Raw genomic sequence first — 54,834 nt, forward strand, 5'->3', positions numbered from 1 at the left:
CCGACCAGCGCCGCGCCGCCGACGTCGGCCGCCCCCACGTCGGCCGCCCCGACCAGCGCCGCGCCCACCGTGAGCCCCACCCCGTCGCCGACCCCCTCCGAGCTCGCCGACGGGTTGCCCGTCGGTTGGCACTACTACACCGGACGCACCGGCTTCAAGGTGCCGATCCAGGACGGGTGGCGGGCCACCAACGAGAAATCCGATCAGGTCTTGCTCATCGACCCCAACAGTCCGCGGCGGCTGCTCGTGCAGTGGACCAATACGCCGGGCACTGACGCCTACGCCGACTGGAAGTCGAAGGAGAAGGACCGCAAGAATTTCGTCCACAACTACAAGAAGCTGAGCATCGAGCGCTGCAACCCCTACTACCGCACCTGCGCCGACTGGGACTGGTTGGAGACGCGAGACGGCGTCCGGATCCACACCCGCAACCGGGGTTTCGTGACCGCCAGCAACCGGGGTTTCGCGCTGCGCTGGGAGGTGCCGGTGAAGGACTGGGACGCCAACCTCGCCAACTTCGCCCTCATCACCGAGAGCTTCGTCCCAGACCGGCAGGACGACTGAGACTCGGCTCTCCGGCCGCAGCGAACGCGATCCGCATGGCCTTCCGTCGCACGGGGTATGGAATTTGCGACGACGGAAGGAGGTACGACATGGGCCACCGACACAACGACATCGGGCCCCGGCTGGCACTGTGGATGCTGGTCGCGCTCGGGGACGTCATCCTGCTGCTGGTGAGCGCCGGCCTCCCCGCGCCGGTTGCCGTGCTGACGGTCGCGGCTCTCGTCGTCGCGGGGGTGGCGACCTGGCGACTGGCGTGGCGGACCACCCCGACGGGACGGGCCGTATGGCCCGCACGCGACGTGAGGCCTGACCGAATCCGGCACGCGACGGCCGCGCCGCCCCACCGCTGGCCGGTGGCCGGTCAGCGCAGGGTGGCCGGGTCCAGTGTCCAGCGGAACGGCTCGGTGAGGGTCGGGGTCTCGCCGGCCTTGGCCAGCCGGTCCTCCACGTAGTGGCCGCCGTCGAGCCGGTGCAGCCGCAGCGCGTGACTGTCGCCGTCCTGCTCGACCAGCAGGTACCACGGGATCTGCGCGATCGCGTAGAGCTGCATCTTGACCAGCGAGGTAGGCTGCGGCCCCATGCCCCTGATCGACGGCCTCACCACCCTCTGGGACAAGCTGCTCGGCGTGCAGCCCGCCCCGCCGCCGCTGCTGGTGCTGATCACCGCCGCCGTCGCGCTGGCCGTGGTCGTCGCCCGGGTGCCGTGGCGGATCGCCCGCAACGCGGTGACCATCGCCCATGAGGGCGGTCACGCCCTGGCCGCCCTGCTGACCGGCCGGAAGCTACGCGGCATCCGGCTGCACTCGGACACCTCCGGGCTCACCCTCTCCGCCGGGCGGCCCACCGGGCCGGGGATGATCGTCACCCTGCTCGCCGGGTACGTCGCCCCGCCGCTGATCGGTCTCGCCGGCGGGTGGCTGCTCGCCGGCAACCGGATCACCCTGCTGCTCTGGGTAGCGGTCGCGCTGCTGCTGGCCATGCTGCTGCTGATCCGCAACGTCTTCGGCGTGCTCTCACTGCTGGTCACCGGCGGCGTGGTGCTGGCCGTCTCCTGGTACGCGTCCCCCGACGTGCAGGCGGCGTTCGCCTGGACGTCGGTCTGGTTCCTACTCTTCGCCGGCGTGCGTCCGGTGGTCGAGCTGCAACGGGTACGCAGCCGGGGCCGGATGCCCGAGTCCGACGCCGACCAGCTCGCCCGGCTCACCCCGTTCCCCGCCCTGTTCTGGGTAACCGTGTTCATGGTGGTCAACCTGGCCGCGCTGGCCCTCGGCGCGCTGCTGCTCGCCGGCCCGATCCTCACCGACGCGGGCCTTCTCGGCTAGGGCCGCTGCTCCGCGCCCCCGCACTCAAATCCGGTCCCCAGCGCCGCCCGGCTCGTGGCAGATTCGGACGGATGAATCTGCAACCGCATCCCCGGTGTCAGGCGTCTCCCCTGCGACCGCCACGGGGGAGGTAACAGGGTGCCGGACGCCGACGGGTTCGACGAGTTCTACCGGGGCAGCCGACAACGGCTGCTCGGGTTCGTCTACGTGCTCACCGGCAACCTCGCCGAGGCGCAGGATGCCGTGCAGGAGGCGTACATCCGGGCCTGGCAGCGTTGGCCGACGGTGCGCGGGTACAACGACCCGGAAGCCTGGGTACGCGTGGTGGCCAGCCGGATCGCGGTGAGCCGGTGGCGCAGCCTGCGCAGCCGGGCCCGGGCATACCTGCGGCACGGGGCGGAGGAGAGCATCGCCCCGCCCAGCACCGACACTGTTGATGTGGTGGCTGCGCTGCGCCGGCTCCCCGAGGAGCAGCGCACCGCGATCGCGCTTTACTACCTGCTCGGCATGCCGGTCGCCGAGGTCGCCCGGGAGACCGCGGCCCCGGTCGGCACGGTGAAGGCGCGGCTGTCCCGGGGGCGCGCCGCGCTCGCCGGGCTGCTCGCGGTGGTGGATCTGGAGGAGGCCGCCGATGCGTGACGACGACCTGGAATTCGTCGAACTGTTGGAGCGGGAGTTGGGGAACGTCCGCTGGCCCGAGCCGATGGAGATCCGGGCCCGGGCTAGGCGACGCAGCCGGCGCACGGTGGTGGTGGCGGCGATGGCCGTGCTCACTGTTGCCTCGGCGTCCGCGGTCGCGGTGGCGGTGGCGGCCCGACCCGGCTCGTCCGGGGCACCGTCCATCATCGCCGGGCCGTCGTCCGCGTCCGGGCTGGCGTCCACCCTGTCAGCGACCGGAGCGTCCGAACCGGCCCTCCCACGGCGCTCGCCCCTCGTCTCGCCCGCGGCCGAGATCCCGCCGGATGTGCTGCTGCGACCCGCTGACGTGAAGGCTAAGGCCGAGCCCCCGCTGACCCAGGCGGGTCTCGGCGAAGGGGTTCAGTTGGACGAGATGCTGCGATACTGCCGCACCCGCCAGGGGCAGCAGGTGGAGTGGGAGCCGTCCCGCCCTTCCCGCTCGATGACCCTGCTCCGGAATCCGGGCGACGCCGAGCAGCCACCGAGCGATGTCCTGCTCAGCCAGGACGTCTACCGCGTGGCGCCGGACGTGGCCGACCGGATCTTCGCGGAGTTGACCAAGACGCTGGCACCGTGCCGGGAGTGGCGGTCCGACGGCCCGGCCCAGTGGCAGGGTATGACGATTAGAGCGCAGGTCGTCCACTCCTGGGAGGAGGTCGACCGCGACTTCGCCGGCGACGAATCCGTGCTGCTGCGGCACACGGTCGTCGAGGCCCGGAACCTGGACACCGGGCAGCCGCTGGAGGAGGAGTCCAAGCCGGACAGCACCGCCGTCGTCCGGGTCGGCGACCTCGTCTCGGTCATCAAGGTGGGCCCCACCGACACCGAATCCGACCTGCGCCGCCTGGCCGCCGTCGCGGCGGCGCGTATGTGCGCCGCCGCGAACCCCCGCTGCTGACCACCGAAAGGTCAGAGCGGGATGTTGCCGTGCTTCTTGGGGGGCAGGGTTTCGCGCTTGGTGCGCAGCACCCGCAGGGCCCGGACGATCTGGGTACGCGTCTCGTGCGGCGGGATCACGCTGTCGACGTAACCGCGTTCGGCGGCGATGTACGGGTTGGCCAGGGTGTCCTCGTACTCGGCGATCTTCTCGGCGCGGGCGGCCGCCGGGTTCTCGGCGTTGGCCAGCTCCTGCCGGTAGAGGATGTTCACCGCGCCCTGGGCACCCATCACCGCGATCTGCGCGGTCGGCCAGGCGAAGTTCAAATCCGCGCCGAGGTGCTTGGAGCCCATGACGTCGTACGCCCCGCCGTACGCCTTGCGGGTGATGACGGTGACCTTCGGGACGGTGGCCTCGGCGTACGCGTAGATGAGCTTGGCGCCGCGGCGGATGATGCCGTCCCACTCCTGCCCGGTGCCGGGGAGGAAGCCGGGCACGTCCACGAAGGTCAGCACCGGGATGTTGAACGCGTCGCAGGTACGCACGAACCGGGCCGCCTTCTCCGACGCGGCGATGTCAAGCGTGCCGGCGAACTGCATGGGCTGGTTGGCCACCACGCCCACCGGGCGGCCCTCGACCCGGCCGAAACCGACCAGCATGTTCTGCGCGTAGAGCGGCTGGACCTCGAGGAACTCGCCGTCGTCGAGGACGTGCTCGATGACCCGGTGCATGTCGTACGGCTGGTTGGCCGAGTCCGGGATCAGCGTGTCCAACTCCCGGTCGTCGTCGGTCACCTCCAGCATGGCGGGTGCGTCGAAGACGGGCGGCTCGTCCAGGTTGTTCGACGGCAGGTACGACAGCAGCGCCTTGACGTACTCGATCGCGTCCTCCTCGTCGGCGCCGAGGTAATGCGCGTTGCCGCTGCGGGCGTTGTGGGTCCGGGCGCCGCCCAGCTCCTCCATGCCGACGTCCTCGCCGGTGACTGTCTTGATCACGTCGGGGCCGGTGATGAACATGTGCGAGGTCTGGTCGACCATCACGGTGAAGTCGGTGACCGCCGGGCTGTAGACCGCGCCGCCCGCGCACGGGCCCATGATCAGCGAAATCTGCGGGATGACGCCGCTGGCCCGGACGTTACGGAAGAAGATCTCACCGTAGAGGCCGAGCGAGGCGACCCCCTCCTGGATCCGCGCGCCGCCCGAGTCGTTGATGCCAATGACCGGGCAGCCGATCTTCATGGCCAGGTCCATCACCTTGACGATCTTCTCGCCGAAAACCTCACCGAGGGAGCCGCCGAAGACGGTGAAGTCCTGGGCGAAGACGCAGACCTGCCGGCCGTCCACCGTGCCGTAGCCGGTCACCACGCCGTCGCCGTACGGCCGGGTCTTCTCCAGCCCGAAGTTGGTGGACCGGTGCCGGGCGAACTCGTCCAGCTCGACGAAGGAGCCCTCGTCGAGCAGCATCTCGATCCGCTCCCGCGCGGTCTGCTTGCCCCGGGCGTGCTGCTTCTCGACCGCGCGCGCCGACCCGGCGTGCACCGACTCGTCGACCCGGCGTGCCAGGTCGGCCAGCTTGCCGGCGGTGGTGTGGATGTTGATCCCGGTCTCGGTAGTCACCCAGAAAATATAACGATGGTTCAGGTGGGTGCCGCTGGGCAGTGCACCTCACCGGCTACGGGCCACCGCGCGTCGCGGCAGGCCGTAGGCTGGCGGGATGCCCGGCTCCCCGTACACCGATCTGGACCGCCCGCCGCTGTCGGCGGCCCGGCTGCGACAGGCGCTGGTCGCCCCGCACGGGCCGTGGCGTCGCCTGGACTTGCGCGCGGAAACCGCCTCGACCAACGCCGACGTGGTCGAGGCCGTCCAGGCCGGCGAGCCGGAGGGCCTGGTGGTGGTCGCCGAGCGACAGACCGCCGGCCGGGGCCGGCGCGGCCGGAACTGGCAGTCGCCGCCACGGGCCGGCATCGCGACCAGCGTCCTGCTGCGGCCCGGCGAGGCCGTTCCGGAGCGTGGCTGGTCGCCCGTGCCCCCCTCGGGGTACGGCTGGCTGCCGCTGCTCGCCGGGGTCGCGCTGGTCGAGGCGGTGGCCCGGCTGGCCGAGCTGGAGGCTCGCCTGAAGTGGCCGAACGACCTGCTGATCGACGACGCCAAGTGTGCCGGGGTGCTCGCGGAGGCGGTGCCCGGCGGGTCCGCGGATCGGCCGCCCGCGATCGTGGTCGGTATCGGCCTCAACGTCACCCTCCGCGCCGACGAGCTGCCGGAGAACCCGACCGGCCTGCCGGCCACCTCGCTGCAACTCGCCGGGGCCACCGCCACCGACCGGGACCCGCTGCTGCGCGCCCTGCTGCGCTCCCTCGCCGACTGGTACGACCGTTGGCGCGACGCCGGTGGTGACGCCCTCGCCAGCGGCCTGCGGGAGGCGTACGAGGCGGCCTGCGCCACCATCGGCCGCCAGGTGCGGGTGCTGCTGCCCGACGGCCGGGAGGTGCACGGCACCGCCACCGGCGTGGACGCCGACGGCCAGCTCATGGTCGACGCGCCGACCGGAGCCCTCCGCCTGGCCGCCGGCGACGTCCTGCACCTGCGCTGAATGGAACGGTCTTCCCGCTACGAGCGTCGACCGGTTACGGTCAGCGCGTCCTGTTCTGCGAGGAGGTTGTCGTGGCGTTCCCCGAAGACGTGCTCACCAAAGACGAGCACGTCGTGCTGCACCTGCACCCGCACTGGAAGGCGCTGATCCGGCCGGTCCTGGTGCTGTTGCTCGCCGTCGCGGCGGTGGCGGCGGGCTGGGTCCTGCTGCCCGAGGGCGGCGGTGGCACGATCGCGCTCTACGTGCTCGCCGGGCTCTGCCTGGTGCTGGTGCTCTGGCTGGGCCTGTGGCCGCTCCTGGTGTGGCGCACCACCCACTATCTCTTCACCAACGATCGGGTGATGCTCCAGGAGGGCATTTTCTCCCGTGACCGGCGGGACCTGCCGCTGACCCGGATCAACGACCACTCCATGCACCAGCAGTTCGTCGAACGGCTGCTCGGCTGCGGCACGCTCACCATCGAGTCGGCCGGTGAGCGGGGGCAGTCGGTGCTGCGCGACGTCCCGCACGTCGACCGGGTGCAGACCCGGCTCTACGAGCTGGTCGAGGCCCACCACGACAAGCACAGCCTGGGCGACGGCGAGATGCGCGAGATCCTCGCCGATCTGCGCGACGGCAAACCGTTGCGCGATACCTCGTCCTGAACCCGTGTGAGCGGGTGGGCGACGGTCAGTGGCGGGGACCGTTGCGGGGGGCCTGGAAATCGGTGGCCAGCTCCGGGTTCAGGCCCGCGCCGAGGGTGCCGCCGAGGCCCCCTTCCGCCGGAGCGGGCCGCCCCTGCTGTGGCGCGTGGTCGGTCCGTACGCCCGGTCGGGGTTCGGTCTCTTCCAGTTCGCTGACCGATTCGGCCAGCTCCGCCACCGGGTCCAACTCCCCGACGTTGTCCCACTCGTCACGCGGGATGCTGTGCCAGGTCTCCGCGACGTGCTCCGGCGGTGGTTGGAAGACGAATGTCCGGTACGACCAGAAACGGAACACGGTGGCCAGCAGTACGCCACCGGTCTTCGCCACGTTCAGCGTCAGCAGGCTGGTCACGCCCAGTCCGTACTTCGCGCCGGCCAGGACGCCCAGTTCGATGATCAGGCCGGTCGCGTTGAACAGGAAGAAAAGGGTGTATTCCCGGCGAAGGGCCGATTTCGGGCGGTCCCGGTACGTCCAGTGCCGATTCATGAGATATGACGTGATCGTTGCCACAATGGTCGCGACCACGGCAGCCTTGAGCTGGCCGTTTCGGAAAAGCGTGAGGGCCAGCGCATTGAACACCGCGTAATTGATGACGGTGTTGATGCCGCCGACGATGCCGAATTTCAGCGCCTCATGGATGAACTTCTGCCAGCGCTCGGGCAGCAGACGGACTCCAGGCATGCGAAAACACCTTAGGGCAGCGGGCAGGGCCGGCTCGGCCCGGCGGGACGGGATGGGCGGTGACTCACGCCCTGGACTCTCGGTCGCGGCTCGTTCCCAGAACAGGCAGAGTTCCCGGCTCGACGAAAACGAACCGTCGGTACGACCAGAATCGGAACAACGTCCCGAGGCCGGTGCCGACGATGAAGCTGGCCACGTTGTCGGCCAACGCGGTCTGGAACACGTGGGGCCAGATGGCACCCAGCCCGTAGCGACTGACCGTGAGGCAGCCCACGGCGATGCCCAGGCCCACCCCGTTGAGAAGGAAGAACAGCGCGTACTCGCGGGCCGGGTTCGAGCGCGAGCGGTGCCGCCAGGTCCAGAACCGGTTTCCCAGGAACGCCATGGTGGCCGCGACCACCGTGGAGACGGTCTTCGCCACCACGGGCGAGGTGTGCTGGACGCTGGCGAGGTAGTTGAAGAGCACCAGGTCTATGACGAACGCGAACCCGCCGACCGTGGCGAACTTGCTCAGCTCGCGGATGAGGTGACCGAAACGGCCCAGCAGGGCGCCAACCAGACCCTGCTGGGTCTGCGGAGCCCCCGGTTGCTCACCGGTCATCGTCGCAGCCACCCGCCGAGAGTACCGGTTGGCCGTACCTCGGGGCGGCAGCAACCGCGAGCGAGCCCCGCATTGGGTCCCTGCCGGGCGGTCGCCCGACGGGCGTGTGGGTCGGCGCGTCGGCACCCGATCCACCTGACCGTGAACAGAGCGTAACCGGCTGCGGTGTGAACATGGAGGCGATCGCGGAATCGTGGTTCGGACACCGGGTGCGCTTCCGCACATCGCGCAGCTGCCCGCCAGCGCTGGCGCCCGCATCGTCGAAGGTTTTCCACAGGATTTGCGTGAAACTGCGCGCGAAAGCGGGTATCAGATCGCGATGCCGCAGCGTGGCCGTACCTTGTGCAGTTCTTCACAACCAGTACCACTGACTCGCGAGGCAGCCCGGTTTACGCTGAGCCCAATTCCAGGTTTCCACGAAGGCGACGCACTGGCTCGCCAGAACTCGTGCATTCCCAGACATCGGTCAGCGTCGACCACAAGGAGAAGTGACATGGTTGCTCCGGCTACTGCTCGGGGTATCGATCAGGCCCCGACGTCCCACCCCAAACTGCTCGCCTGGGTACGTGAGGTCGCGGAACTGACCACCCCCGACCGGGTGGTCTGGGTGGACGGGTCCGATGAGGAGTGGCGTCGCCTCACCGACGAACTCGTCGAGAGTGGCACCCTGATCCGGTTGAACCCCGAGAAGAAGCCCAACTCGTTCTACGCCCGGACGGACCCGTCGGACGTCGCCCGAGTCGAGGAGCGCACCTTCATCTGCTCGGTCGACGAGGCGGACGCCGGCCCCACCAACAACTGGATGGCGCCGGCCGAGATGAAGCGCACCATGACGGACCTCTACCGGGGTTCGATGCGGGGCCGCACCATGTACGTCATCCCGTTCTGCATGGGCCCGGTCGAGGCGAAGAACCCCATGTTCGGCGTCGAGATCACCGACAGCCCGTACGTGGTCGCCTCGATGCGGATCATGACCCGGATGGGGTCGAAGATCCTGGCGGCGATGGGTGACGACGCCGACTTCGTGCACGCGCTGCACTCGGTCGGCGCCCCGCTCGCCGCCGGCCAGCAGGACGTGGCCTGGCCGTGCAGCGAGACCAAGTACATCTCCCACTTCCCGGAGACCCGGGAGATCTGGTCCTACGGCTCCGGCTACGGCGGCAACTCGCTGCTCGGCAAGAAGTGCTACTCGCTGCGGATCGCCAGCGTGATGGGGCGCGACGAGGGCTGGCTCGCCGAGCACATGCTGATCCTCAAGATCACCTCGCCGGAGGGTCGGGTCTACCACATCGCCGGCGCCTTCCCATCGGCCTGCGGCAAGACCAACCTCGCCATGCTGGAGCCGACCATCCCCGGCTGGAAGGTCGAGACCATCGGCGACGACATCGCCTGGATGCGGTTCGGCCCGGACGGCCGCCTCTACGCCGTCAACCCCGAGTACGGTCTCTTCGGCGTCGCGCCGGGCACCGACTGGAAGACCAACGCCAACGCGATGCGGACGCTGGACCGCGGCAACTCCGTCTTCACCAACGTGGCCCTCACCGACGACGGCGACATCTGGTGGGAGGGCATGGGCGAGCCGCCGGCCCACCTGATCGACTGGAAGGGCAACGACTGGACGCCGGAGAGTGACAGCCTCTCCTCGCACGCGAACAGCCGGTTCTGCACCCCGATCACGCAGTGCCCGATCCTGGCCGACGACTACTACGACCCCAACGGCGTGCCGATCGACGCGATCCTGTTCGGCGGCCGGCGTCGGGACACCGTCCCGCTGGTCACCGAGGCCCGCGACTGGGTGCACGGCGTCTACATGGGTGCCACGCTCTCCTCGGAGACCACCGCCGCCGCCTCCGGCGCGGTCGGCGTGGTCCGGCGCGACCCGATGGCCATGCTGCCGTTCATCGGCTACCACGGCGGGGACTACTTCCGGCACTGGATCGAGATGGGCAAGGGCGTCGACGGCGACGAGTCCAAGCTGCCCAAGATTTACTACGTCAACTGGTTCCGTAAGGACCCGGAGGGCAACTTCCTCTGGCCGGGCTTCGGCGAGAACTCGCGGGTGCTCAAGTGGATCATTGAGCGGATCGAGGGCCGCGGCGAGGCCGTCGAAACGCCGATCGGGATGGTCCCGGCCCAGGACGCGCTGGACGTCGAGGGCCTGGACATGACCCCGGAGGACGTCCGGATCGCCCTCAAGGTCGACCCGGAGGAGTGGCGTAGCGAGCTGCCGCTGGTCACCGAGTGGTTCGAGAAGTTCGGGGACAAGCTCCCCGGCGTCCTCTGGGCCGAACTGGACGCCCTCCGCGCCCGCTTGGACGCGGAACCGCAGAAGTAGCCCCAGACCCCTCCCGGACGGCCGCCGACCCCCCAGGTCCGGCGGCCGTCCGCCTTCGGCGGCCGTTCGCCGGCCAGCCCCGAGCCAGCGCCGTGTTGATCATGAGGTTGGTCGCAGTCGTGGAGATCGACATCGCCGCCAACCTCATGATCACCGATGCGGATCGGGTGGGGTGGAGGAGGTGAGTGGGGGAGGATGCGGGGTGTGGGGGACGAGTGGGATGTGGTGGTGGTGGGGGCGGGGCCGGCGGGGGCGGCGGCGGCGCTGGCCGCACGGCGGGGTGGAGCCCGGGTGCTGCTGGTGGACCGGCACGACTTTCCCCGGGACAAGGCGTGTGGGGACGGGATCGCCGCGCACGCGCTGGACGTCCTCGCCGAGCTGGGCGTGGCCGGCGCGGTCGACGGCTATGCCCCGCTGCCCGCGCTGCGCCTCGTGGCCCCGGGCGGCGGCACGGTAGCGCGGGCACTGCCCCGGCCCGCGTACACGGTGCCCCGGCGGGTTTTCGACGCCCGGCTGGTGACGGCGGCCGTCGCGGCCGGCGCGGAGCTGCGCCGGCACACCGTACGCCGGGTGGAGCTGCGCACCGACCGGGTGGTGCTCGACGGGGAGCTGGCCGCCCGGGCGGTGGTGGGGGCGGACGGCGCCGGCTCGGTGCTCCGCCGGGCGCTCGGCCACTCGGTGAACCCGGACCGTCACCTCGCGCTCGCCATCCGCGGCTACGCCCCGGCACCGCCCGGCCCGCCGGAGCAGCTCATCATCACCTCGGCGCCGCGCTGGCCGGCGTACGCCTGGTCGTTCCCGATCGGCGACGGCCGGGCGAACGTCGGGTACGGGGAGGTGCTGCGGGGTGAGCCGCTGACCCGGGCACACCTGCTGGACCGGCTGGCCGCCCTGCTGCCCGGCACCGACCCGGCCGCGGTCACCGACCTGCGGGCCCACCACCTGCCGCTGTCGACACACCGGCCGACGCCCGGGCGGGGGCGGGTGGTGCTGGCCGGCGACGCGCTCTCGTTGATCAATCCGTTCACCGGTGAGGGCATCTTCTACGCCCTGCGGTCGGGAGCGCTGGCCGGCGCGGCGGCGGCCGACGCGCCGGCCCAGGCGGCCCGCCGGTACGCCGACACGCTCCGTCGCCGGCTCGGCACGCACCTGCGACACAGCTCGGCAGCCGCCTGGCTGGCCCGGCGGCGGACGGTGGTGGACGCGGCGATCCGCGCGGCACGCGGGGACGAGCGGGTCTACCGGAGCCTGGTGGAGCTGGGACTGGGTGACGGGCGTCTCGACGCGCGTAGCCTCGGCATGATCGGAATGGGTCTGACGTCGCGCCGCGACCGGGCGCCGTCGTGTCATCAGCCACCGGGGCGCTGATCTTCAACGTGGGTCGTTACCCTGCAAGTGATGACTCTGCGGAAAATCCTCTACTCCGTGTACGAGCGCCGGCTGACTGCGAAGCTCGCCGGTAAGCCGGTGCCCCGGCACGTTGGCGTCATGTGTGACGGCAACCGCAGATGGGCCCGGGACATGGGCTTCGTCGATCCGAACGACGGCCACCGGATGGGCGCCGAGCGGATCAAGGAGCTGCTGCGCTGGTGCGACGCTGCGGGCGTCGGCCACGTGACGCTCTGGCTGCTCTCCACCGACAACCTCTCCCGGCCGGCCGCCGAGCTCGATCCACTGCTTCAGATCATCGAGGACCTCACCACCGAGCTGGCCGAGGCGGGCAACCCCTGGCGGCTGCGCATGGTGGGCGCGCTCGACGTGCTGCCCGCGCACCACGCGGCGGCGCTCAAGGCCGCCGAGGAGCGCACCCGGGACCGCAGCGGCGGTGCCCAGGTCAACATCGCCGTCGGGTACGGAGGCCGGCGCGAGATAGCCGACGCCGTCCGCTCGCTGCTGCTGGAGCACGCCGCGACCGGCGGCACCATCGAGGACCTGGCCAACACGATCGACGTCGACGACATCTCCGAGCACCTTTACACCAAGGGCCTGCCGGACCCGGATCTGATCATCCGGACCAGCGGCGAGCAGCGCCTCTCCGGCTTCATGCTCTGGCAGAGCGCGCACTCCGAGTTCTACTTCTGCGAGCTCAACTGGCCCGACTTCCGTCGGGTCGACTTCCTCCGCGCCCTGCGCTCCTACGCCACCCGCCACCGCCGCTTCGGCAGCTGACCGCCTACCCCGGTGACGTCGATCATGGACCTGTGGCGCCCATTTTGCCGGTATCAGGAGCCTTTGCCGGGTGCCGGAACTCCATGATCGGCGCCGAGGTGGGAGAGGGCCGTGGTGAGGAAGTCGGCTAGGGCGGCGGGGGAGGCCAGGGTGAGGTCGGCGGCTTCGGCAACCTCGTGGCCGGTCTCCGGGTTGGCCACGGCGACGCAGACGCCGACGAAGTCCGGGTCGGCGGCGCACCGGGCGCGTACGGCGGCGAACGCCTTGATGTCGGAGACGTCGTCGCCGAAGTACCAGGCGCCGCCGGTGTCCCGTACCACCTCGCCGATGACCATCCCCTTGTCTCGGTCGACCGGGGGTTTCAGCTCCAGCACCATGCGCCCCGCCTGGCAGCGCAGCCCCAGCCGCGCGGCCCGGGCCCGGCCCCACTCCTGAACCAGGTCGCCGAGGTGCGGGGCGGTCCGCCAGTGCAGGGCGACGGAGAGCCGCTTGAACTCCACCAGCGCGCCGGGTGGTAGTTCGGCGCGGGCCTGCTCGGCCAGCTCGGACATGGTGGGCATCCAGGGCAGGGCGGCCGGCTCAGTGACGATCTCGCCGCCGGAGTGGCTGTGCTCCAGACCGTAGAGCCCGTACAGGTCGATGCCGGCAAGGCTGGCGAAACGATCGCGGAGGAACTCCACCGGGCGCGCGGAGACGATGGCGATCCGGCGTACGCGCGGGGCGAGCGCCTCCAGCGCGGCGAGCACCTTCGGGGCGGGCCGGACCGTGGTGGGGTCGTCGCCGACGGGCGCGAGGGTGCCGTCGAAGTCGAAGAAGAGCACCACGTCGGCCGCGCGGGGCGCGGTGGCGCGCCACGCGTGCTCGGCGTTCAACGGGGTCTGCGGCTGCGGGTTGCCCAGATTCAACGGCGGCACGCGCGTCAGCGTACCCCGGACACGAGGGCGTATTCGTGGCCGAGATTGCGCTGTCCCGGGCGTCGTGATGTCAGCGTTCGGCGGCTCCCCGGCCCCGTCGCCCGAACGGCACGACGGCCGCCTCCGGCCCGTGGTTGAGCAGGTAGCCCTCCACGAAACCGGCGTTCCGGTCGCCGGTCTTCGCCTCGATCTCGTTGAGGCGCGCCACCAGGAACTCGGTGAGCGCGCTGACCCGGTCGTTGAGCCGGTCGTGCAGCTCGGCGGTGACGGCGAGGACCACCGCGGTGCCGGCCGTGATGAGCGCGAAGAGGTTGACGACCAGGGGAAGCTGGCCCCCGTCCAGCACGCCGACCACCACGTTGCCGGTCACGCACGATGTCACCGACACCACCGCGACCACGACTGCTGACCATTTCAGGGTCATGGACAGACCCTCCTTCTGTCCCGCAGGGCTTGGTTCGGCCTTGTCCCGTCCCCCCGCCGATGACGAGCCCAAGCAGTACGAATGGACGCTAGCGTGCCCGTTCCGGCCCCGAAGCGAAACGATTGGGTCTGCCCCCGCGTTCTTTCGCTATCTGAGGAACTACCCCGCCTCTTTGGTGTTGTTTCGTGCGTCAACCGGAAGGGATGGGCGATAGGCGAGGTACCGGATGGTTTCCCGGATGTGGAACTTCTCCGCGTCCGACACGTTCGGGTCCACCAGGCGGCGTAGCAGCGCCTCGACGTCCGGGTCCATCGGCGGTGCGGCGGGGGCGGTGCGTGAGGTGGTGGCACGATCCCAGCCCAGGGCGCTGAACGCCGCCGCCGGGTTGAGGCCCAGGCCCTCGCAGAAGGCGACCACCCGCTCCGCCTCCGGGTCGCTGGACCAGTCGCCGCGTACCCAGCGGTTGATGGTCTGGCGTGAGACGCCGGTGCGCCGGGAGACCTCCGTGCCGCTCCAGGCCCGGGTGGCACGCGCGTCGGCCAGGGCGTGCCGGACGAAGGTGGCGAAGGCAATCTTCCGTGCGTTGGCGGTCTCGGTCACTCGGTGACCGTACGAGAAGTCGGCCGCGCCGGGGCGTCCCGGCACGCTGCTGTCACGCTTACGGGACGGCTTCCCTGGATCGTCGGCAACCGATCCGGCACTGTTCATGAGGGGTGTCACCTGGGCAGATTGGATGGACGCAAGGACGGCGGTGCGCGGACTAAAAGCTGATACTGTCACGCCCATGAGACAACTTACGTTGTGTCACGTGCATGAGACGACAAGTGCTCACATGCGTCACGCTGCGGGCGTCGAGGGGGTCTCGTGACCGAGCTCGCGACCCGCGCCCAGGCCTTCGGCCTGATCGCCGAGGGGGTAGCCGCCGGGCTGAGCGCCCCGTGGCGCCTCTACCTGGCCCGGGGCTGCCGGTACCTCTCGCTGAGCGTTGGCGACCGGGCCGAGTGGAACGCCTGGCGTACCCACCTCGGCTGCCCGGAGCTGAGCGTGCGGGTCTACGACGTCGGCGGCGAGATCCGGCGCTCCTCGGTCGCCGAGGTGATCCTGGACGGCTGCCGGATCAGCGTCGAGCTGGTCGAGGAGGTCAGCACCGCCGACCTGGACCAGCTGCTGGTCGTCGATCCCCTGGCCGAGCCGGAGGAGCGATGACCCGGCGGGCCACGACGACCTTCTCGACGCCGGCGGGAGCAACCGGATGAGCCCTCTCCTCGCCGTCCTGCTCGTGCTCATGCTCGGCTCCGGCTGTTATGCGGCGGGCCGGCTGCACGGGCAGCTCAGCTACCGGATCGGCTACCGCTTCGGCTACCGACAGGGATACTTCGACGGCGACCGCGGCGCCTGGAACCGACGGCGACGCGACGCGCAGGCCGTGATCGCCTCGGCGTTCACCCGCCCCGCCCCGGCTGCTCGCGCCACGGTCCCGTTCGCCGGTACGGCCGCCCCCGCCGCGGTGACCGCCCGGCCGGTGTCCGGCCCGGCCTCGCGGGCCATCGCGACCGCACAGCTCGGCGGGCTCGCCACCAGGCAAGGCACCACGTACACCGGGTCCTCGTTCGGCGCAGCCACCCACGCGGCGGGCGGGCCGCAGGCCGGGACCCTGGTCCGGTGGCCGGGCTGACGCCCACCCAGGACACGGTGTGTCGTCCGCGGCGGACGCGCACCGTCGGAGCCACGTCAGACCGGTGACGGTGGCTCCGCCGGCCGGGATGCGCGCAGGGGGCATGCATCCCGGCCGGTTTCGCCGCGCCGTTCATCTCCCGGTCAGGTGAGATCCACGCCCGCCACTAGTCGACGGGGCTTCGGGGCACTAGCGTCTAGGCATGGCACGGGGTTTTCCCGAGCCAACCGGAGAGCCCGGACCTGCGACCTCGCGCACGGGGCCCGCATCCGACCCCGTGTCCAACCGGGCACCGGACGAGGCGGAACACGGGTGGCCGGGTGCCCACCCGCGGAGCAGGCCTGTGACGACTCGCCGTACCCAAGCTGGTGCCGACCAGACCCCGGCCGCGACTGCCACGACCCGCCGGACCCCCCGCAGCCGCCGCGCCGCGGCCGCCGGCACCGAGGAGCCCCGACCAGCCGGCCCGGCCTACGTGCTGGACACGTCGGTTCTCCTCTCCGACCCGGCGGCGTTCCACCGCTTCGCCGAGCATGAGGTGGTGCTGCCGCTGGTGGTCATCACCGAGCTCGAAGGAAAGCGGCACCACCCCGAGCTGGGCTGGTTCGCCCGCCAGTCGCTACGCATCCTGGACGAGCTGCGGGTGAAACACGGCCGGCTGGACCGACCGGTGCCCGCCAACGACCAGGGCGGCACCCTGCGGGTCGAGCTGAACCACACCGACGACGGGGTGCTGCCGCCCGGCTTCCGCACCGACTCGAACGACGCCCGGATTCTGTCCGTGGCGCTCAACCTGGCCGCCGACGGGCGCGACGTCACCCTGGTCAGCAAGGACATGCCGCTGCGGGTGAAGGCGGCGTCGGTCGGCCTGCGGGCCGACGAGTACCGGCACGGTCAGGCCAGCGACCCGACCTGGACCGGCATGGCCGAGCTGGAGCTGGCCGACGAGGAGATCGCCCGGCTGTACGCGGGGGAGTCGCTGGACCTCGACGCCGCCGCCGGCCTGCCCTGCCACACCGGGTTGGTGCTGCACTCGGCGCGCGGTTCGGCGCTCGGCCGGGTGCAGCCCGACAAGACCGTACGGCTGGTCCGCGGCGACCGGGAGGCGTTCGGTGTGCGCGGTCGCTCGGCGGAGCAACGGATCGCGCTGGACCTGTTGCTGGACGAGTCGATCGGCATCGTCTCGCTGGGTGGCCGGGCCGGCACCGGGAAGTCGGCCCTGGCGCTCTGCGCCGGCCTGGAGGCGGTGATGGAGCGCCGCCGGCACAAGCGGGTGATCGTCTTCCGCCCGCTCTACGCCGTCGGCGGCCAGGAACTCGGCTACCTGCCCGGCTCGGAGTCGGAGAAAATGTCCCCCTGGGCACAGGCGGTCTTCGACACCCTCGGCGCGGTGGTGCACGAGAACGTCCTGGAGGAGGTCACGTCCCGCGGCCTGCTGGAGGTTCTGCCGCTGACCCACATCCGCGGTCGGAGTCTGCACGACGCCTTCGTCATCGTGGACGAGGCGCAGTCGCTGGAACGGGGCGTCCTGCTCACCGTGCTGTCCCGGATCGGGCAGGGGTCGCGGGTGGTGCTCACCCACGATGTGGCGCAGCGGGACAATCTGCGGGTGGGGCGGCATGACGGGGTGACCGCAGTGATCGAGGCGTTGAAGGGTCATCCTCTCTTCGCGCACGTCACCCTCAGCCGTTCGGAGCGTTCTCCGATCGCCGCGATGGTCACTGACCTGTTGGAGGACGCACCGCTCTGACGCCAGTTTTGTCCCTCTTCATAGCCTTTTGGGCTGTGGTGCAGGTCACAATTGGCTCCCTTGGTTTCCCATCCGCCTCACTGTGCGCAATCGTGTCCATCGAGCACCTCAGCACCAGGAACATCGTCGAGCATCGTTCGCCACCTGCGGGCCGAGGGCCACGGGCGCCGGTGCGACGGTGAGGGCCGGGGCGCTCACGGCGTCGGCGCGGCCCCGGACGGCCGACGTCGCGTCGTGTCCTTGACCCCGACGAAGGGACCACTTCGTGAGTCGGCTGTGGAGCCGGTTCGGCGCCCGTACGGCCGCTGTCGCGCTGCTCTCCGTGGGCGTTGCCGGCGGTTTCTACCTGGGCGAAGACCGACAGACCCAGCAACAGGGCCTGACCGCTCAGTTCGGGCTGCAGGTCGACCGGGCCGAGTACGCGTACCAGCGCGACCGGCAGGCCAGTCACCAGGTGGAGTCGGCCCGGCAGCGGGCCGCCGAATACCAGGCGAAGCTGCGCGCGGCGGCGGCGGCCAAGGAGGCCGCTGAGCGGGCCCGCAAGGCCGAGGCGGCGGCCGCCACACGCAAGAAGGAGCGGTTGGCGGCCGAGGCCGCGGCCAAGCCGTACGACGGGCCGATCCCGTCCTCCTGCAATCAGTACAGCGGCAACCGGAAGATCGGTTGCGCGGTCATGATGGACCAGGGCTTCGGCATCGACCAGTTCCCCTGCCTGAACCTGCTCTGGAACAGGGAGAGCGGCTGGAACCACAAGGCCGCCAACCCGTCCGGGGCGTACGGAATCCCGCAGGCCCGGCCCGGCAACAAGATGGCCTCGGTCGCGGACGACTGGAAGATCAACCCCGCCACGCAGATCAAGTGGGGTCTCGGCTACATCAAGGGCCGCTACGGCAACCCGTGCGGTGCCTGGCAACACTCGCAGAACACCGGTTGGTACTGATCGGACGCTGACGGCGGTGGGGCGGGCGGAAATCCGCACGCCCCACCATCGGATGCGGCGATCCGGCCGGGACACGAGTGGCGGCCGGCCCGGATTGCTGGTAGCTGTTGACAGGTGACCTGGCGCGATGGCCCGACGGGCGGCGATCCTCACCGGTTCGGCACCGAGGCGTTCTACGCCGCACTGGGCCGGGCCTTCGTCGCGATGTGCGCGGTCGTGCCGGTGCTGTTCCTCATCGAGGCGCTCGATGTCGGCCTGAACGCCAACCTGGCCGTGAACGCCGGCATCATCCCGCACCGTATCCAGGGGCTCGACGGCGTGATCTTCTCGCCGTTCCTGCACGCCGACTTCAACCACCTCTACAGCAACAGCATCCCGTTGATTCTGCTCGGCACCTTCGTCCTGGCCGCCGGCACCCGCCGTTTCCTCTGGTCGACCCTGGTCATCATCCTGGTCAGCGGCCTCGGGGTGTGGTTCACCGGTTCGCCCAACTCGGTGGTGGTCGGTGCCAGCGGGGTCATCTTCGGCTACCTCGGCATGCTGCTCACCCGGGGCATCGTCGAACGGAGTTGGTGGAACTTCGGCGTGGTGCTGCTGGTCGGCCTGCTCTACGGCTGGCAACTGATCGGCATCCTGCCGAGCGACGAGCGCGTCTCCTGGCAGGGGCACCTGTTCGGGCTGCTCGGCGGGATCGTGGCGGCGATCGTGTTCCGCCGCCGCCGGGTGGGCCTGCCGGCACCGGAGCGGCCCGGGGCGCCGACGGTCCCCCTGGGCTGACCGCGCGTCGGCGCGTCCGCGGGACGTGCTTGCCCAGCGGCCTTGGCCCGCCTACCGTCGGCATCAGCACGCGTGAATCAAGGCGAAAGTGACGGTACGCCATGCGCGAGGTCGATGTCGCCGTGATCGGGGCCGGTCCGGCTGGGCTCTTCGCCGCGTACTACGCCGGGTTCCGGGGCCTCTCGGTGGCGGTGGTCGACGCGTTGCCCGAGCCGGGCGGTCAGGTGACCGCCATGTACCCGGAGAAGCTCATCCTCGACGTCGCCGGATTCCCCGCGATCAAAGGGCGGGAGCTGGTGGCGAACCTGGTCGCCCAGGCGGCCCCGTTCCACCCGGAATATCTGCTCGGCACCCGGGCGGAGAAGCTCACCCACCTCGACGGGCGGCCGGTGCTCGGCCTGGCCGGCGGCGAGCAGTTGCGCTGCGGCGCGGTGGTGGTGACCGGCGGGCTGGGCAGCTTCACGCCCCGGCCACTGCCGGTGGCCGACGGCTTCCTGGGCACCGGGATCGTCTATTTCGTACCCCAGCCGGCCGAGCTGACCGGCCAGGACGTGCTCATCGTGGGCGGCGGAGACTCGGCCTTCGACTGGGCGGTGACGCTCCAGCCGATCGCCCGGTCGGTGACCCTGGTGCACCGGCGGGACCGGTTCCGTGCCCACGCCTCGACCGTCGCCCGGGTGGGCGCGCTGCCCGTCCGCGTGGTCGTCAACGCCGAGGTGACCCGGCTGTACGGCGACAGCCAGATCACCGGCGCCGAGCTCACCGTACGCGGTGGGGTGGTGGAGGAGGTGCCGGCAACCATTGTGGTCGCCGCGCTCGGCTTCACCGCCGACCTCGGGCCGCTCGCCGAGTGGGGGCTGACCCTGGACCGTCGGCACATCGTGGTCGACAGCAGCATGGCCACCAACCTGCCCCGGGTCTTCGCGGCCGGGGACATCACCGAATATCCGGGCAAGGTCCGGCTGATCGCCACCGGTTTCGGTGAGGCCGCCACGGCGGTGAACAACGCGGCCGTGGCGATCGACCCGACCGCTCACCTCTTCCCCGGGCACTCCTCCGACGGCAGTTGAGACCCGATCCCCGGTCGCGAACGGCCGGGACGGCTTCGCGGTGCGCGGACCGGACGGGCGACTGGCGGTGTGCGGCAATACGTGCTATCCGGCGCTGGACAGGCCGATGAGATCGGCCATCAGGGCGGTCTGGTGGTCGAAGTACTCGTCCCGGTGCGGCAGCATCCGGTTGATCCGGCCGAACAGCTCGAAGCTGATCAGCCCGAAGAGTTGGGTCCAGCCGGCCATGCCCCGGGCCAGCAGGGCCGGCGGCAGGTCGACCGATAGCAGCGCGCCGAGTTCGGCGACGTCCGCCCGTAGCGGCTCGGGCAGCTCGTCGGCGGGCGGTTGGAGCCGGCCGTCGGCGACGCCGTCGCGGAGGATTCCGACCAGGGTCAGCGGGGGGCGCTGCGCCGGCGCGACCGTGTCGTCCGGGGCCGCGTAGCCGGGGACGGGGCTGCCGTAGAGCAGCGCGTACTCGGCGGGGTGGGCCAGCGCCCAGGACCGGGTGGCCCGGCACGTGGCGTGCCAGCGTCCGCGCAGGTCGGCCCGGTCGACGGCGGCGTCGGCCGCCTCCACCGCGTCGCCGAGCGCGTTGTACGCCTCGAGGATCAGCGCGGTGAGCAGGTCATCCCGGCTGGGGAAGTAGCGGTAGATCGCGGAGGAGACCATGCCCATGTCGCGGGCGACCGCGCGCAGCGACAGGTTCGCGCCGTCGTTGGCCAGGTGGCGACGGGCCACCGCCTTGATCTCGTCGATCATCCCGGCGCGGACCCGGGCGCGGAGTGAGGGAGCGACCATGTCCCCACTCTGCCACGAATGAGTGCGCCGATCCAAACCGAGAGCATCGCTCTTGACGACAGGGTGGTCAAGGGCGCATGCTTGCTCTGCGAGAGCGGTGCTCTCGGAATGGATTCCCGCTTTGAAGGATGGCTCCCCATGGCCCTACACGTGATCGTCGGCGCCGGACCCGTCGGCACCGCCACCGCCCGCCTCCTCGCCGAGCGCGGCGACCGGGTGCGGGTGGTGACCCGCCGCGGCACCGGACCCGACCATCCCGCCGTCGAGCGGATCGCCGCCGACGCCGCCGACGCCGCCCGGCTCACCACGCTGACCGAGGGCGCGGTCGCCCTGCACAACTGCGCCAACCCGGCGTACCACCGGTGGCCGATCGACTGGCCGCCGCTGGCCGCCGCGCTGCTCACCGCCGCCGAGCGGACCGGCGCGGTGCTCGCGACCGTGGGCAATCTCTACGGGTACGGGCCGGTCGACGCCCCGATGACCGAGGCGACGCCGCTGGCCGCGACCGGCACCAAGGGGCGGGTGCGGATCCGGATGTGGGCCGACGCGCTCGCCGCGCACCAGGCCGGCCGGGCCCGGGTCACCGAGGTACGCGGCTCCGACTACTTCGGCGTCGGCGGCACCTCGCTGGCGATGATGGTGCTGCCCCGGGTGCTCGCCGGGCGGCGGGCCTTCCTGCCGGTCAACTGGGACGCCCCGCACACCTGGACGTACATCCCGGACGTCGCGCGTACCCTGGTCGCCGCCGCGACCGACGAGCGGGCCTGGGGACGCGCCTGGCACGTGCCCAGCGCGCCGGCCGTGCCGATGCGGGACCTGGCCGCCCGCGCGGCGGCCCTGGTCGGCGCGCCGGCACCGAAGCTGACCCGGATGCCCTACCCGGTGCTCTGGCTCGGCGGCCTCGCCGACCCGATGGCCCGCGAGCTGCGGGAGACCGCCTACCAGTTCGACCGGCCGTTCGTGATGGACTCCACGGCCGCCACCGCCACCCTTGGGATCGAGCCGACCCCGCTGGACCAGGCGATCAAGGAGACGGTGGCGGCCCTGCGCGAGCGGCCGGGGCGTTAACAGGGGCCCCTCCTTCACTCCTGTTCGGCGAGGGGGCGGCCGTCGAAGTCGACCGCCGAATAGAGGGCAAGTTTCTCCAAGCGGTGGTACGAGTCGATCACCCGGATCGTGCCGCTCTTGGAGCGCATCACGATCGACTGGGTGTACGCCCCGCCGGCCCGGTAGCGCACGCCGCGCAGCAGGTCGCCGGAGGTGACGCCGGTGGCTACGAAGAAGCAGTTGTCCCCGGTGACCAGGTCGTCGGTGAACAGCACCCGGTCCAGGTCGTGCCCGGCGGCGAGCGCCTTCTCCCGCTCCTGCGCGTCCTTCGGCCAGAGCTTGGCCTGCATCATGCCGCCCATGCACTTCAGGGCGCAGGCGGCGGTGATGCCCTCCGGGGTGCCGCCGATGCCCATCAGCACGTCGACGTCCGACTCGCCGCGAGCCGCCGCGATGGCGCCGGCGATGTCGCCGTCGGAGATGAACCGGATGCCCGCCCCGGTCCGCCGGATCTGCTTCACCAGGTCGTCGTGCCGGGGCCGGTCCAGCACGCAGACCGTAACCTCGGCCGCGTCGGCCCCTTTGACCTTGGCGATCCGCCGGATGTTCTCGGCCACCCCGGCGTTGATGTCGACCACGTCGGCGTACGCCGGGCCGACGGCGAGCTTCTCCATGTAGAAGACGGCGCTCGGGTCGAACATCGCGCCGCGCTCGGCGACCGCGAGCACCGCGAGGGCGTTGGGCATGCCCTTGCTCATCAGCGTGGTGCCGTCGATCGGGTCGACCGCCACGTCCACCTCGGGACCGGTCCCGTCACCGACCTCCTCGCCGTTGAAGAGCATCGGGGCGTTGTCCTTCTCGCCCTCGCCGATCACCACGACGCCCCGCATCGGGATCGAGTTGATCAGCTTGCGCATGGCGTCGACGGCGGCACCGTCGCCGCCCTCCTTGTCGCCCCGGCCGACCCAGCGGCCGGCGGCCATCGCCGCGGCCTCGGTGACCCGGACCAGGTCCAAAGCGAGGTTGCGGTCGAGGTTCTGGGGCGTCCGCGTGCTGGGTGTTGTCATGGCGGCTCCTCCTCGCGGCGTTGCGGGGTGGACCGGCGGGATGCGGCGTCGCCGCCGCCGGCTTCGCCGTTGATCCTCACACGATGGCGGGTCCCGCGCCGGGGCGGGGCGGAGGAGGCCCGGATCAGGTCACCCGGACGGCTGCGACAATGGGCAGGTGGAAGCCGTACAGCCTGCCGACCGCGTACCGACCGACGCCACCCCGACCGACGGCCGCCCGGCCGCCTCCGGCGACCGGCCGGCGTCGCCCGCCAGCAGCGCCCGGGCGCGCTCGGAGCGCTCGCTGAAGGACATGGCGCTGTCGCTGCTGGTGCTGCTGGTTCCGATCGCCCTGCTGCTCGCCTTCTATCGAGGCTTCCTCAACGGCGAGCAGCCGACCACCGTCGACCCGGCGTCCGCGGTCGAGTTGGCCCGGTCGGAGGGGGCCTTCCCGGTCAGTCAGCCGGATGGGTTGGGCTCGGACTGGCGTACGGTGAGCGCCCGCTACCGGGCCGAGGAGGGCGGCGCGACGCTGCGGATCGGCTATCTGACCCCGCAGGGGCGTGGGGCGCAGCTCGTGGAGAGCAACGTGCCCGCCGACAAGCTGCTGCCGGCCGAACTGGCCGGCGGCCAGCCGCAGGGTCCGGCCGACCTGCCCGGCGGGACCTGGCAGCAGTACACCGCCCGGAGCAACGAGCATGCTCTCGTCCTGCTGGAGGCGAACCGTACCGTGATCGTGATCGGTGATGCTCGGGAGGACGAGCTGCGCCAGCTGGCCACCGCGCTGCGCTGAGCGGCTTTACTCCCGAAGGCCCGAATAGTCAGACCGGTCCGCTAGGCTGCCCCGGCCCGAGGGCGCGTGTGACGTGTCCGGACAGCGACGGAAAAAAGGTAAAAAACGTGAACATTCGACGGTGGAGCGCCGGCGTTCTCGCCGCTGCCCTGTTCGTCCCCGGTCTGGCCGCCTGCAAGGACGAGACCGGCTCGCCGACCGCCGCCAGCACCTCCGCCGCTGCAGAGAAGCCGGCGGACCCGAAGGAGGCGCTGGCCGCTTCCACCAAGGAGCTGCAGAAGGGCGAATTCGCCTTCACGATCAAGGGCGGCGAGATCAACGGCGGCGGCACCGTGCACCTGCCGTCGAAGAGCGCCGAGATGAAGGTGGAGACCGCCGCCGACGAGCTGTCGATGACCATGGACCTGGTCTTCATCGACGGCGACAGCTGGGTCAAGCTGGAGCTCGCGGGGCCGATGGCCGACGTCGTTCCGGGCTTCAAGGCGATGAAGGGCAAGTACCAGCACCTGGACCGGAGCAAGCTCAAGGGCACCGCCAAGGAGCTCAACTTCGACTTCTCCGACGTCGACCCGGCCGGCGCCGAGAAGATGATCAAGGCGATCACCGACGTCAAGCAGACCGGTGAGGGCACGTACGAGGGCACGATCGACACCACCAAGGCGACCGACGCCGACCTGCTCGACGCCGACACCATCAAGGCCCTCGGCGACCAGGCCAGCGCCGTGCCGTTCACCGCGAAGGTCGACGCGCAGGGCCGGCTGACCGAGCTGGCCGTCCAGGTGCCCGCCGCCGGCGGCACCGAGGCGCAGACCCTGACCGTCACGTACGAGTACGGCTCCGCCGCCGCCATCCAGGCGCCGCCGGCCGCCCAGGTCGTCGAGGCGTCCGACCAGGTCTACGAGATGTTCAAGGGCTGATCCGGCGCGGGTGGGGACGGCTTCCGCCTTCCCCACCCGACGCGGGCCATTCGTCCGGAACCAACGGGGGACTGCCCGAACGCCCCAGGTCAGGCGTCGGCGCGCTCGCGGGCGGCGTCGATCCGGGCTCGGGCGCCGTCCAGCCAGCGCTGGCAGATCTCGGCGAGCTGCTCGCCGCGCTCCCAGAGCGCCAACGACTCCGCCAGCGAGATGCCGCCGGCCTCCAGCCGCTCGACCACGGCGGCCAGCTCGGCGCGGGCCGGCTCGTAGCCGAGCTGCTCGTCCTTCTTCTCGTCACTCATCGCATCCATCCTCGTTGCAGGGTCCTCAGCCGTCGACCGTCGCGGTCAGCTCGCCCTCGGCGAGGCGTACCCGCAGCGGGTCCCCCTTGGCCACCTCGGCCGCGGCGCGGACCACCTGGCCGTCGGCACGCTGGACGATCGCGTATCCCCGGTCGAGCGTCGCCGCGGGGGAGAGAGCGCGCAGCCGGGCCAGGGTGTGTCGCAGGTCGTCGGCGGCGGCGCCGAGCCGGTGGCCGAGGCAGCGGCCCGCCCGGTCGCGCAGCGCGGCCACCTCGGCGGCCCGCTGGTCGATCATCACCTGGGGACGGGCCAGCACCGGCCGGGAGCGGAGCAGGTCGAGACGGTGCTGCTCCCGGTCGACCAGGTTGCGTACCGCCCGCTCCAGCCGGGACCGGGCCTGGCCGATCAGTCGTACCTCCTCGGTGAGGTCGGGCACGATCCGCTTCGCCGCGTCGGTCGGCGTCGACGCCCGCACGTCGGCCACGTAGTCCAGCAGCGGTGTGTCCGTCTCGTGGCCGATCGCGCTGACCACCGGCGTACGGCAGGCGAACACCGCCCGGCAGAGCGCCTCGTCGGAGAAGGGCAGCAGGTCCTCGATGCCGCCGCCGCCCCGGGCGATGATGATCACGTCAATGGTCGGGTCGGCGTCGAGCACCTTCAGCGCGTCGACGATCTGCGGCACCGCGCTCGGCCCCTGCACCGCGACGTTGACCGTGCGGAACTCGACCGCCGGCCAGCGCCGCCGGGCGTTGGTCAGCACGTCCCGCTCGGCGGCCGACGCGCGGCCGGTGATCAGCCCGATCCGCCCGGGCAGGAACGGCGGCCGGCGCTTGCGAGCCCGGTCGAAGAGCCCCTCCGCGGCGAGCAGCTTCTTGAGCTTCTCCAGCCGGGCCAGCAGCTCGCCGAGCCCGACCTGGCGGATCTCGTCCGCGCGCAGGCTGAGCGTGCCCCGGGCGGCGTAGAACTCGGGCTTGGCGTGCAGCACCACCCGGGCGCCTTCACGCAGCTCCGGCGCGCCCGCGTCGAGCACGTCCCGGTTGGTGGTGACGGTCAGGCTGAGATCGGCCGACGGGTCACGCAGGGTGAGGAAAACCGTGGTCGCGCCGGGGCGGCGGCTGATCTGCGCCACCTGCCCGTCCACCCAGACCCAGCCCAGCCGTGCGATCCAGGCGCCGATCTTCTGGCTGACCACCCGGACCGGCCACGGCTCCTCCGACGTGCTCCGCCCCACCCCACCCACACTCACCCGCCCACCCTACGGCCCACCCCCGACCCGACCCCGTTGATCATGAGGTTGGCGGCGATGTCGATCTCCCGTGCCGCCGCCGACTTCATGATCGACGGGGCTCGGGCGGGAGGAAGGGGAAGGCTGGGCACGTACGATGGTTGGGTGACTGAGGTTGAGACGACTCCCCGGACCGGTAAGCGTGTGCTCCTGGCCAAGCCCCGCGGTTACTGCGCGGGGGTGGATCGGGCGGTGCAGACCGTCGAGGAGGCGTTGAAGCTCTACGGTGCCCCGATCTACGTGCGGAAGCAGATCGTGCACAACAAGCACGTGGTGCAGACGCTGGAGGCCAAGGGCGCGATCTTCGTGGAGGAGAACGAGGAGGTGCCCGAGGGCGCCACCGTCATCTTCTCCGCGCACGGCGTGGCCCCCGAGGTCTACGAGCAGGCGAAGGCGCGTTCGCTCAAGGCGATCGACGCGACCTGCCCGCTGGTCACCAAGGTGCACCAGGAGGCCCGCCGGTTCGCCGCCGAGGACTACGACATCCTGCTGATCGGCCATGAGGGGCACGAGGAGGTCATCGGCACCGCCGGGGAGGCACCCGCGCACATCCAGCTCGTGGACGGCCCGGACAGCGTCGACCAGGTCACCGTGCGCGACCCGAACAAGGTCGTGTGGCTCTCCCAGACCACCCTCTCGGTCGACGAGACCCTGGAGACCGTGGCCCGGCTCAAGCAGCGGCTGCCGCTGCTCCAGTCGCCGCCCAGCGACGACATCTGCTACGCCACCTCCAACCGGCAGCACGTGGTGAAGGAGATCGCCCCGGACTGCGACGTGGTGATCGTCGTCGGCTCGCGCAACTCGTCCAACTCCGTACGCCTGGTCGAGGTGGCCCTGGACGCGGGCGCCCGCGCCGGGCACCTGGTCGACTTCGCCCACGAGATCGACGACGCCTGGCTGGCCGACGCCCGTACGGTCGGCGTCACCTCCGGCGCCAGCGTGCCCGACGACCTGGTCCAGGAGGTGCTCACACACCTGGGGGAGCGGGGCTTCGCCGATGTCGAGGAGATCGTCACCGCCAACGAACGGTTGACCTTCTCGCTGCCGCAGGAGCTCAAGCGGGACATGAAGGCCGCCGCGGCGGTCCGCCGTTGACCCGCCGGAACGGATTCGTCATCCGGTACGTCCAACCGCTCATGAAGACTCCTCGGAGGGTGTTCGTCGCCCTTTTCGCCTGCGTCACGCTGGCAGCCTGCGCCAGCCCCGGCTCGACGGGAGGCCCGGCGGCCAGCGCGTCCAGCCCCAATCCCAGTGCCACCCCGAGTGACCCGACGGCCCCCACCGGCCCGGCATCGGCGTCACCCGGCACCACCACGCTCACCGGCACCGTGCAGGCCGGCGTGGAGCCGAGCTGCCTGCTGCTGGACGGCAACCTGCTGGTCGGTGGCCCGCGTGAGGCGCTGAAGCCGGGTGCCCGGGTGACCGTCACCGGCCATGCCCAGCCGGATCTGATGACCACCTGTCAGCAGGGCACCCCCTTCGTCGTGGAGGCCGTCAAACCCGCCTGACCCGAGGGGCAGGAGCCCCACCCCCGGGAGTGGGGCTCCTGTCGATGTCCGGTGGTCAATCGATCGGTGTGGACGCCGGGTCACCGTCCCCCGGCTGCAACTCGGGGGCCTGCGGCTGGCGGGGCGCCACCTCCACCTGCGCCGGGGCGGCCAGCTCCTGGTCGGAGACGCCCAGCTCGGCGAGCTTGCGGGCGCTGACCAGCACCCGCGCCTCCAGCGAGCCGACCGCCCGGTTGTACGCGGTCACCGCCCCGCCCAGCGACGCGCCCAGCTTGCCGACGTGGTCGCCCAGGGTGGACAGCCGCCCGTACAGCTCGCGGGCCAGCGTGTGCACGGTGGCGGCGTTGCGGGCCAGCGCCTCCTGTCGCCAGGAGTAGGCCACGGTGCGCAGCAGCGCCACCAGGGTGGCCGGCGTGGCCAGCACCACGTTGCGGGCGAAGGCGTGCTCCAGCAACATCGGGTCGCGCTGCAACGCCACGTCGAGGAACGGATCGGCCGGTACGAAGAGCACTACGAACTCCGGGGACTGATCGAACGCGGCCCAGTAGGACTTGGCGGCCAGCGCGTCCACGTGGGCCCGCAGGTGCCGCGCGTGCGCGTCGAGGTGGGTGTCCCGCCCCCGCTCGTCGCGCGCCTCCATCGCGGTCAGGTACGCGTCGAAGGGCGCCTTGGCGTCGACCACCACCGTCCGGCCGCCGTGCAGCCGGACCACCAGGTCGGGGCGTACCCCCTGGTGGTCGGTGGCGGCGGTGACCTGCTCGTTGAAGTCGCAGTGCTCCAGCAGCCCGGCAGCCTCGACGATCCGGCGGAGCTGGTGCTCGCCCCACCGGCCGCGGACCTGCGGGGCACGCAGCGCGGCGACCAGCTGCTTGGTCTCGGTACGCAGCTCGCCGGAGACCGTGCTCATCGACCGCACCTGCTCACGCAGCTCCGCGTACGCGTCGACCCGGTCGCGTTCCAGCTCGGCGACGCGCTGCTCGTAGCGCCGGAGGGTGTCGTGCAGGGGCGCCACCGCCCGTGCGACGGCCTCCTGGGACTGCGCGGTCGCTTCGTAGCTGAGCGCCCGCATCGACTGCTCCAGCCGCCCCTCGCCCTCGCGAGTGGCGGCGAGCGTCGCCTCCAGCCGAGCGACCTCGGCCGCCGACCGGGCCCGCGCGGCCAGCCAGCCCACCGCACCGCCGGCGGCGAGACAAATGATCACCACGGCCAGCGTCGCGAAGGTCGTCACATTCGGAAGCTTGCCAAATGGGTGCGACGTGACCTTCATAGGTACGGTCGAGTCATGAGAAACATGCTGTGCCTCGTCCTGGTGTTGATGCTTGGAGGTGCGTTGGTGTTCTGGCGTGGGGGAAGCAAATCCCGGCAAGCCAGCGAGCTGGCCGACGCCCGGGCCGAGGCGCAACGCTGGTACGAGCGTCTCGGTGGGCAGTTGATGAACCTGCACGGCGACGCCCCGGCGGTACGCCAGGCGCTGGCCGACGCGGGCGAGCGGTACAACGCGGCCGGCTCTCAGCTGGAGCAGGCGCGCACCCCGCACCAGTGCACGTTGGCCCGGGAGACCGCGTTGGAGGGGCTGGCGTACATCCGGGCGGCGCGGACCGCGATGGGCATCGACCCGGGGCCGGAGCTGCCGCAGCTGGCCGCCGCCCGGAATGCCGGGATGCTCACCAAGGAGCGCGAGGTCACTGTGGAGGGACAGACCTACCGGGCTGGCCCGCAGCCGGGGAACCAGACGCCCTACTACTACCCCGGCGGCAACCTGCAGGGACGGCCGGTGCCGGCCGGCTGGTATTCAACGCCGTGGTGGAAGACCGCGCTCGGTGCCGGCGTCGGCGTGGTCGGCGGCATGCTCATCGCCGACGCGCTCTTCTCGCCCGCCTTCGCCGATCCGGGCCACGGCCACGGGGGCGGTTACGAGGCCGGCTATCAGGAGGGTTTCCAGGACGGCTTCGGCGACGGCCAGGGCTACGGCGACCAGGGCGGCAACGACTTCGGCGGCAACCAGTTCGCCGATTACCAGGGCGACAACCCGGGTGCCGGCGGCGGTGACTCTGGCAGCGGTGGTGGTGACTACGGCAGCGGCTTCGGCGGCTTTGGTGGGGGCGACTTCGGCGGCGGGAGCGACTTCGGCGGGGGTGACTTCGGCGGCGGCGACTGGTGACCGCGGCCGACCTCTGGCACCAGCGTTAATAAGGGCCCCCTGCTATACGCCAGGCGTTAACAGGGGGCCCTTCCTTACATTCAGCCGGTGTTACGCATGCCGGCGGCGATGCCGTTCACCGTGGTCAACAGTGCCCGCTCCAGCACGGCCGTACCGTCGTTGGGGCCGCGGCGTCCGCCGGGCGCGGTGGACACCGAGCGGCCGGCGGCGCCGGAGTCGCGGTACTGCTGCAGCAGCGCCACCTGGAGGTGGTGCAGCGGCTCCAGGTAGGTGTCCCGCACGGCCAGGGTCCGCTGCAGGACGGGCGAGCCGTCCAGCAGGGCCGGCGAGGCGGTGACCGCCAGCACCTCCTGCTTGGTCAGCTCATACTCCTGCCGGATCTGGTCGAAGATCGGGTGCAGTTTCTTCGGGACCAGCGTCTCCACGTACCGGTGGGCGATGTGCAGGTCGGTCTTGGTCAGCATCATCTCCACGTTCGACAGGAACGTGCGGAAGAAGTGCCAGTTGCGGTGCATCTCGGCGAGCACGTCCGCCAGGCCGGCGGCCCGCGCCGCGGCCAGGCCGGAGCCCACCCCGAACCAGCCGGGGACGATCTGCCGGGTCTGGGTCCAGCCGAACACCCACGGGATGGCCCGCAGCCCGGACAAACCGGCGCCGGTGTTCGGCCGCTTCGCCGGCCGAGAGCCGATGTTCAGCGCCCCAAGCAGCTCCGTCGGGGTGGAGGCCCAGAAGTAGGCCGGCAGGTCCGGGTCCTCGACCAGCGACCGGTACGACCGGAACGCCGCCTCGGAGACCACGTCCATGGTGGCGTCCCAGCGTTCCAGCATCTCGGCCGGCTGCCGGGGCGCGGTGTGCAGCAGCGTCGCCTGGAGCACCGCCGCCACGGTCAGCTCCAGGTTCTCCCGGGCCAGCGCGGGCAGCGTGTACTTGTCGGAGATGACCTCGCCCTGCTCGGTCACCTTGATCGCGCCGTCCAGCGTGCCGTAGGGCTGGGCCAGGATCGCGTCGTGGGTGGGCCCGCCGCCCCGGCCCACCGTGCCACCCCGGCCGTGGAACAGCCGCAGGTGCACGCCGTGCCGGGCGGCCACGTCGCGCAGCGCGCGCTGCGCCCGGTGGATCGACCACTGGCTGGTGGTGATGCCGGCCTCCTTGTTGGAGTCGGAGTAGCCCAGCATCACCTCCTGCACGTCACCACGGGCCGCGACGAGCGCCCGGTAGGCCGGCAGGGACAGCAGCTCGTCCAGCAGTTCGCCGCCGGCGTTCAGCTCCGCCGGGGTCTCCAGCAGCGGCACGATGCCGATCCGGGCTCGACCGCTGTGCACGTCGATCAGACCGGCCTCGCGGGCCAGCACCACCGCGGCGAGCACGTCGTCCACGCCGAGGGTCATCGAGATGATGTACGACTCGATCACCTCGGCGCCGAATCGGTCCTGCGCCTCGCGGATCGCCCCGAACACGTCGAACGTCTTGCGCGCCGGCTCGGTGAGCGGGGTGTCCAGGGTGGAGAGCGGCCGGCGGCCGGTCAGCTCGTCGGCGAGCAGCTTGGTGCGTTCCAGCCGGCTCAGCGACGGGTAGTCGGAGACCTCCCCGACCGCCGCGTAGAGCTGGGCCAGGACCGCGTGGTGGGCCTCGGCGTGCTCACGGACGTCCATGGTCGCCAGGTGCAGCCCGAACGCGGAAACCGTACGGATCGTCGAGGCGAGCCGGCCCACCGCGGTCAGCTGCCCGGAGTTGCGGGCCAGCGAGGCGCGCAGCAACTCCAGGTCGGCGATCAGCTCGGCCGAGCCGCGGTAGTCGCGCCCCGGCATGTGCACGGTGCCGGTGCGCAGCCGCTCCCGGGTGTTGGCCAGCTTCGCCTTCACGCAGCGCGCCTTGAGCCGGTAGGGCTCCTCGGCGTTGACCCGACGGAACCGGGGTGCCACCTCGGGCAGCGCGTCCAGGTCGGCGGCGAGGCTGGCGGACAGGTCCAGCGAGACCGCCCGCAGGCGGCGGGAGACGGAGACCTCGCTGATGAGCGCGTCCATCGCCTTCTCGGTGGCCGCGATGCCGTGCTCGTGCTGGATCCGCAGCACCTCACGGGTGACCGCCGGGGTGACGAAGGGATTGCCGTCGCGGTCGCCGCCGATCCAGGTGCCGAAGGTCAGCGGGCGGGCGGTCGGTGAGGTCTCCACGCCCAGGGTGCGCAGCGTGTCCGCCAGGTCGTCGAGGACCTGCGGGGCGGCGTCGGCGTAGAGGTCGCGCAGGTAGTAGATGGCGTTGCGGGCCTCGTCGGTCGGGTCGGGCCGGTCCAACCGCAGCTCGTCGGTCTGCCACATCAGGTCCAGCAGCTCGGCCAGGCGCCGGTTGGCCGGGCCCTCGTCGCTGGCCCCGTAGAGGATGGCGTTGGCGGTCTCGGCGTCCAGCTCGTCGGCGACGGCGCGCAGCTTGGAGAGGATCGACCGGCGAGCCGCCTCGGTCGGGTGGGCGGTGAAGACGGGGCGTACCGCGAGCCGGCGGGCCACCGCGGCGATCTCCTCGGCCGGCACCCCGCGCTCGGCGATCATCCGGGCCGCCTGGTCCAGCCAGCCACCGTGAATCGCCCGGCGCCGGCGCAGGTCGCGGGCCCGGTGCACCTGCTCGGTGATGTTGGCCAGGTGGAAGTAGGTGGAGAAGGCCCGGGCCAACTTGGTGCCGGTGGTGACGTCGAGCCCGGCGAGGCGCTGTGCGGCGGCGGGGGCGTCGGAGCGGACCTGGGTGCGGATCTCCTCGACCAGGTCGAGGAGCGGTCGGCCCTCCTGCCGGGCGAGGGTCTGGCCGAGCAGTGTGCCGAGGCGGCGGATGTCGGCGCGCAGCGCGGCGTCGGGGCCGTCGTGGTCGTGCTGGTCGGTCACGGGTGCGCTCCTTACGAGAGTACGAAGGACAGCGCTGTCCGACTCCCTGGATCGTATCCGCGTTCGGTCGGCTGACAGGAGGGGGACGGCGTGATGATCTACACTCTGGGACGGTCCCGTGGGGGTTTTTGGGGCGGAAATCGCTGGCCCGGCCCGATACCGTCCGATCATGAGCAACCCCAGCTATCCGCCGAAGCCCCGGCCGGGCGACCGGGTCGCGGTCGTCTCACCCTCCGCCGGCCTGCCCGGCCTCTTTCCGCACGTGTACGAGCTGGGGCTGCGCCGGCTGCGCGAGGAGTTCGGGCTGGAGCCGGTGGAGTATCCGACCACCCGGCAGTTGGGCGCCGACCCGCGGGACCGGGCGCGCGATCTGACCGCGGCTTTTGCCGATCCGACGATCACCGCCGTGCTCGCCACCGTCGGCGGGGACGACCTGATCACGGTCACCCCGCATCTGGACGACGAGGTGCTGCGGGCCAACCCGAAGCCGTACTACGGCTACTCGGACAACACCAACATCCTCAACCACCTGTACGGGCTGGGGATGGTGTCCTACCACGGCGGATCGGTGCTGGTCCACCTTGGCCGGTCGGGCAAGCCGCACCCGCTGACCTTCGACTCGCTGCGCGCCGCCCTGTTCACCTCCGGCTGGTACGAGCTGACCCCGGCCGCTGAGTGGGGCGACCAGCCGAACGACTGGCGGGACCCGGCGACGCTGGCGTACGAGCCGGTGATGTTTCCCGGCGAGGGCTGGCGGTGGCACGGGCCGGCGTCCGTGGTGCAGGGCCGCACCTGGGGTGGGAACCTGGAGATCCTGCACTGGCTGATGGCCGCCGATCGGGTGCCGTCGGCGGCGGAACTGGCCGGGTCGGTGCTGGTCTTGGAGACGTCGGAGGAGCTGCCTTCGGCCGCCGAGGTCTTCCGCATCGTGCGCAACCTGGGGGAGCGCGGGCTGCTGGCCGGCTTCCCGGCGATCGTGGTCGGCCGGCCCAAGGCGTGGGACTTCGACAAGCCGCACACGCCGGAGCAGCGGCGGGCCTGGGCCGAGGCGCAGCGGGAGGCGATCCTGGCGGCGCTGGCCCCGTACGCCGACGACCCGGTGGTGGTCTTCGACGTCGACCTCGGCCACACCGACCCGCAGGTGATCATCCCGTACGGCGGCGAAATTCGAGTCGACGCCGCCGTGCGGGGCATTTCGGTGCGCTACTGACCCTCCTCGTCAACGAGCCGGAATCTTGGAGACTTGCCGTTCCAGGCGAACGACAACTCTCCAAGATTCCGAAAAGGCAAGCGCACGAATCAGTGGGGGCGGACGAAGCCCCCGGCGCCGGGTGCGCCTTCGACGAGCCCGCGTGCCTTGAGCCAGTCGATGGCGGAGCGCACCACTTGGCGGGACACGTCGAACTCTGCGCAGAGTTCGGTGCCGGAGGGCAGCTTCACTCCCGGTGGGTACTCGCCGGACTCGATGCGCTCAGTCAGGGCGTCAATGAGACGTTGCTTCTCTCCGCCGGCTCGGAGGTCGACCGCTGGCCGATCGACCTGGCCCAGTCCCGTTCGCTGGCCCACCTGTCGCAGCGGCTGGTACGCCAGCTTGGATCGGGCTCGGCCCGGGCCGCCTGAGGGCTCACCAGCCCCGAAGATCGACTCCAGACGCGCGACATTGCGGTATCGAGTGGCCTTGGATACCCCAATGTCGCGTAACTGGCGTTGATCTTGGTAGCCAGGCGGTCAGGCGGGGCGGGGGCTGGCCGGGCGGATCAGGTTTCGACGACGGCGAAGGCGCGGACCGGGAAGGTGCCCATGCCGGCCACCATCGGCGGCGCGGCGTTGAACCGGAACCCCTCCGGTGGCAGGTCGCCCAGGCCGGTCAGGTGCTCCACGATCGGAATGCCAGCGGCGAGCAGAGAACTGTGCGCCGGGCGCTCGCCGGCCGCCGCCGGGCTCATGTCGTCGATGTTGACCGAGTCGATGCCGACCAGGGCCGCCCCCGCCTCGACCAGCCAGTCGGCACCGTCCCCGGTCAGGTAGGGCGCGTCGGGGTCGGCGTACCGGTCGGTGCCGAAGTGCGCGGCCCAGCCGGTGTGCAGCAGCACCGCCCGCCCGGCCACGTCGTACGGGGCGAGCATCAGTCGGTCCACCGCGCGCATGCCGGCGGGCACCCGGACCACGATCCCGGGCAGGTCCGCGAGTCGGCCGAGCGGGGTTCCGGCGAGGTCGACCCCGTCCACCCAGCGGTGCGCGGGCGTGTCGACGTACGTGCCGGTGTTGGCGATCATGTCGATCCGGCCGACGTGGAACTCGACCCCCGGCGCGTAGCTCGCCCGGGACGCCTCGCGGGTCAGCCAGTCGGTGATCCGGGGCGCCGGCCACCCGGGCAGCGTGATCATCCCGTCGCTGATCACGTGACTCAGCTCGACAAGTCGTCGGCCGCCGTCACCCGGCGGGACGGCGACTCCCCGGCCGCCCTTGTGCGGCTCCTCGACGACCGTCCGGTTGGTGATCCGCACCTCGGCGACCATCAGCAGTCCGAGATGCCGGACGAACAGCGCGCCAAGATCCTCGTCGGAGATCTCCCGACCCGGGATGTCCAGCCGGAAATCGTCAACCCGCAGCCCGCCACCGTTGGCGAAACTGACCACTGCGTCGAACTGCGCCCGATACTCGCCAGTCACGCCTCCACCGCACCACGCCCCGCCTCCCACCGTCAAGAACCGCCCAGCAGGGGAGCGTCGGGGAGCACCCGGAATGTCCGGGGCGGGGGATAGGCTCGGAGGGTTCAACCCCCCGTCCGGCCGGACGCGGGGTTGTCGCCGTGCGTCGACCTTCCTGGAAGTGATCACTGATGCTCACCGGAATCTTCTCCGCCGCGCTGGCCGACCCGGGGCTGGCCCGGGCCCGTGACCTGGCGCGCTCCGGTGCCGCGCAGGTCGACGGCCTCGACATCACCGCCCCGGCCGCGCTGCGTCCGTTCGCCGTCGCGGCGGTCGCCGCCGACGAACAAGGCGCCGGGCGTCCCGTGCTCGCGGTGACGGCGACCACCCGCGAGGCCGACGACCTGGCCACCGCGCTGGGCAGCCTGCTGCCGCCGGAGCAGGTGGCCGTCTTCCCGTCCTGGGAGACGCTGCCGCACGAGCGGCTTTCGCCCCGTTCCGACACGGTCGGGCGGCGACTGGCCGTGTTGCGCCGGCTGGCGCATCCGGAGTCCGCCGACGCGCACGGGCGCACCGGGCCGCTGCGGGTGGTCGTGGCCCCCGTCCGGTCGCTGCTCCAGCCGCAGCTCAAGGGGCTCGGCGACCTGGAGCCGGTGCAGCTCGCCGCTGGCGAGGAGGCGGACCTGGAAGAGATCGCCCGCCGGCTCACCGACATGGCGTACGCCCGGGTGGACCTGGTCACCAAGCGGGGCGAGTTCGCCGTGCGCGGCGGCATTCTCGACGTCTTTCCGCCCACCGACGAGCACCCGTCGCGGGTCGAGTTCTGGGGCGACGAGGTGGAGGAGATCCGCACCTTCGCCGTCGCCGACCAGCGCACTATTGAGCAGGTCGCCCAGCTCTGGGCGCCGCCCTGCCGCGAGCTGCTGCTCACCCCGGCGGTGCGCGCGCGGGCCGCCGCGCTCGCGCAGGAGCATCCGGAACTGGCCGAGATCCTCGACAAGCTGGCCGAGGGTATCCCGGTCGAGGGCATGGAGTCGCTCGCCCCGGCGCTGATCGGCGCCGACTCGATGGAGCTGCTGCTGGACTGCATGCCGGCCGGCACCCACGTCCTGCTCTGCGACCCGGAGCGGATCCGCACCCGGGCGCACGACCTGGTGCGTACCTCGGAGGAGTTTCTCCAGGCCAGCTGGGCCGCGGCCGCCGTCGGGGGTCAGGCCCCGGTCGACCTCGGCGCCGCCGCCTTCCGCACCCTGGCCGACGTACGCACCGCCGCTCGCGCCCTGCGCCAGCCCTGGTGGACGCTCGCGCCGTTCGGCCTGCTAGAAGCCGACGCTGCCCCCGCTCGCCAGCCCTGGGAGGACGAGCCGACCGAGGTCGACATCACCCCCGACGACGCGGTCGCGGTGACCCTGGGCGCGCAGCCGGCCCCGCTCTATCACGGTGAGACCGCCCGGCTGGTCGACGACCTCAAGCGTTGGGCCGGCGAGGGCTGGTCGATCGCGCTGGTCTTCGAGGGGCACGGGCCTGCCCAACGGGCCGTCGAGGTGCTCCGCGACGCCGGCCTCGGTGCCCGGCTCACCGAGGAGGTGCCGGCCGCGCCCGCCTCCGGCGAGCTGCTGGTCTCCTGCGGCTGCCTGACCGCCGGGTTCGTCGATGAAGCGTCCCGGTTCGTGCTGCTCACCGGCAACGACGTCACCGGTGGCCGGGGCACCTCCACCCGGGACATGCGCAAGATGCCCAGCCGGCGGCGCAACACCATCGACCCGCTGGAGCTGAAGGCGGGCGACCACGTGGTGCACGAGCAGCACGGCATCGGCCGGTACGTCGAGCTGGTGCAGCGCACCGTCAACGGCGCCAGCCGGGAATACCTGGTCATCGAGTACGCCCCGAGCAAGCGCGGTCAGCCCGGCGACCGGCTCTTCGTCCCCACCGACCAGCTCGACCAGCTCTCCCGCTACGTCGGCGGCGAACAGCCCACCCTGCACAAGATGGGCGGCTCGGACTGGCAGAAGTCGAAGGCCCGGGCCCGTAAGGCGGTCCGCGAGATTGCCGCCCAGCTCATCCAGCTCTATGCCGCTCGCAAGGCGTCCAAGGGGCACTCGTTCGCACCGGACAGTCCCTGGCAGCGGGAGCTGGAGGACGCCTTCCCCTGGCAGGAGACGCCGGACCAGCTCGCCGCGATCGAAGAGGTCAAGCGGGACATGGAGCAGACCGTCCCGATGGACCGGCTGATCTGCGGCGACGTCGGGTACGGCAAGACCGAGATCGCGGTTCGGGCCGCGTTCAAGGCGGTGCAGGACGGCAAGCAGGTGGGCGTGCTGGTGCCCACCACGCTGCTGGTGCAGCAGCACTACAACACCTTCGCCGAGCGGATGAGCCAGTTCCCGATCACCATCCGGCAGCTCTCCCGCTTTCAGACGCCGAAGGAGGCCGAGCAGACCCTCGCGATGGTCGCCGACGGCACCGCCGACATTGTCATCGGCACCCACCGGCTGCTCCAGGCGGCCACCCGGTTCAAGCAGCTCGGCCTGGTCATCATCGACGAGGAGCAGCGCTTCGGCGTCGAGCACAAGGAGCACCTGAAGACCTTGCGCGCCTCGGTCGACGTGCTGGCCATGTCGGCCACCCCGATCCCGCGCACGCTGGAGATGGCGATCACCGGAATCCGGGAGATGTCCACCATCGCCACCCCGCCGGAGGAGCGGCACCCGGTGCTCACCTTCGTCGGGGCGTACGACGACAAGCAGGTGGCCGCCTCGATCCACCGTGAGCTGCTCCGTGACGGGCAGGTCTTCTACCTGCACAACCGGGTGGAGTCGATTGAAAAGGCGGCCCGCCGGATCCGTGAGCTGGTGCCCGAGGCCCGGGTCGCGGTGGCGCACGGCCAGATGGGCGAGGAAGCGCTCGAGAAGGTGATGGTCGGCTTCTGGGAGAAAGAGTTCGACGTTCTGGTCTGCACGACGATCGTGGAGTCCGGGATCGACATCCCCAACGCCAACACGCTGATCGTGGAGCGGGCCGACCTGCTCGGCCTGGCTCAGCTGCACCAGATCCGGGGCCGGGTCGGCCGGGGCCGGGAGCGGGCGTACGCCTATTTCCTCTACCCGTCCGACAAGCCGCTGACGGAGAACGCGCACGAGCGGCTGGCCACCATCGCCCAGCACACCGAGCTGGGCGCCGGCATGTACGTGGCGATGAAGGACCTGGAGATCCGGGGCGCGGGCAACCTGCTCGGCGGCGAGCAGTCCGGCCACATCGAGGGCGTCGGCTTCGACCTCTACGTCCGCATGGTCGGCGAGGCGGTTGCCGCCTTCAAGGGCGAGCAGCCGGAGGAAGAGGCTGAGGTCAAGGTGGACCTGCCGATCGACGCGCACCTGCCGCACGACTACGTCGGCGTGGAGCGGCTGCGCCTGGAGATGTACCGCAAGCTCGCCGAGGCTCGCGACGAGGAGCGGCTGCGCGAGGTGGTCGCCGAGATGACCGACCGCTACGGCGAGCCGCCCGCGCCGGTGCAGAACCTGGTCGCGGTGGCCCGGTTCCGGCTGCTGGCCCGCCGGTACGGCCTCACCGACGTCTCGATGCAGGGCAAGCACATCCGGTTCGGGCCGCTGCCGCTGCCCGACTCGAAGCAGTTGCGGCTCAAGCGTTACCACCCGGATTCGGTCTACAAGCAGGCGCTCGACCAGGTCAGCGTGCCCCGACCGAGCACCCGGCGGGTCGGCGGCGAGTCGTTGCGCGACCAGGCGCTGCTGGAGTGGTGCGCCCAGTTGCTCTCCGATGTGCTGGGCGAGCCGGCTACGGCCCGGCCGGCCGGGGCGGTGACGGGCTGAGCCGGCCGGGGCGGTGGGTGACGTCACAACGGCTTCGCGGGCATGAGAGAGTGGCCGTCATGCGTGCTCGCCGTCTCATCGCCGTCGCCAGCGTCGCGGCCGGCCTCGTCGCCCTCTCCGGTTGCCGTTCCGAGCCGGGGGTCGCCGCCTACGTCGGTGATCACCGCATCACCGAGAGCGCGGTGACCAGCCTGCTCGACGAGCTGCGGGCCAAGCTGTCCCCGAGCCCGGAGTCGAGCGACAACCCCGATCAGGCCAGGCCGAGCGGGCTGCAGCTGCCGGCCCGCAGCGAGGTGGTCACCGATCTGGTGCTGCTCGACGTCTGCCAGCGGCTCGCCGCGGACAAGGGCTACCAGTCGTCGCAGCGGGTCACGGCGGACGACGTCGCCGCGCAGTACAACCTCCCGGCCGACACCGCGTACACCCAGCGGGTGGCCGAGCTGATCACCTGTCGGGCCGGCCTGCCCGCCGAGCCGGTCGCGCCCACCGAGCAGGAGCTCGCGGATCTGCTCGTCGCCGGCAAGGCGGCCGGGGTGATCCCGGCCGAGATGACCGTGCAGGAGGCCACCGCCAAGCTCGACGGCGACCAGCTGCGCGAGGCGCTGGGCCACAAGAAGCTGCTGCGTGAGGCGTTCGACGGGTACGGGGTCACGATCAATCCCCGCTACCGTCCGCTGGAGATTCCGCTGCTCAACTTCGCGGCCGGGCACGCCGCGCTGAGCGTGCCGCTGGGTGAGTCCGGTTCCGACGCGGTGACCGACATCTCCACGCCGGAGCCGGAGGCCACCGATCCGACCGGCCCGGACGCCTCCTGAGCATGACCGCCCGGATCGTCCTGCTGGTCACCTCGCCGCGGCTGCCGGCCGGCCTGCTCACCGCGGCCGCCTGGGACGTCGTACGCGAAGCGCCCGTGCTGGCCGGCGCGGAGAGCGAGCTGGTTGGGGCGGTCCGGGCGGCGGGCGCCGAGGTCACGGTGGTGGCCGAGGGCGCCACCCAGGCGTTGCTCGACGCGGTGGCGGCCCACGGCACGGCGGTCTGGCTGGCCGGGCCGGCCGGTGACGAGACCCTCGCGCGGGAGTTGGGGCTGCGGTTGGCCCGCGAGCCGGGCCTGGCCGAGCTGGAGTTGATGTACGGCTCGTGGGACCCGCCGGGTGCCCGGCTGCTCGACGCGGTCGAGGTGATGGACCGGCTCGCCTCGCCGGGCGGTGATCCGTGGAAGCGGGCGCAGACGCACCGCAGCCTCGCCAGCTTTCTGCTGGAGGAGTGCTACGAGGCGTACGACGCGATCAGCGCCGACGACACCGACGCGCTCCGCGAGGAGTTGGGCGACGTGCTGCTGCAGGTGCTGCTGCACGCCCGCCTCGCCGAGGAGCTGCCGGAGGGGAAGCGCTGGACGGTCGACGACGTGGCCGGCGGCCTGGTCGACAAGATGATTCGGCGTAACCCGCACGTCTTCTCCGGCGAGCAGGCCGGCTCGATCGAGGAGATCGAGGCGAACTGGGAGCGGATCAAGCGAGCCGAGAAGACCCGAAAGTCGGTGCTGGACGGCATCGCGCTGAGCCAGCCCGCGCTGGCCCTCGCGGCGAAGATCCTGGACCGGGCCGGCCGGATCGGCCTGGCGGTGCCACCGCCGCTGGCCGAGTCCCAGGTGGACCCTGAGGCCAGACTAGGCGCCAGCCTCCTCACCACCGTCGCCGCCGCAAGGCAGGCAGGAATAGACCCCGAGGCCGCCCTCCGCCGCGCCACCCTGTCCTACGCCGAAGCCGTCCGCGCCGCCGAACGCGCCGCCAAGCCAAGTTGATCATAAGGTTGGCAGTGCGGCATGTCCGCACCGCTAACCTCATGATCAACGAGGCGAGGGCGGGAGGTCGGTAGGGTCGTCGGCATGGAGGAATTTGGGGGGCTGGCGGAGCGGGTTGTTGAGGCGTTGCTGGAGAGTCGGCCGGGGGTGGCGACCACTGCCGGGGACCATCGGTATGACGATCGGCTGCCCGACCTGTCCGCCGGCGCCCTCGCCGCCGATCAGGGGATGCTGCGGGACGCCGCGGACGCGCTCGCCGAGATCGACCCGGACTCGCTGGAGATCGAGGAGCGGGTCGACCACGCGCTGCTGAGCAGCCTGGTCGACCGGGAGCTGTTCGAGGCGACCGAGATCCGCGCCCACGAGTGGGATCCGCTGCGGCACAACCCGGGTCCGCTGCTGCACGCCCTGCTGGCCCGCCCGTACGCGCCCGTCGAGGAGCGGCTGACCCACCTGTCCGGGCGGCTCGCGGCCGTACCGGACGCCCTCGCGACCGCGCGCGCGACGCTGCGCGACATGCCGCGGATCCACGCGGAGACGGCGGTCGGGCAGTTCACCGGCACGGCGGCGCTGATCCGCGACGAGGTGCCGGCGCTGCTCGCCCAGGCACCGGCGCTGTACGACCGGGTGGAACCGGCGGCGACCGCGGCGATCGCCGCGCTGGAGGAGTTCGTGGCCTGGCTGCGGATCGGGCTGGCCGCCGACGCCGGCCCGGGGCGCGACCCCCGGCTGGGTCGGCGACGCTGGGAGGCGCGGCTCTGGCACACCCTGGACACCGAGCTGAGCGCCGCCGAGATCCAGCGCCGCGCCTGGGACAACCTGGACCAGGTGACCGCGCAGATCCGGGAGGCGGCCGTGGAGCTGGTCGGCGGACCGGCCGACGACGCGACGGTACGCCGGGCGCTGGACCTGCTCGCCGCCGTGCACCCCGACGACGCCACCATCGTGGACCTCGCCTCGGTGACGCTCGACGAGGCGACCGACTTCGTCCGCGCGCACGGCGTGATCAGCCTCGTCGACGACCCGTGCGTGATCCAGGAGATGCCGGAGTTCGCCCGGGGCGTGGCGGTGGCCTACTGCGACTCGCCCGGCCCGCTGGAGACGGCGAATGTGCCGACCTTCTACTGCATCGCGCCCACCCCGGTCGACTGGCCCGCGCAGCGGGTCGAGTCGTTCTACCGGGAATACAACGACCACATGATCCGCAACCTGACCGTGCACGAGGCGATGCCCGGTCATTTCCTTCAGCTCGCCCACGCCCGCCGGTACACCAGCCCGACCCGGGTCCGGGCGCTCACCGAGTCCGGGGTGTTCGTCGAGGGCTGGGCGGTCTACGCCGAGCAGTTGATGGCCGACCTCGGCTTCGGTGGCCTGCCGGTCCGGCTCCAGCAGCTCAAGATGCAGCTGCGGATGACCATCAACGCGCTGCTTGACCAGCTCGTGCACTGCGAGGGGATGCCCGAGGCGGAGGCGATGGCACTGCTGACCGGGCGCGGCTTCCAGGAGGAGGGCGAGGCGGCCGGCAAGTGGCGGCGGGCCCTGCTCACCTCCACCCAGCTCTCCACCTACTTCGTCGGCTACAGCGAGTTGGCCGACATCGCCCGCGCCCGCCCCGACGAGGTGTCGGTCCGCGACTGGCACGACGCGATGCTGGCGCACGGCTGCCCGCCCCCGCGCCACCTCCGCACCCTGCTGAACGTGTAAGGAAGGGCCCCTTCTTAACGCCTGTGCCCGGCATTCAGCCCCGCGCGAGCGGCGACGCCGTCGATCAGCCACCGCGAGATGGAGTACGCCGGGGGCAGCTCCGCCGGCAGCGCGTCCACCGGGAACCAGCGTGCCTCGGTCAGCTCCGTCGGGTCGATGACCGGCTCGGCGTTCGGGTCGGTGACGGTGGCGGTGAAACCGGCGAGCAGGCTGCCGGGGCCGGACACTGCCCAGGGCTGGCTGTCGACGTAGGCGGGCCGCCCGATGGCCAGCCCGACCTCCTCGTCGATCTCCCGATGCGCGGCCGCCTCCAGCGACTCGCCCGCTTCGACGAACCCGGCCACCAGCGCCCACAGCTGCGTCGGCCCGTACGCATGCCGCACCAGCAGCAGCTCGTCGGGGCCGCCGGCCCGGCCGGGGCGGGTGATCGCCACCAGCACCGCGACGGAGAGTGGCACGAACCGGGTCAGACCGCAGTCGGGGCAGCGCCGTGCGGTTTCGCCCGGCACGTCGGCCAGCTCTGCCCGGCACGCCCCGCACCACCGGTGCGTACGCCGCCAGGTGACCACCGCGAGGGCCCGCCCGGCCAGGGTGGCCAGCGGTTCCGGCAGCTCGGTGGCGATGCCCCGCCAGTCGCGCCAACGCCCGGGAAGCGCCTCGGCGTCGGCCACCTCGGCCGCCCAGGCGGGCACGCCGTCCAGCGTCCCGAGCGGCACCCAGTCGAGGCCGGCCGGCAGCTCGCCGATCCGCGAGAAGCGGCCGTCCGGCCCGGTCAGCAGCGTGCGCCCGGCGACCGGCAGGGCCAAATCGTCGGGCGCGGGCGGCCGACTCCGGTCAGCGCCGGGGACGAACCCACCCTGGTCGGCGCCGGGGGCGAACCCGCGTCGGTCGGCGTCGGGGACAGGCCCGTCACGGCCGGTCGGCGCGGTGGAGGTCACGAGGTCGTCGGGCGGTGGTCCACCACGCCCGCGCCGGCCGGCATGTCGAAGGCGGTCGACTCGACCGTGTCGGTGTACCGGCTCAGCGTGATCTCTGCCGATCTGCCGTCCAGGGTTCCGGTGAAGCTGGCCAGCACCCCCTCGGTGGTGACGCAGGCGGTGAACCGCTCCCCGTTGTGGGTGACGTTGACGCAGGTGGCGTGGTGCCCCGCCAGGGTGGTGTCGGTCTGCTCAATGGCCGCTGCGGGGTCGACGGCGGCATCGGTCAGCAGCCGGATCACCGCCGGCGGGGTGACCAGGCCGTACCTGCGGGCCTCGGTGTAGACCGCCACCGACGGCTTCCCGGAGGTCGCTACCGGCGGCGACACTTCGCAGGAGGTGTGCCCCCCGCTGTTCTCGCAGTGCGTCACGGCCTCCTGCGTCACTGTGATCTTGCCGTCCGGCCAGGTGTACGCGGATCGGAGTGGTTTCATCGTCTGGGCGATCGAGGCGGTCCGGCCGCCGGGCAGCTGATAGTCGGCGGCCCAGGTCTGCTCCAAGGCCCGGTCCATCCGGGCCACGAGATCGTTGACCAGATCCGCCCGCCCGAGCGCGACTCCTGCGTCATCGAGGGCTTGACAGCCAGTGACCGTGAGCGACGCGATGATCGAGGCGGCGAGCGCGCGGAGAATCCTCGAGGCGGCGGGCATGGTGCCCAGCCTTGTCGATCGGGGCAACCTCTCGCAAACCCAATGCCGGTTGAGGCCCGAGAATCCGGGAATGTCCGTCTCACCCCTGGGCTGGCCCGACCCCGAGGGGGGATACGCTGCGTGTAACACCTGCCTCAGCCGCACCGTCGCGGCCCACACCGGACCGGAACACACATACGAGGAGCGACTCAGTGGCAACCATCGAGGGAATCGTCGCCCGGGAGATCCTGGATTCGCGGGGCAACCCGACGGTCGAGGTCGAGGTCGGGCTCGACGACGGCACGATCGCCCGCGCCGCGGTGCCGTCCGGCGCCTCCACCGGCGCCTTCGAGGCGATCGAGCTGCGCGACGGTGACGGCGACCGCTACCAGGGCAAGGGTGTCGAGAAGGCGGTCGCCAACATCGAGGACAAGATCGTCGACCAGCTCATCGGCTACGAGGCCAGCGAGCAGCGACTGATCGATCAGAAGATGCTCGACCTCGACGGCACCGACAACAAGGCCGAGCTGGGTGCCAACGCGATCCTCGGCGTCTCGCTGGCCGTGGCGAAGGCCGCCGCGGGCAGCGCCGAGCTGAGCCTCTTCCGCTACCTGGGCGGCCCGAACGCGCACCTGCTGCCGGTGCCGATGATGAACATCCTCAATGGTGGCGCGCACGCCGACTCGAACGTCGACATCCAGGAGTTCATGATCGCGCCGATCGGCGCGCCCACCTTCCGCGACGCGCTGCGCTCGGGTGCCGAGGTCTACCACGCGCTCAAGTCGGTGCTGAAGAAGAAGGACCTGTCGACCGGTCTCGGCGACGAGGGCGGCTTCGCCCCGAACCTGCCGACGAACGCCGCCGCGCTCGACCTGATCGCCGAGGCTGTGGAGAAGGCCGGCTACCGGCTCGGCACCGACATCGTCTTCGCCCTCGACGTGGCCGCCACCGAGTTCTTCGACAACGGCACCTACACCTTCGAGGGCAGCCCGAAGACCGCCGAGGAGATGAGCAACTACTACACCAAGCTCGCCGGCGACTACCCGATCGTGTCCATCGAGGACCCGCTGTCCGAGGACGACTGGAGCGGCTGGGCCACCCTGACCGCGGCGCTCGGCGACCGGGTCCAGATCGTCGGCGACGACCTGTTCGTCACCAACCCGCAGCGGATCGCCCGGGGCATCGCCGAGAAGTCCGCCAACGCGGTGCTGGTGAAGGTCAACCAGATCGGCTCGCTCACCGAGACCCTGGACGCGGTCGACCTCGCCCACCGGGCCGGCTTCACGTGCATGATGAGCCACCGCTCCGGTGAGACCGAGGACACCACCATCGCCGACCTGGCCGTCGCCACCGGCTGCGGCCAGATCAAGACCGGCGCACCGGCCCGGTCCGACCGGGTCGCCAAGTACAACCAGCTCCTGCGGATCGAGGAGGAGCTCGCCGACGCGGCGCGGTATGCCGGCGCGGGCGCGTTCCCGCGTTACCGTTCGGCCTGAGCCACGAGCTCCGGGGGAGGGGTGTGACGATGCAGCAGCGCCGCACACCGGGGGGCCAGCGTCCCGCCCGCCGGCCGGGTCAGCCCGGCCGGCCGGGCGCGGCCCGGGTCCGGTCGGCGGTCCGTGACGCCGGTGTCCGCACCGACCAGCGCGCCGCCGGCCGGTCGCCCGGCGCCGTCCGGGCCGTCGACGGCGTACGCTCCGCGAGCCGTCCCGCGGCCGCTCGGCGTACGGCGGCCGGCGGTGCCGTCAAGCGGCTCACCGCACCCCAACCCCGGCGCTTCACCGGGCGCGCCACCGTGCTCTTCGCGGTACTCATCGCGCTCGCGCTGGCGTACACCTATCCGGTCCGGGTCTACCTGGACCAGCAGGCGGACATCGCGCGGATGGAGGCGTCCCAGGCCGCACAGCGCGCGGAGATCGAGGAGCTCACCGCCAAGGCGGCCAAGTGGCGGGACCCGAGGTACATCGAGGCGCAAGCCCGGGAGCGCTTCTTCATGGTCCGGCCGGGCGAGACGCCGCTGGTGGTGCTCTACCCGCAGAGGGCCGCGAAGGACGCCGGCCAGGGCCGGCCGTCGGGGTCGCCGAAGCGGCCCGACCCGTGGTACGACACGCTGTGGTCGAGCGTGCAGGCGGCCAACGCCGAGCGCCCGAACAAGTGAGTCCCACCCGAGCAACCGAACGAGAGACAGGCACCGTGAGCGTCGTACCACCGCAGGAACCGGCGGCGGGTTCCGTACCCCCGCCGGAACGGCAACCGGCCACCGAGGCCGACCTGGCCGCGGTGGCCGCGCAGCTCGGCCGCCCACCCCGGGGCACCCGGGCGGTGGCGCACCGCTGCCCGTGCGGCCTGCCCGACGTGGTGGAGACGACGCCACGGCTGGCCGACGGCACCCCCTTCCCGACGTTGTTCTACCTGACCTGCCCGCGCGCGACGGCGGCGTGCAGTCGGTTGGAGTCGGCCGGGCTGATGAAGGAGATGGCCGAGCGGCTCGCCGAGGATCCGGAGTTGGCCGCCCGCTACCGGGCCGCGCATGAGGACTACCTGGCCCGGCGGGAGGCGATCGGCGAGGTGCCCGAGATCGCCGGCATCTCGGCCGGCGGCATGCCCGGCCGGGTGAAGTGCCTGCACGTCCACCTCGGGCACGCGCTCGCCGCCGGGCCGGGAGTCAACCCGTTCGGCGACGAGACCCTGGCGCTGGTGGAGAAGTGGTGGGCCACCGGCCCGTGTGTGGACGTCCCGACGGCCGAGTGAGATGACCATCGCCGCCGACGAGATCGTGGTCCGCCGGGCCCGCACCCGCGACGTGCGCGGGATCCGGCGGCTGGTCGACACCTACACCGACGATCGGCGGCTGCTCAGCAAGGCCACCGTCACCCTCTACGAGGACGTGCAGGAGTTCCGGGTGGCGGCCACGCCGGACGGCACGGTGGTCGGCTGCGGCGCGCTGCACGTGATGTGGGAGGACCTGGCCGAGATCCGCACGGTGGCGGTGGATCCGGCCTGCCGGGGGCACCGGCTCGGGCAGCGGATCGTCGGCGAGCTGATCGACGCGGCGCGTGAGCTGGGCGTGGCCCGGATCTTCGTGCTGACCTTCGAGACTCGGTTCTTCGCCTCGTTCGGCTTTCAGGAGATCGACGGCGCGCCGGTGCCGCAGCCGGTCTACGAGCAGTTGCTCCGCTCGTACGACGAGGGCGTGGCCGAGTTCCTCGACCTGGAACGGGTCAAGCCGAACACCCTGGGCAACACGCGGATGCTGCTGCGGCTGTGAGTTCCGACCGAGCGCGGGCCGCCAGCTGCCGTAGGGTTGCTGCCGTGACGACGCGCGTGGCCGCCATCGACTGCGGCACCAACTCGATCCGACTGCTGGTCGCCGACCTGCCCGACCCGGCTGCCGGGCCGGAGGCGCCGCTGGCGGATGTGAGCCGCCGCATGGAGATCGTCCGGCTGGGCCAGGGCGTCGACCAGACCGGCCGGCTCGCGCCCGAAGCGATCGAGCGGACCCGGCTGGCGCTCGCCGACTACGCGGCGGAGATCGAGAAGCTGGGTGCCGAGCGGGTACGGATGTGCGCCACCTCGGCGACCCGCGACGCGTCCAACGCCGCCGACTTCCGCAGCATGGTGCAACAGACCCTCGGCGTGGCGCCCGAGGTGGTCACCGGCGACGAGGAGGCTCGGCTCTCGTTCACCGGCGCGGTGCGCGGCCTGCAGGCCAAGGCGCCGTTTCTGGTGGTCGACATCGGCGGCGGGTCGACCGAGTTCGTGGTTGGCAGCAGCGACGGCGGGGTCCAGGCGGCCGTCTCGATGGACATCGGCTGTGTCCGGATGACCGAGCGGCACCTGCACGGCGACCCGCCGAGCCGCGACGAGATCGCCGCCGCCCAGGCCGACATCGCCGCCGCCGTCGACCGGGCGCTCGATGTGGTGCCGGGGCGCGAGGCCGCCACGCTGATCGGGCTCGCCGGGTCGGTCACCACCGTCGTCGCCATCGCTCAGGGCCTTGAGGGGTACGACCCGGAGCGCATCCACCACGCCCGGGTGTCGTACGACCAGGTCGCGGAGGTCACCGCCGACCTGCTGGCGAAGACCCGCGAGCAGCGGCTGGCGATTCCGGTGATGCACCCCGGGCGGGCCGACGTGATCGGCGCGGGCGCACTGGTGCTGCGGATCATCATGGAACGCGCCGGCATGCCGTCGGTGGTCGCCTCCGAGCACGACATCCTCGACGGCATCGCGTGGAGCCTCGCGTAGCGACAAATATCCCCAGGGTTTACCTGCCTGGGAAGCTCACTCTTCGCTGTCCAGGTGCGGCCGGTGTTCGCGTATCCACGCCTCGATGTCCTCGGTACGCCACACGCGTCCCGTGGCAAGCGTCTCGTAGGGCTCCGGCCAGTCGGCGCGCTTCATCAACTGTTCTACGCGCTGCCTGCTCACGCCCAGCCGCGTACGAATCTCGTACGCGCCCATGAGTCGTCGGCCCATGGTCGGGAGGCTAGACACCACCCAACTAGTCAAGGCCCTAGTTGGGCAATACCCTACTAGGGTCTTGACTAGGGGGTATCGTTCCAGCACCCTGAGGTAATGGCCGACCTCAACGTCTCGGCCGCGCATGGTCGCCAACGCCGCGCCGTCCGCCCGCACCTACCGATGCGCCCGTTGTGGCTGTGTCGGGTGTGCGCCGCCGGGCTGGCCGTGCCAGCCAGCCCGGTTGCTGCTGTTGATGGAGTACCAGCGGGACCGGGTAGCCCTGAAGCAGCTCGCCGAGCAGGAGCACCGGTCGATGAACGCCACTATCGCTGTCGTCGTCGAGGAGTACACCGCGACCCGCAGTGACCGTGTCCGCGTGCGAGATCCTGCTCGAGAGGTTGTCGAGCGCGACGCTGAACTGCTGCGACGGCTGGCGGAGTGACCAACTAGGGCGTGTCGACGCCGGGTCAGGCGCTTTCGGCGGCGAGGCGGGCGCCGAAGCCGAGCAGTGCCACCCCGGTCAGCCCGTCCAGCCAGCGGCGCACCCGGCGCCTGGACAGCAGCACGCGCATCCGGTTCAGCGCTCCGACCAGCACAATCAGGTACGCCAGGCTGAGTACCGCGTGGCTCAGCGCGAAGGCGAGCAGCATTCCCACTGATGCCGACGGGCCGAGGAACTGTGGCAGCACGGCCAGGTAGAAGGCCAGCACCTTCGGGTTGGTGATGTTGGACAGGAACCCCTGCCGGAAGCCGGTGAGCGCCTGCCCCGGCGTGCTGGCCGGCGCGCCCGCCAACGGGGGATAGCTACCGCGCCAGGCCGAGCGGCCGGCCTGAACCCCGAGGTAGACCAGATACGCCACGCCGGCCCAGCGGATCATCTCGAACAGCGGCTGGGAGCGGGTGATGAGTGCGCCCAGGCCGGCCGCTGCGATGCTGCCCTGCACGGCGTTCGAGGCGGTGACGCCGATCGCGCTCCACCTGCCCCGGCGACGGCCGGCGGCCAGGGTGTTGCGGGTGACCACGGCGAAGTCCGGCCCCGGGATCAGGACCAGCACCAGGGCGAAGACCAGGAATGAGGCATAGCTGCTCCACGACATGCAGGAAATTTAGAACCCGACCCGCGCCACACTATTGTTCTCTTGACGGTACTTCGCTATCCACAGTACCGTGCCAAGCGTGGATACGACACAGCTCCTCAAGGGCGTGCTCGACCTGGCCGTGCTCGCCGTGCTCAGAGACCAGGACGGCTACGGCTACGACATCCTCCGCCGGCTGCGCGAGGCCGGCCTGGAGGATGTCGGCGACGCCTCGGTCTACGGCACCCTGCGCCGGCTCTTCGCCGCCGGCCTGTTGACCACGTACGTGGTGCCGAGCGAGTCCGGCCCGCACCGCAAGTACTACGCGCTCAACGCCGCCGGCCGTGACCAGCTCGCCCGCTCCGGCAAGACCTGGCGCTCGTTCGCCACCACCATGAACGCACTGCTCGACGATCGGGGGATGGCAGCGTGACTGTCAGTGGGCAGGAGATCGCGGACTACGTCGACCGGGTGCGGGCCGCTCTCGCCGACCTGTCACCGAAGGTCCGCGACGAGTTGACCGAGGACCTGCCGGAGCACCTGGCCGAGGTGGCCGCCGAGGCCGACGGCACCCTGGTCGACCGGCTGGGCACCCCGGAGGCGTACGCGGCCGAGCTGCGGGGCGCCGCAGGCGCGGACGGCCACCCCGAGCGGTCGTCGCTCGACCGTCGGCTGGCCGCCGCGCACAACCGGGTCAGCACCCAGCTGCGCGCCCTCGACACCCAGCTCGGCCCGCTGCTCGGGTACGCCTCGGTGAGCGAGTTCCTCCGGCCGCTGCGCCCGGCGTGGTGGCTGCTCCGTGGCTGGCTGGTCGCGCTGCTGGTCTCCGCGCTGCACGGCGAGTCGCCGGGGCTGCTGCCCCGGTTCGACGGCAGCGTGCTGGCCGGTCTGTTCCTGCTCGCCGGGGCTGTGCTGGCGTCGGTCTGGCTGGGCCACCGCTCGGCAGGCTTCCGCGGCTGGCCGCGATGGCTGCTGCGCCTCGGCACGGCCGCCCTGCTGCTCTTCACCGTCCCCACGCTGTTCAACCTGGACCAGCGCGCCAACGTGCAGCTCGTCTCGGTGTACGACCCGTACGAGTCGGTCCAGGACGTCTTCGTCTACGACGAGCAGGGACGGCTGATACCCAACGCCCAGCTCTTCGACCAGCACGGCACGCCGATCGAGCTCGGCAGTCCGACCTGTGAGCAGAGCGGAGACCGGCCCGAGCCGACGAACGGCTACCCCCGCTACTACCCCTACTGCCCCGACCTGGCCCCCTTCGGGCCGCCCGCGCCCCTGCCGGCCCCGCCCGCGCCCCTTCCGGCCCCGCCCGCGCCCCTTCCGGCCCCGTCCGCGGCCGCTCCAGACCCGGCCGCGCCGACCGCCAGCACGTCGCCCACGGCGGCGGCGCCGACCGAGGGCACGTCGACCGAGGCGTCGGAGTCGCCCCGGCCAGGGCCGGAGCCGACCCGCTGAAGCTCGCCCGAGGGGCGTCCGTCGGCTGGCGGGCGCCCCTCACTCGTCCATCGTGGGCCAACGAGGTGGGTGACGCTACGGCCGGAGCCAAGGTCCGCGACGGCTACCTGCTCTGTCTCGTCCGCGAGGCGATGGGGAGGTGAATGCCACTATTTCTGTGTCTTCCCCGAGTCGGTGAGGCCGTGGCAGGCTACCCGCACGTAACACAGCGCGACCAGCCAACGATGACTGACCGCTAGGAGGACGGGTCCATGGGCGAGATGGTGAGCTTCACCGGCAACGGGGGGACGAGCGCGGGGTATCTCGCGATACCCTCCGACGGTGCGGCCAGCCCGGCGGTCATCGTCATCCAGGACTGGTGGGGCCTGGTGCCCCACGTCCGGGCCGTGGTGGACCGCTTCGCGGAGGCCGGCTTCGTCGCCCTCGCGCCAGACTTCCGGCACGGCGGGCCGGCCAGCCGGCCGAGTGAGCCTCGACAGATGTTGAACAGCGCGCAGATGGACGAGGCGGCGACGGACATCGCCGCCGCCGCGGCTTACCTGGCCGACCGCCCCGAGGTGGCCGGCGGGATCGGGTGCGCCGGGTTCTGCGCCGGGGCCAGCCTGGCCCTCTGGTCGGGGACGTACTCCGAGCGGATCGTCGCCACCGCGGGCTTCTACCCCCGGCTGCCCTGGGACGGCATGCGGACGGACTGGGCCGACTACGCCGGCAAGGCGGCGCTCATCCACTGTTCCGAAGCGGACGGCACCTCCACGGCCGACGGGGTGCAGAGCGTACGCCGGGCCATCGAGACCGCCGGAGGCGCCTGCCAGACGTACGACTACCCGGGCACCGCGCACGCGTTCTTCAACGAGGACCGCCCGGAGCACTTCGACCAGCGGGCCGCCGCCACGGCCTGGGCCCGCACGCTGGAACTCTTCCGGACCCGGCTTGGCTGAGCCGCGTACCCCTCAGGAGGTGGTCGCCCGCGCCGCGCGGGCGACCGACCTGGCCGACCTCGACGGCGCGGTGAGCAACTGCTTCGCCTGCCCGCGCCTGGTCTCCTGGCGGGAGGAGGTCGCCCGCACGAAGCGGGCGGCCTTCCGCGACCAGGAATACTGGGGGCGGCCGGTGCCGGGCTTCGGCGCGCCCGACGCCCGGATCGCCATTCTCGGCCTGGCGCCGGCCGCGCACGGCGGCAACCGCACCGGTCGGATCTTCACCGGTGACCGCTCAGGGGACGTGCTGTTCGCGGCGCTGCACCGTGCCGGGCTCGCCAACCAGCCGACCAGCGTCGCCGCCGACGACGGTCTGAGTCTGCGCGAGACCCGCATCTTCGCCGCCGTACGCTGCGCGCCGCCGGACAACAAGCCCACCCCGGTCGAGCGGGACGCCTGCGCGCCCTGGCTGCACCGCGAGGTCGCGCTGATCCGGCCCACCCTGCGGGTCGTGGTCGCGCTGGGCGCGTTCGCCTGGGCCGCGTGGTGGCCGGTCCTGCGCGACGTGTACGGTCAGCGACCGCCCACGCCTCGCCCCGCCTTCGGTCATGGGGCACACTGGTCCGGCACGTCCGCACCGGCGCTGCTCGGCTGCTACCACGTCAGCCAGCAGAACACCTTCACGGGGCGGCTGACACCAGCGATGTTGGACGACGTGTTCGCCCGGGCGAAGCAGTTGGCCGGGGTGGACTGAGGACGCGTAGGGCGGTGACATGGACCTCGGCGTGCTGCGCAGGTGGTGGCCGATCGCCGCGGTGACCGTGCTGCTCGCCGCCGCCGCGTTCGCCGCCGGGCACGCCAGGATCGGCGCGAGCCGGATTCCGCCCGCTGTGGACACTCTTCCGTACGTGCCGGAATATCCGACCGCCGAGCCCACGCCCTCGATTCCGGCCGAGCCCCGCGACGTGGGTCAGCCCGTGTCGAGCGGGATTCCTCAGTGGATCTTCACCGCCGCGCTGGTCGTGCTCGGCCTGGCCGTGCTGGTCGCCGTCGGCTATGTGCTGTGGACGCTGGTCGGCGGGGCGCTGCGGCGGACCGCCCGGGCCATCCCGACCCAGCGGACCCGGCGCACCGCCGGAGGCACCGCGCGGGAGGTGGTGGCCGCCCTGGACGCCGGCCTGGTGGAGCTGGACGACCGGTCCACCGACCCGCGGACCGCGGTGATCGCCTGCTGGGTCCGGCTGGAGGAAGCCGCCGAGGAGGCCGGGGTGCCCCGGCTCGCCGGGGACACCTCCACCGACCTGGTCAGCCGGCTGCTGCGCGGCGACCCGGCGGCCGGTGTCCCGGCGATCGCCAGCGCCGACGTGCTGGACGGTTTCGCGCGCGTCTACCGGGAGGCCCGGTACGCCACCCACACGGTCGACGAGCGGATGCGCGACCAGGCCCGGGCCGCGCTGCGCCGGTTGCGCGGGGAACTGACCAGCCTGGCCGTTGCCGGGGAGGTGCCATCGTGAGCGGCACCAGCATCGACGACCTGCTGTCGTCCGAGGAACCCGCCCGCGAGTTGCCCGATGCGCGGCCCGGCCGGCTGCGCTGGGTGCCGCGTACGCTCGCGGTCGCCGCGACGGCCGTGGTGGTGGTCGTGGTCGGCCTACGCACGGTGGGCCTGCAGGTCTCACTCTGGACCATCGTGGCGGGCGTGCTCGCCCTGCTCACCGTACGCCGGGTCACCGCCGCGCTGTCGCCTCCGCCGCCGCCCCGGGCCGGTGACCGGGCTCCCGCCGGCGAGGAGCCGGGCGCCTGGAACTGGGCCGCCCGGGACGCGCTGCGCGGCTTCAACGGCTGGCAACGTCCGCTGGACTGGTGCAGCGGTGACCGGGACCGGTTCAACACCCGGATCCTGCCCCGCCTCGGTGAGCTGGCCGACGAACGGCTGCGCCAGAAGCACGGCGTCACCCGCGAGTCCGACCCGGCCCGCGCCCGTGCCCTGCTGGGCGAGCCACTGTGCACGTTCCTCGATACGCCCGTCCGTCGCCCCCCGTCGCCGCGCGACCTCGCGGCGATCGTCGCCCAACTGGAGAAGCTGTGATGAACGACGTGGACCGGAGCCTGCTCCCCGCCGAGGTGGGCGGGCTGGCCCGCGCGGTGCTGGACGCGGTGGGCACGGTCGTGGTCGGCAAGCGGGACGCCCTGGAGTTGGTTCTCGCGGGCATCCTGGCCGGCGGCCACGTGCTGCTGGAGGATCTGCCCGGCCTGGGCAAGACGCTGACCGCGCGCTCGTTCGCGCAGGCCCTCGGGCTGGACTTCCGCCGCCTCCAGTTCACCCCGGACCTGCTGCCCGCCGACGTCACCGGCTCCTTCCTGTACGACCAGCGCAGCGGCGACTTCTCGTTCCGCGCCGGCCCGGTCTTCACCAACCTGCTGCTCGCCGACGAGATCAACCGGACCCCGCCGAAGACCCAGTCCGCGCTGCTGGAGGCAATGCAGGAGAAGCAGGTCTCGGTCGAGGGCGTGACGTACCGGCTGGACGAGCCGTTCCACGTGCTCGCCACCGCCAACCCGATCGAGTAC

The 54,834-nt window shown here is 71.8% G+C and carries 59 protein-coding genes (2 of these 59 cut by a window edge); 40 read left to right on the forward strand and 19 right to left on the reverse strand.

The features are described from left to right. Positions 1-564, forward strand: the final stretch of a protein-coding gene (locus tag ABZ671_RS09815; protein WP_357854121.1) for a serine/threonine-protein kinase. 1,422 nt of this gene lie to the left of the window's left edge; 564 of the gene's 1,986 nt are visible here — the last part of the coding sequence; its start codon lies off the left edge, out of view; its stop codon occupies positions 562-564. A 361-nt stretch (positions 565-925) separates the two neighbouring features. On the opposite strand, the gene ABZ671_RS09820 is transcribed toward ABZ671_RS09815, so the two are convergent. Next, positions 926-1,144, reverse strand: coding sequence for a hypothetical protein (locus tag ABZ671_RS09820; protein WP_357854124.1), 219 nt, complete (start codon positions 1,142-1,144; stop codon positions 926-928). Between ABZ671_RS09820 and ABZ671_RS09825 the strand changes: the two genes are divergently transcribed. The 3 genes from ABZ671_RS09825 to ABZ671_RS09835 all read left to right on the forward strand — a co-directional run bounded on the left by ABZ671_RS09825 (position 1,143) and on the right by ABZ671_RS09835 (position 3,462). Next, entirely contained in the window at positions 1,143-1,886 is a 744-nt protein-coding gene (locus ABZ671_RS09825) for a M50 family metallopeptidase (protein WP_357854127.1), read from the forward strand. The genes ABZ671_RS09820 and ABZ671_RS09825 overlap by 2 nt on opposite strands. Positions 1,887-2,024: 138 nt before the next feature. Further along, entirely contained in the window at positions 2,025-2,525 is a 501-nt protein-coding gene (locus tag ABZ671_RS09830) for a SigE family RNA polymerase sigma factor (RefSeq protein ID WP_357854130.1), read from the forward strand. Then, the gene (locus ABZ671_RS09835) at positions 2,518-3,462 is read left to right on the forward strand and encodes a hypothetical protein (protein ID WP_357854133.1); all 945 of its coding nucleotides are present in this window, start codon (positions 2,518-2,520) and stop codon (positions 3,460-3,462) included. Before ABZ671_RS09830 ends, ABZ671_RS09835 begins: the two co-directional genes overlap by 8 nt. An 11-nt stretch (positions 3,463-3,473) precedes the next feature. On the opposite strand, the gene ABZ671_RS09840 is transcribed toward ABZ671_RS09835, so the two are convergent. Continuing rightward, entirely contained in the window at positions 3,474-5,057 is a 1,584-nt protein-coding gene (locus ABZ671_RS09840) for an acyl-CoA carboxylase subunit beta (RefSeq protein WP_357854136.1), read from the reverse strand. Positions 5,058-5,154: 97 nt separating this feature from the next. Between ABZ671_RS09840 and ABZ671_RS09845 the strand changes: the two genes are divergently transcribed. Next, positions 5,155-6,030: a biotin--[acetyl-CoA-carboxylase] ligase gene (locus tag ABZ671_RS09845; RefSeq protein ID WP_357854139.1), complete on the forward strand. Its 876-nt coding sequence runs from the start codon at positions 5,155-5,157 to the stop codon at positions 6,028-6,030. Between the two features lie 71 nt (positions 6,031-6,101). After that, positions 6,102-6,674 carry a PH domain-containing protein gene (locus tag ABZ671_RS09850; RefSeq protein WP_357854142.1) on the forward strand — a complete coding sequence of 191 codons (573 nt, stop codon included), beginning with the start codon at positions 6,102-6,104 and terminating at the stop codon, positions 6,672-6,674. 25 nt (positions 6,675-6,699) lie between these two features. On the opposite strand, the gene ABZ671_RS09855 is transcribed toward ABZ671_RS09850, so the two are convergent. Together ABZ671_RS09855 and ABZ671_RS09860 are read right to left on the reverse strand one after the other, a co-directional pair. Then, entirely contained in the window at positions 6,700-7,395 is a 696-nt protein-coding gene (locus ABZ671_RS09855) for a GtrA family protein (RefSeq protein ID WP_357854145.1), read from the reverse strand. Between the two features lie 64 nt (positions 7,396-7,459). Beyond that, positions 7,460-7,996, reverse strand: coding sequence for a GtrA family protein (locus ABZ671_RS09860; RefSeq protein ID WP_357854347.1), 537 nt, complete (start codon positions 7,994-7,996; stop codon positions 7,460-7,462). Between the two features lie 493 nt (positions 7,997-8,489). Between ABZ671_RS09860 and ABZ671_RS09865 the strand changes: the two genes are divergently transcribed. The 3 genes from ABZ671_RS09865 (at position 8,490) to ABZ671_RS09875 (ending at position 12,500) form a co-directional block, all read left to right on the forward strand. Then, a complete protein-coding gene (locus ABZ671_RS09865; RefSeq protein WP_357854148.1) occupies positions 8,490-10,331 on the forward strand; it encodes a phosphoenolpyruvate carboxykinase (GTP) in 1,842 nt (613 codons plus the stop codon). Positions 10,332-10,526: 195 nt separating this feature from the next. Then, positions 10,527-11,699 carry a geranylgeranyl reductase family protein gene (locus ABZ671_RS09870; protein WP_357854151.1) on the forward strand — a complete coding sequence of 391 codons (1,173 nt, stop codon included), beginning with the start codon at positions 10,527-10,529 and terminating at the stop codon, positions 11,697-11,699. Positions 11,700-11,729: 30 nt separating this feature from the next. Next, positions 11,730-12,500 carry an isoprenyl transferase gene (locus ABZ671_RS09875; protein WP_357854154.1) on the forward strand — a complete coding sequence of 257 codons (771 nt, stop codon included), beginning with the start codon at positions 11,730-11,732 and terminating at the stop codon, positions 12,498-12,500. Between the two features lie 53 nt (positions 12,501-12,553). On the opposite strand, the gene otsB is transcribed toward ABZ671_RS09875, so the two are convergent. The 3 genes from otsB to ABZ671_RS09890 all read right to left on the reverse strand — a co-directional run bounded on the left by otsB (position 12,554) and on the right by ABZ671_RS09890 (position 14,438). Next, the gene (gene otsB / locus ABZ671_RS09880) at positions 12,554-13,414 is read right to left on the reverse strand and encodes a trehalose-phosphatase (protein ID WP_357854157.1); all 861 of its coding nucleotides are present in this window, start codon (positions 13,412-13,414) and stop codon (positions 12,554-12,556) included. A gap of 70 nt (positions 13,415-13,484) precedes the next feature. Continuing rightward, positions 13,485-13,838: a hypothetical protein gene (locus ABZ671_RS09885; protein WP_357854160.1), complete on the reverse strand. Its 354-nt coding sequence runs from the start codon at positions 13,836-13,838 to the stop codon at positions 13,485-13,487. Positions 13,839-13,997: 159 nt separating this feature from the next. Further along, complete coding sequence (locus tag ABZ671_RS09890) at positions 13,998-14,438, reverse strand: XRE family transcriptional regulator (RefSeq protein ID WP_357854163.1); 441 nt, start codon at positions 14,436-14,438, stop codon at positions 13,998-14,000. 264 nt (positions 14,439-14,702) lie between these two features. On the opposite strand from ABZ671_RS09890, the gene ABZ671_RS09895 reads away from it, so the two are divergent. The 6 genes from ABZ671_RS09895 to ABZ671_RS09920 all read left to right on the forward strand — a co-directional run bounded on the left by ABZ671_RS09895 (position 14,703) and on the right by ABZ671_RS09920 (position 20,050). Continuing rightward, the gene (locus ABZ671_RS09895; RefSeq protein ID WP_357550857.1) at positions 14,703-15,044 is read left to right on the forward strand and encodes a hypothetical protein; all 342 of its coding nucleotides are present in this window, start codon (positions 14,703-14,705) and stop codon (positions 15,042-15,044) included. Between the two features lie 46 nt (positions 15,045-15,090). Further along, positions 15,091-15,513, forward strand: a complete 423-nt coding sequence (locus ABZ671_RS09900; protein ID WP_357854167.1) for a hypothetical protein — start codon at positions 15,091-15,093, stop codon at positions 15,511-15,513. A 343-nt stretch (positions 15,514-15,856) separates the two neighbouring features. After that, positions 15,857-17,263, forward strand: a complete 1,407-nt coding sequence (locus ABZ671_RS09905; protein WP_357854170.1) for a PhoH family protein — start codon at positions 15,857-15,859, stop codon at positions 17,261-17,263. A gap of 265 nt (positions 17,264-17,528) precedes the next feature. Further along, entirely contained in the window at positions 17,529-18,203 is a 675-nt protein-coding gene (locus tag ABZ671_RS09910) for a lytic transglycosylase domain-containing protein (protein ID WP_357854173.1), read from the forward strand. A gap of 114 nt (positions 18,204-18,317) precedes the next feature. Further along, complete coding sequence (locus ABZ671_RS09915; protein WP_357854176.1) at positions 18,318-18,980, forward strand: rhomboid family intramembrane serine protease; 663 nt, start codon at positions 18,318-18,320, stop codon at positions 18,978-18,980. A gap of 101 nt (positions 18,981-19,081) precedes the next feature. Continuing rightward, positions 19,082-20,050 (forward strand): NAD(P)/FAD-dependent oxidoreductase, encoded by a 969-nt coding sequence (locus tag ABZ671_RS09920; RefSeq protein ID WP_357854179.1) that lies wholly within the window; start codon positions 19,082-19,084, stop codon positions 20,048-20,050. Positions 20,051-20,134: 84 nt separating this feature from the next. Here ABZ671_RS09920 and ABZ671_RS09925 read toward each other — a convergent pair whose 3' ends face one another. Then, complete coding sequence (locus ABZ671_RS09925; protein ID WP_357854182.1) at positions 20,135-20,830, reverse strand: WHG domain-containing protein; 696 nt, start codon at positions 20,828-20,830, stop codon at positions 20,135-20,137. Positions 20,831-20,968: 138 nt separating this feature from the next. Between ABZ671_RS09925 and ABZ671_RS09930 the strand changes: the two genes are divergently transcribed. Continuing rightward, positions 20,969-21,898 carry an NAD-dependent epimerase/dehydratase family protein gene (locus tag ABZ671_RS09930; RefSeq protein ID WP_357854185.1) on the forward strand — a complete coding sequence of 310 codons (930 nt, stop codon included), beginning with the start codon at positions 20,969-20,971 and terminating at the stop codon, positions 21,896-21,898. Positions 21,899-21,912: 14 nt separating this feature from the next. On the opposite strand, the gene glpX is transcribed toward ABZ671_RS09930, so the two are convergent. Further along, complete coding sequence (gene glpX, locus ABZ671_RS09935) at positions 21,913-22,944, reverse strand: class II fructose-bisphosphatase (protein WP_357854188.1); 1,032 nt, start codon at positions 22,942-22,944, stop codon at positions 21,913-21,915. A 157-nt stretch (positions 22,945-23,101) separates the two neighbouring features. Here glpX and ABZ671_RS09940 point away from each other — a divergent pair, with 157 nt between their 5' ends. Further along, entirely contained in the window at positions 23,102-23,716 is a 615-nt protein-coding gene (locus tag ABZ671_RS09940; protein WP_357854191.1) for a DUF4245 domain-containing protein, read from the forward strand. 107 nt (positions 23,717-23,823) lie between these two features. After that, positions 23,824-24,633, forward strand: coding sequence for a hypothetical protein (locus ABZ671_RS09945; RefSeq protein ID WP_357854194.1), 810 nt, complete (start codon positions 23,824-23,826; stop codon positions 24,631-24,633). Between the two features lie 89 nt (positions 24,634-24,722). On the opposite strand, the gene ABZ671_RS09950 is transcribed toward ABZ671_RS09945, so the two are convergent. Continuing rightward, the gene (locus ABZ671_RS09950) at positions 24,723-24,935 is read right to left on the reverse strand and encodes an exodeoxyribonuclease VII small subunit (protein WP_357854197.1); all 213 of its coding nucleotides are present in this window, start codon (positions 24,933-24,935) and stop codon (positions 24,723-24,725) included. A 25-nt stretch (positions 24,936-24,960) separates the two neighbouring features. Further along, positions 24,961-26,127, reverse strand: a complete 1,167-nt coding sequence (xseA, locus tag ABZ671_RS09955) for an exodeoxyribonuclease VII large subunit (RefSeq protein WP_357854350.1) — start codon at positions 26,125-26,127, stop codon at positions 24,961-24,963. A gap of 198 nt (positions 26,128-26,325) precedes the next feature. Between xseA and ABZ671_RS09960 the strand changes: the two genes are divergently transcribed. Together ABZ671_RS09960 and ABZ671_RS09965 are read left to right on the forward strand one after the other, a co-directional pair. Then, positions 26,326-27,315 (forward strand): 4-hydroxy-3-methylbut-2-enyl diphosphate reductase, encoded by a 990-nt coding sequence (locus tag ABZ671_RS09960; protein ID WP_357854200.1) that lies wholly within the window; start codon positions 26,326-26,328, stop codon positions 27,313-27,315. Positions 27,316-27,356: 41 nt separating this feature from the next. Then, positions 27,357-27,728 (forward strand): hypothetical protein, encoded by a 372-nt coding sequence (locus ABZ671_RS09965; protein ID WP_357854203.1) that lies wholly within the window; start codon positions 27,357-27,359, stop codon positions 27,726-27,728. A 55-nt stretch (positions 27,729-27,783) separates the two neighbouring features. Here ABZ671_RS09965 and ABZ671_RS09970 read toward each other — a convergent pair whose 3' ends face one another. Next, the gene (locus ABZ671_RS09970) at positions 27,784-28,995 is read right to left on the reverse strand and encodes a DNA recombination protein RmuC (protein ID WP_357854206.1); all 1,212 of its coding nucleotides are present in this window, start codon (positions 28,993-28,995) and stop codon (positions 27,784-27,786) included. Between the two features lie 15 nt (positions 28,996-29,010). Between ABZ671_RS09970 and ABZ671_RS09975 the strand changes: the two genes are divergently transcribed. Then, positions 29,011-29,889, forward strand: coding sequence for a hypothetical protein (locus ABZ671_RS09975; RefSeq protein WP_357854209.1), 879 nt, complete (start codon positions 29,011-29,013; stop codon positions 29,887-29,889). An 80-nt stretch (positions 29,890-29,969) separates the two neighbouring features. On the opposite strand, the gene ppc is transcribed toward ABZ671_RS09975, so the two are convergent. Beyond that, the gene (ppc, locus tag ABZ671_RS09980) at positions 29,970-32,759 is read right to left on the reverse strand and encodes a phosphoenolpyruvate carboxylase (RefSeq protein WP_357854212.1); all 2,790 of its coding nucleotides are present in this window, start codon (positions 32,757-32,759) and stop codon (positions 29,970-29,972) included. A 169-nt stretch (positions 32,760-32,928) separates the two neighbouring features. Here ppc and ABZ671_RS09985 point away from each other — a divergent pair, with 169 nt between their 5' ends. Further along, positions 32,929-33,969 carry a S66 peptidase family protein gene (locus ABZ671_RS09985; protein WP_357854215.1) on the forward strand — a complete coding sequence of 347 codons (1,041 nt, stop codon included), beginning with the start codon at positions 32,929-32,931 and terminating at the stop codon, positions 33,967-33,969. 89 nt (positions 33,970-34,058) lie between these two features. Here ABZ671_RS09985 and ABZ671_RS09990 read toward each other — a convergent pair whose 3' ends face one another. Next, positions 34,059-34,199 carry a GntR family transcriptional regulator gene (locus ABZ671_RS09990; protein WP_357854218.1) on the reverse strand — a complete coding sequence of 47 codons (141 nt, stop codon included), beginning with the start codon at positions 34,197-34,199 and terminating at the stop codon, positions 34,059-34,061. Positions 34,200-34,253: 54 nt separating this feature from the next. Between ABZ671_RS09990 and ABZ671_RS09995 the strand changes: the two genes are divergently transcribed. Next, complete coding sequence (locus ABZ671_RS09995; protein ID WP_357854221.1) at positions 34,254-34,379, forward strand: hypothetical protein; 126 nt, start codon at positions 34,254-34,256, stop codon at positions 34,377-34,379. A gap of 137 nt (positions 34,380-34,516) precedes the next feature. On the opposite strand, the gene ABZ671_RS10000 is transcribed toward ABZ671_RS09995, so the two are convergent. Further along, complete coding sequence (locus ABZ671_RS10000; RefSeq protein ID WP_357854224.1) at positions 34,517-35,431, reverse strand: cyclase family protein; 915 nt, start codon at positions 35,429-35,431, stop codon at positions 34,517-34,519. A gap of 170 nt (positions 35,432-35,601) precedes the next feature. Here ABZ671_RS10000 and mfd point away from each other — a divergent pair, with 170 nt between their 5' ends. From mfd to ABZ671_RS10020, 4 genes are all read left to right on the forward strand, one after another. Next, positions 35,602-39,240, forward strand: a complete 3,639-nt coding sequence (gene mfd, locus ABZ671_RS10005; protein WP_357854227.1) for a transcription-repair coupling factor — start codon at positions 35,602-35,604, stop codon at positions 39,238-39,240. A 59-nt stretch (positions 39,241-39,299) separates the two neighbouring features. Next, complete coding sequence (locus ABZ671_RS10010) at positions 39,300-40,055, forward strand: hypothetical protein (protein ID WP_357854230.1); 756 nt, start codon at positions 39,300-39,302, stop codon at positions 40,053-40,055. A gap of 2 nt (positions 40,056-40,057) precedes the next feature. After that, positions 40,058-41,041, forward strand: coding sequence for a nucleoside triphosphate pyrophosphohydrolase (locus ABZ671_RS10015; RefSeq protein ID WP_357854233.1), 984 nt, complete (start codon positions 40,058-40,060; stop codon positions 41,039-41,041). A gap of 84 nt (positions 41,042-41,125) precedes the next feature. After that, the gene (locus ABZ671_RS10020) at positions 41,126-42,745 is read left to right on the forward strand and encodes a DUF885 domain-containing protein (RefSeq protein WP_357854236.1); all 1,620 of its coding nucleotides are present in this window, start codon (positions 41,126-41,128) and stop codon (positions 42,743-42,745) included. A 14-nt stretch (positions 42,746-42,759) separates the two neighbouring features. Here the strand turns inward: ABZ671_RS10020 and nudC are convergent, their stop codons facing one another. Both nudC and ABZ671_RS10030 read right to left on the reverse strand, forming a co-directional pair. Further along, positions 42,760-43,683: an NAD(+) diphosphatase gene (gene nudC, locus ABZ671_RS10025; protein ID WP_357854239.1), complete on the reverse strand. Its 924-nt coding sequence runs from the start codon at positions 43,681-43,683 to the stop codon at positions 42,760-42,762. Next, a complete protein-coding gene (locus ABZ671_RS10030; RefSeq protein WP_357854242.1) occupies positions 43,680-44,372 on the reverse strand; it encodes a hypothetical protein in 693 nt (230 codons plus the stop codon). The genes nudC and ABZ671_RS10030 overlap by 4 nt, the downstream gene beginning before the upstream one ends. Positions 44,373-44,563: 191 nt before the next feature. Here ABZ671_RS10030 and eno point away from each other — a divergent pair, with 191 nt between their 5' ends. The 5 genes from eno to ABZ671_RS10055 are packed head-to-tail and all read left to right on the forward strand — an operon-like array spanning position 44,564 to position 48,599. Beyond that, on the forward strand, positions 44,564-45,847 hold the full coding sequence (eno, locus tag ABZ671_RS10035; protein ID WP_357854246.1) for a phosphopyruvate hydratase: 1,284 nt from the start codon (positions 44,564-44,566) through the stop codon (positions 45,845-45,847). A 29-nt stretch (positions 45,848-45,876) separates the two neighbouring features. Further along, on the forward strand, positions 45,877-46,509 hold the full coding sequence (locus ABZ671_RS10040; RefSeq protein ID WP_357854249.1) for a septum formation initiator family protein: 633 nt from the start codon (positions 45,877-45,879) through the stop codon (positions 46,507-46,509). Positions 46,510-46,544: 35 nt separating this feature from the next. Further along, positions 46,545-47,102 (forward strand): DUF501 domain-containing protein, encoded by a 558-nt coding sequence (locus tag ABZ671_RS10045; protein WP_357854252.1) that lies wholly within the window; start codon positions 46,545-46,547, stop codon positions 47,100-47,102. Between the two features lies 1 nt (position 47,103). Beyond that, positions 47,104-47,619, forward strand: a complete 516-nt coding sequence (locus tag ABZ671_RS10050; protein WP_357854255.1) for an amino-acid N-acetyltransferase — start codon at positions 47,104-47,106, stop codon at positions 47,617-47,619. Positions 47,620-47,675: 56 nt separating this feature from the next. After that, the gene (locus tag ABZ671_RS10055; protein ID WP_357854353.1) at positions 47,676-48,599 is read left to right on the forward strand and encodes a Ppx/GppA phosphatase family protein; all 924 of its coding nucleotides are present in this window, start codon (positions 47,676-47,678) and stop codon (positions 48,597-48,599) included. A gap of 36 nt (positions 48,600-48,635) precedes the next feature. On the opposite strand, the gene ABZ671_RS10060 is transcribed toward ABZ671_RS10055, so the two are convergent. Further along, the gene (locus ABZ671_RS10060) at positions 48,636-48,830 is read right to left on the reverse strand and encodes a DNA-binding protein (protein ID WP_357854258.1); all 195 of its coding nucleotides are present in this window, start codon (positions 48,828-48,830) and stop codon (positions 48,636-48,638) included. 265 nt (positions 48,831-49,095) lie between these two features. Between ABZ671_RS10060 and ABZ671_RS10065 the strand changes: the two genes are divergently transcribed. Next, the gene (locus ABZ671_RS10065) at positions 49,096-49,257 is read left to right on the forward strand and encodes an Arc family DNA-binding protein (protein ID WP_357854356.1); all 162 of its coding nucleotides are present in this window, start codon (positions 49,096-49,098) and stop codon (positions 49,255-49,257) included. 25 nt (positions 49,258-49,282) lie between these two features. Here the strand turns inward: ABZ671_RS10065 and ABZ671_RS10070 are convergent, their stop codons facing one another. Further along, positions 49,283-49,912: a LysE family translocator gene (locus ABZ671_RS10070; protein WP_357854261.1), complete on the reverse strand. Its 630-nt coding sequence runs from the start codon at positions 49,910-49,912 to the stop codon at positions 49,283-49,285. A 79-nt stretch (positions 49,913-49,991) separates the two neighbouring features. Here ABZ671_RS10070 and ABZ671_RS10075 point away from each other — a divergent pair, with 79 nt between their 5' ends. The 7 genes from ABZ671_RS10075 to ABZ671_RS10105 form a co-directional block, all read left to right on the forward strand. Then, entirely contained in the window at positions 49,992-50,324 is a 333-nt protein-coding gene (locus tag ABZ671_RS10075; RefSeq protein ID WP_357854263.1) for a PadR family transcriptional regulator, read from the forward strand. After that, the gene (locus tag ABZ671_RS10080; RefSeq protein ID WP_357854266.1) at positions 50,321-51,346 is read left to right on the forward strand and encodes a hypothetical protein; all 1,026 of its coding nucleotides are present in this window, start codon (positions 50,321-50,323) and stop codon (positions 51,344-51,346) included. The genes ABZ671_RS10075 and ABZ671_RS10080 overlap by 4 nt, the downstream gene beginning before the upstream one ends. 251 nt (positions 51,347-51,597) lie before the next feature. After that, positions 51,598-52,284, forward strand: a complete 687-nt coding sequence (locus ABZ671_RS10085) for a dienelactone hydrolase family protein (RefSeq protein WP_357854269.1) — start codon at positions 51,598-51,600, stop codon at positions 52,282-52,284. 19 nt (positions 52,285-52,303) lie between these two features. After that, positions 52,304-53,017 (forward strand): uracil-DNA glycosylase, encoded by a 714-nt coding sequence (locus ABZ671_RS10090; protein ID WP_357854359.1) that lies wholly within the window; start codon positions 52,304-52,306, stop codon positions 53,015-53,017. A 19-nt stretch (positions 53,018-53,036) separates the two neighbouring features. Then, positions 53,037-53,777, forward strand: coding sequence for a DUF4129 domain-containing protein (locus tag ABZ671_RS10095; RefSeq protein ID WP_357854272.1), 741 nt, complete (start codon positions 53,037-53,039; stop codon positions 53,775-53,777). Beyond that, complete coding sequence (locus tag ABZ671_RS10100; protein WP_357854275.1) at positions 53,774-54,352, forward strand: hypothetical protein; 579 nt, start codon at positions 53,774-53,776, stop codon at positions 54,350-54,352. The genes ABZ671_RS10095 and ABZ671_RS10100 overlap by 4 nt, the downstream gene beginning before the upstream one ends. Then, positions 54,352-54,834: the beginning of a MoxR family ATPase gene (locus tag ABZ671_RS10105; protein ID WP_357854278.1), read on the forward strand. Its footprint extends 525 nt past the window's final position; only the first 483 of its 1,008 coding nucleotides appear in the window; the start codon lies at positions 54,352-54,354; its stop codon lies off the right edge, out of view. Before ABZ671_RS10100 ends, ABZ671_RS10105 begins: the two co-directional genes overlap by 1 nt.

The sequence above is a fragment of the Micromonospora sp. NPDC006766 genome (assembly GCF_040636055.1).
GTDB lineage: Bacteria > Actinomycetota > Actinomycetes > Mycobacteriales > Micromonosporaceae > Micromonospora.

What these genes read in the sequence shown, in the direction of transcription:
- ABZ671_RS10050 (WP_357854255.1), top strand. Translation starts at nt 47,104, where the DNA reads ATGACCATCGCCGCCGACGAGATCGTGGTCCGCCGGGCCCGCACCCGC.
- mfd (WP_357854227.1), top strand. Translation starts at nt 35,602, where the DNA reads ATGCTCACCGGAATCTTCTCCGCCGCGCTGGCCGACCCGGGGCTGGCC.
- ABZ671_RS09950 (WP_357854197.1), bottom strand. Translation starts at nt 24,935, where the DNA reads ATGAGTGACGAGAAGAAGGACGAGCAGCTCGGCTACGAGCCGGCCCGC.
- ABZ671_RS09860 (WP_357854347.1), bottom strand. Translation starts at nt 7,996, where the DNA reads ATGACCGGTGAGCAACCGGGGGCTCCGCAGACCCAGCAGGGTCTGGTT.
- ABZ671_RS10040 (WP_357854249.1), top strand. Translation starts at nt 45,877, where the DNA reads ATGCAGCAGCGCCGCACACCGGGGGGCCAGCGTCCCGCCCGCCGGCCG.
- ABZ671_RS10060 (WP_357854258.1), bottom strand. Translation starts at nt 48,830, where the DNA reads ATGGGCCGACGACTCATGGGCGCGTACGAGATTCGTACGCGGCTGGGC.
- ABZ671_RS10030 (WP_357854242.1), bottom strand. Translation starts at nt 44,372, where the DNA reads ATGCCCGCCGCCTCGAGGATTCTCCGCGCGCTCGCCGCCTCGATCATC.
- ABZ671_RS10085 (WP_357854269.1), top strand. Translation starts at nt 51,598, where the DNA reads ATGGGCGAGATGGTGAGCTTCACCGGCAACGGGGGGACGAGCGCGGGG.
- ABZ671_RS09825 (WP_357854127.1), top strand. Translation starts at nt 1,143, where the DNA reads ATGCCCCTGATCGACGGCCTCACCACCCTCTGGGACAAGCTGCTCGGC.
- ABZ671_RS09900 (WP_357854167.1), top strand. Translation starts at nt 15,091, where the DNA reads ATGAGCCCTCTCCTCGCCGTCCTGCTCGTGCTCATGCTCGGCTCCGGC.
- ABZ671_RS09875 (WP_357854154.1), top strand. Translation starts at nt 11,730, where the DNA reads ATGACTCTGCGGAAAATCCTCTACTCCGTGTACGAGCGCCGGCTGACT.
- ABZ671_RS09925 (WP_357854182.1), bottom strand. Translation starts at nt 20,830, where the DNA reads ATGGTCGCTCCCTCACTCCGCGCCCGGGTCCGCGCCGGGATGATCGAC.
- ABZ671_RS10070 (WP_357854261.1), bottom strand. Translation starts at nt 49,912, where the DNA reads ATGTCGTGGAGCAGCTATGCCTCATTCCTGGTCTTCGCCCTGGTGCTG.
- ABZ671_RS10020 (WP_357854236.1), top strand. Translation starts at nt 41,126, where the DNA reads ATGGAGGAATTTGGGGGGCTGGCGGAGCGGGTTGTTGAGGCGTTGCTG.
- ABZ671_RS09835 (WP_357854133.1), top strand. Translation starts at nt 2,518, where the DNA reads ATGCGTGACGACGACCTGGAATTCGTCGAACTGTTGGAGCGGGAGTTG.
- ABZ671_RS09965 (WP_357854203.1), top strand. Translation starts at nt 27,357, where the DNA reads ATGAAGACTCCTCGGAGGGTGTTCGTCGCCCTTTTCGCCTGCGTCACG.
- ABZ671_RS09845 (WP_357854139.1), top strand. Translation starts at nt 5,155, where the DNA reads ATGCCCGGCTCCCCGTACACCGATCTGGACCGCCCGCCGCTGTCGGCG.
- ABZ671_RS10010 (WP_357854230.1), top strand. Translation starts at nt 39,300, where the DNA reads ATGCGTGCTCGCCGTCTCATCGCCGTCGCCAGCGTCGCGGCCGGCCTC.
- ABZ671_RS09920 (WP_357854179.1), top strand. Translation starts at nt 19,082, where the DNA reads ATGCGCGAGGTCGATGTCGCCGTGATCGGGGCCGGTCCGGCTGGGCTC.
- ABZ671_RS09865 (WP_357854148.1), top strand. Translation starts at nt 8,490, where the DNA reads ATGGTTGCTCCGGCTACTGCTCGGGGTATCGATCAGGCCCCGACGTCC.
- ABZ671_RS09970 (WP_357854206.1), bottom strand. Translation starts at nt 28,995, where the DNA reads ATGAAGGTCACGTCGCACCCATTTGGCAAGCTTCCGAATGTGACGACC.
- ABZ671_RS09820 (WP_357854124.1), bottom strand. Translation starts at nt 1,144, where the DNA reads ATGGGGCCGCAGCCTACCTCGCTGGTCAAGATGCAGCTCTACGCGATC.
- ABZ671_RS10095 (WP_357854272.1), top strand. Translation starts at nt 53,037, where the DNA reads ATGGACCTCGGCGTGCTGCGCAGGTGGTGGCCGATCGCCGCGGTGACC.
- ABZ671_RS09870 (WP_357854151.1), top strand. Translation starts at nt 10,527, where the DNA reads ATGCGGGGTGTGGGGGACGAGTGGGATGTGGTGGTGGTGGGGGCGGGG.
- ABZ671_RS09985 (WP_357854215.1), top strand. Translation starts at nt 32,929, where the DNA reads ATGAGCAACCCCAGCTATCCGCCGAAGCCCCGGCCGGGCGACCGGGTC.
- ABZ671_RS09975 (WP_357854209.1), top strand. Translation starts at nt 29,011, where the DNA reads ATGAGAAACATGCTGTGCCTCGTCCTGGTGTTGATGCTTGGAGGTGCG.
- ABZ671_RS10015 (WP_357854233.1), top strand. Translation starts at nt 40,058, where the DNA reads ATGACCGCCCGGATCGTCCTGCTGGTCACCTCGCCGCGGCTGCCGGCC.
- ABZ671_RS09855 (WP_357854145.1), bottom strand. Translation starts at nt 7,395, where the DNA reads ATGCCTGGAGTCCGTCTGCTGCCCGAGCGCTGGCAGAAGTTCATCCAT.
- ABZ671_RS09885 (WP_357854160.1), bottom strand. Translation starts at nt 13,838, where the DNA reads ATGACCCTGAAATGGTCAGCAGTCGTGGTCGCGGTGGTGTCGGTGACA.
- ABZ671_RS09930 (WP_357854185.1), top strand. Translation starts at nt 20,969, where the DNA reads ATGGCCCTACACGTGATCGTCGGCGCCGGACCCGTCGGCACCGCCACC.
- glpX (WP_357854188.1), bottom strand. Translation starts at nt 22,944, where the DNA reads ATGACAACACCCAGCACGCGGACGCCCCAGAACCTCGACCGCAACCTC.